This window comes from Shewanella decolorationis, from assembly GCF_004354305.1.
GTDB lineage: Bacteria > Pseudomonadota > Gammaproteobacteria > Enterobacterales > Shewanellaceae > Shewanella > Shewanella decolorationis.
In genome coordinates, this window is sequence record NZ_CP037898.1 from 4176529 (window position 1) to 4234199 (window position 57671).

A 57671-nucleotide genomic window follows, 5' to 3' on the forward strand; every position below is an offset into this window, starting at 1 on the left:
ATGAACTCACTGGGATCAGTGGCATCGATGAAATCACCTCAACCACTCGTAATGGCAGCTCACGGATCACTGTGAAATTCCTACTCGGTTGGAACTTAACCGAAGGCGTAAGTGATGTGCGTGACGCCGTGGCCCGCGCCCAGCGCCGCCTGCCCGAAGATGCCAACGATCCTGTGGTCTCTAAGGACAATGGTTCAGGCGAACCCTCTGTCTATGTCAACTTAAGCTCTAGCGTGATGGACAGAACTCAATTGACCGATTACGCCCAGCGGGTATTAGAAGACAGATTTAGCCTGATTAGTGGCGTGAGCTCCATTAGCATCTCGGGTGGTCTATACAAGGTGATGTACGTCAAGCTCAGACCTGAGCAAATGGCGGGACGCAATGTCACAGTCACCGACATTATTAACGCACTGCGTAAAGAAAACGTCGAAACCCCGGGCGGTCAAGTACGTAACGATACCACTGTGATGTCGGTGCGCACCAAGAGACTCTATTACACCCCAAAGGATTTTGACTATTTAGTGGTTCGCACCGCCAGCGATGGTACGCCTATCTATCTGAAGGATGTGGCAGATGTGGCCGTTGGCGCCCAGAACGAAAACTCCACCTTTAAGAGCGATGGTATCGTTAACCTAAGCTTAGGTGTTATCACTCAATCCGATGCCAACCCTTTGGTGGTAGCCCAGCAAGTACACAAAGAAGTCGATAGAATTCAAGACTTTCTCCCCGAAGGCACAAGCCTAGTGGTGGACTTTGACTCGACCGTCTTTATCGACCGCTCAATTAACGAGGTATACAACACTCTCTATGTGACTGGCGCCCTTGTGGTATTAGTGCTGTATATCTTTATCGGCCAAGCCAGAGCGACCCTTATCCCAGCGGTGACAGTACCTGTGTCGCTGATCTCGGCCTTTATTGCCGCCAACATGTTTGGCTATTCGATTAACCTCTTGACCCTGATGGCATTAATTCTCGCCATCGGTCTTGTCGTCGACGATGCCATCGTCGTGGTAGAGAACATCTTCCACCATATTGAGCGCGGCGAAGAGCCGCTACTCGCCGCTTACAAAGGCACGCGAGAAGTAGGCTTTGCGGTTGTGGCCACCACCGCCGTGTTAGTCATGGTGTTCCTGCCGATTTCCTTTATGGAGGGCATGGTCGGTTTACTCTTTACCGAGTTTTCCGTGATGCTGGCGGTATCCGTGCTGTTTTCTTCACTTATCGCCCTGACACTGACGCCAGTACTGAGTAGCAAACTGCTCAAGGCCAATGTCAAACCGAACCGTTTCAATCGTTTCGTCGACAGTGGTTTTGCCCGCATGGAAAAGGTTTACCGTGTTGGCGTAACCCATGCAATCCGTTTTAGATTACTGGCGCCCTTGGTTATCCTCGCCTGTGTGGGCGGTAGTGTATGGTTAATGCAGCAAGTCCCCTCACAGTTGGCCCCCCAGGAAGACCGTGGTGTACTTTATGCTTTTGTCAAAGGCGCCGAGGGTACCAGCTATAACCGTATGACGGCGAACATGGATATCGTCGAAGACAGATTGATGCCACTCCTTGGCCAAGGGGTATTAAGGTCTTTCAGTGTGCAAGCCCCTGCCTTTGGTGGTCGTGCAGGTGACCAAACCGGCTTTGTGATCATGCAATTAGAAGACTGGGAACATCGTCATGTCACGGCTCAACAAGCACTTGGGATTGTCAGCAAAGCCTTAAAAGACATTCCCGACGTGATGGTTCGCCCTATGATGCCAGGCTTTAGGGGCCAATCGAGTGAGCCCGTACAATTTGTGCTCGGCGGCTCAGATTATGCCGAGTTGTTTAAATGGGCACAGGTATTAAAAGAAGAAGCTAATGCTAGCCCTATGATGGAAGGCGCGGATTTAGACTATGCCGAAACTACGCCAGAGCTAATCGTCACCGTCGATAAAGAACGTGCTGCAGAGCTTGGGATCAGTGTCGATGAAGTCTCGCAAACCTTAGAAGTGATGCTCGGCGGTCGTAAAGAAACTACCTATGTCGACCGAGGTGAAGAGTATGACGTTTATGTTCGCGGTGATGAGAATAGCTTTAATAACGTCGGCGATTTAAGCCAAATCTATATGCGTTCGGCTAAGGGCGAATTAGTCACGCTCGATACTGTCACCCATATCGAAGAAGTCGCTTCGGCACAAAAACTTAGCCACACCAATAAGCAAAAATCCATCACCCTCAAGGCCAACATTAGTAAAGGCTACACTTTGGGCGAGGCCTTGAAGTTTTTGGATAATAAGGCCATTGAGTTATTACCTAAGGATATTTCTATCGGTTATACCGGCGAATCTAAGGACTTTAAAGAAAACCAGAGCAGCATCTTAATTGTGTTCGGTTTAGCGCTCCTAGTGGCTTATCTGGTACTGGCGGCGCAATTTGAAAGCTTTATCAACCCCTTAGTGGTGATGTTTACCGTGCCTATGGGGGTATTCGGTGGTTTCCTCGGCCTGTTAGTCACCAGTCAAGGCATTAACATCTATAGCCAGATTGGGATGATCATGTTGATTGGTATGGTGACTAAGAACGGTATCTTAATCGTCGAGTTTGCCAACCAATTGCGTGACCGAGGTTTGGCCTTAGACAAAGCCATTATCGACGCGTCGACTCGTCGCTTACGCCCCATTTTGATGACAGCCTTCACCACCTTAGTGGGCGCAGTGCCGCTGATCTTCTCATCGGGCGCAGGCTCTGAGAGCCGGATTGCCGTAGGTACTGTAGTGTTCTTCGGTATGGCCTTCGCCACCTTTGTGACCCTGTTTGTGATCCCAGCTATGTACCGCTTGATCTCGGCCGCAACCCATTCACCGGGTTATGTTGAGGCGAAACTTGAGGCGGCCATTAAGGCTCAAGAATTAGCCGCTCAAGAATTAGCAGCGCAAGAGGCGGCCAAACAACAGGAACACACTGCCAAAGCCTAGCGAGATACAGTAAAGCGAAACGGCATAAGGTGTTTGTTAGAACCATAAAGCCAAGGGAATCCCCCTTGGCTTTTTATTTACGCTCGAGACGACTTCCCTCTTAGCACTATCCTGCCTGCCAAACCCGCATATCCAAGCCCAACGCATAGCAGCGCCGCGAAGCTAATCACGCCACCAAGATGGCTTACCATGCCTGCAGCGCCTAAACCTAGCCCCAACAGAATGTAATAAAACAGTCCAAACAGAGCACCCGCGGAACCTGCATAAGCGCGGTAGTTTGCCAGCGCCGAGCTCAGGATATTAGGAATCGCAATCCCATAAGCAATCACAATCAACAGCATGGGTAGTAAAAAGTAAACACTATTCAAACCAATATCAGTCGATTGGAACAGCCAAATACCGAGTCCACCGAATAGCGCCATAAGGCTTGCTAACCGCACCAATCGTGCACTGGAATAGCCTCTACCCAGTAATAGTTTATTAAAATAACTGCCAAGAAATGCGCCAAAGCCTAATAACAACCCACTGGCACCGAAGGCAAGCGTCGACAATCCTTGCGACTCAAACATAAATGGCGCCAGTGAAAAGTAGCTAAACCACATCAAGTTAAATGAAGCCACCAGCAAAGTGTTTTTCATTATCCCGCTGTCGGTAAGCATCTTGACAGCTAACTCAACGAGCGCGATTTTTTGGGTGAGTTCAGGCTTGGTTTCGGGCAAAGATTTTACCGACAAAAACAACAACACAATGGCAGAAACCATCAGGGCGACAAACACCCCTTGATATCCCCAATAAGCACTGAGGATGCTCCCCAATAGCAATCCGATAATCGGGCTGATCCCAAGAGACATGCCCATCACCGAAAAGACTTTCGCGAGTTCCTCCCCGTTGTAACTGTCACGCATCATGGTTTGAGTAATGACAGAGCCAACCGCCGCACCAAAGGCCGATAATACCCGAGCGAGCAACAACAGGGTAAAGTCGCTAATCATCAACGCGAAGGCGGAACCAATGGCATAACAGACTAAGCCCGCAAGCATCGCGCTGCGCCGACCAATAATGTCGGCTAAACGACCCCAGCAAAATACGCCTACAGCAAACGCGATAAAGTACACAGATAAGGTTTGCGAGGCGCTGGCAACAGACACCGCAAAGTTTTCTGCAATATTAGGCAACGCAGGGCTATAGATGGTTTCCATAATTTGCGGAAACATCATCAACAGCACACACAACCAGAGTGGTGGTTTTATTTTCATGATTTTTATCTAAGTTTTAGTTCTCAGGGTTAACCGATAAACCAAAACGGCGCTCCATACTTGTCAAAGAGGGCGCAGTATAGATAGGATCCCTAATTGACAATTAACGATACTTAGACAAAAAACATCAAAAATAAGACAACATGGCCTTTATTCAACCGGAGCAGCAATTTAATCCCGATGCCTTAAACAACCTAGTGATCGGCATTGCCGCCGAAATGGGCGAGCATGACTCAGGCGTACATCAGCATCGCAAGGCTCAGCTGCTCTACTCATCGGCGGGATGTATGCGGTTTAACTTAGCCGATACTCAAGTCGTATTGCCGCCAACCCGTGCGGCTTGGCTGCCCGCAGGCGTGGTACATCAAGTCACAATGCGCAATGTTGTGGCCTATCGCTCACTCTACTTTGAGCCTGAAACCGTGGCGTCTTTGCCGGATAACGTCACGATTTTCCATGTAAATCCGTTACTCAAAGCGTTAATCGACACTATGTCCTTTTGGCCTTGGGACAAGCCCAGACACAGCCAGCATAATGCCTTTGCCCTGCTGATTGAAGAGTTACTCAATGCGGATGCAGAGAATTTAAGCTTACCCCTGCCCAAAGACAAACGGCTGCAAACTTGGCTTAAGCAATTGCAGCAACAGCAAAAAATTCCCGCCAGCTTGCAGGATATGGCTATTGAAATCGGCGCCAGCGAACGCACCATCAGCCGTATCTTTAGCAACGAAACAGGCATGGCTTATCAGGCGTGGCGGCAGCAATGGCGTTTACTGTCGGCCATTGAGCAGTTAGCTGCGGGCGCCTCGGTGGCGCAGGTAGGATTCAACTTACAGTTTTCCAGTGACAGCGCCTTTATCAGCTTTTTTAAACAATATACAGGAACGACACCGGCGCAATATTTTAAATAAACCCAATATTTGATTTTGCGCGTATAAATGTTTCGAACTGTAACCTTGATTAACTGGATAAACCCATTAGCTAAAGTGAAAAGCTTGAGCTTTCTCGTTGAGAAAAGTTTAGGAATCAAAAAGATAGTTTAAGATTTTTAGCTCAAACTAGGCCAAACATCCAGTCTAGCCAATCATGACTCGATTCCGCCCCTCAAGCTTAGCGCGATAAAGTGCTTTATCTACTCGATAAAGCGCACTTCGGACACTCTCATTATGCTGAACTGAAACACAACCTAAACTCACGGTAAGATTCAACTGATGCTCTTGATAGTGAAAACTCGTACTCGCTATCTCACAGCGAATATCTTCTGCTAACTGGTAGGCTATGTCTAAGGAACTATGCCGCAATATAATTAAAAACTCCTCCCCGCCCCAACGAGCAATACAACTGGCTTGGTGGGTAAATTTTTCCAACGTTGTTGCGATTTGTACCAACACTTCATCACCACATAAATGACCATAGGTATCGTTGATCGTTTTGAAAAAGTCCGCATCACACATCAATAAGCTCACTTTAGCGTCGGTCTGATGTGCAGGGATGATTAGCTGCGTCAACACTTTTTCCGCCTCACGGCGATTGGCAAGTCCTGTGAGCATATCAGTGTAAGAAAGCCGAGCATTTTCCTCTATTAGTGTTTGCAAATCATGGATATCCCGCATGGTCACCACATGCAAATCCGATAGGTTATCAGTACTAATTTGCGCCGTAATAACAAACCAACGGAATTCACCATTACCGCAACGGATCCTCGCCTGCATTTCTGCCGTCTTGATACCCGCAGCTAAACTACGCTTAACTTCAGCCTCCCATCCGTCAATCATCGCCTGTCTGACAACAGCATCTGGATAAACAGTATTAAACCAAGCATCAATATCGGGAATATCAGTTATGGTATAACCAATCTGCTCGATAAAAGCTCTATTCATAAAGCGATGTATTCGTTGTATTTTTCCGGAAGATTGATTGATGTGAGATTCGGAAAGCAGGATGGGGATAGGGATAAAATCTAAGCTTTGAAAGAGTATTTCCTCTGTTTGAGGTGTATTTCGCTTAACCATATCCTTCCCCATTCAAATCATATCGGTCTACTCGAACCTTAGTCGTAGCCACATATTCAAGCCATTACAACATTATTGCGGCCATTGTTTTTTGCTTTATATAGGGCCTTATCAACTCGAGAGAGCAGGCTGTGTAGGCTTTCATCTGGTTGATATTTAACACAACCAAAACTCATCGTGAAATGCATTAACTGACCATAGGACCGATAATCAGTCTGCTCAATCTGCTCTCTTAAGTGCTCGCAAAGCAATGCTGCGGACTCAGGTTCGGTATTATCCAAAACAATTAAAAATTCCTCTCCGCCCCAACGCGCAATACTGGCTGCTGATTTAGCAGATTCTTGCAATTGTACAGCGACAATTTTGAGTACATCATCACCACAGAGATGACCAAAGTTATCATTGATATCCTTAAAGAAATCGATATCACACATCACTAAACATAGGGAAGAGTGAGCAAGGTTACTTTGCTTCATTGCTATGGCTAACACTTCCTCAACCCGCCGACGATTAGCAAGACCAGTCAGTAAATCCGTATTCGATTGCCGCTCATTTTCCTCAATCAAAAGCTGTAATTGATGAACATCTCTCATAGTCACAATATTTAAATTGGATTGGTTTTCTGTCGTTAATTGAGCTGTAATTAAAAACCAGCGGAACTCACCATTACCGCAGCGAATATATGTTTTAAACCCTGCAGTGCTAAGTCCTTGTTTTTCACTAGCATAAACAACGTTATCCCATTCAAGCATCGCTTTATTTCTTATAATAGGATCGGGATAAACAGTATCGAACCATGCCGCAATATCAGGAATATCGTTTATGTTATAGCCCAATTGCTCGATAAAAGCGTGATTCATAAAATGATGTACTCGATGCGTGCTTGGGCGTCGTCCCTCAACTTCTAACCCCTCAGATAACAAAATAGGAATAGGGATATAATTCAATGTCTTAAATAATAACGCCTCACTCTCTTCAGTAAATAATCGTCGCATCCGTACCCTCCAAAATTACAACATACAGATAACATTTACTGATAAAAGCACATAAGATTTGTAAGGACAAGACAACAAATAAGACTTATTGAGAAAATATCGAAACCCTTTAAATGTAAAAAATGAATAATAAAATTAATTAAAAATAAATATTTTATAAGACAAGCGTTTAACTACTCATCACAACATATGACTTGTTTGAATCTATATTAATTAACACAATTCAACAGCTTATTTTTTAACCGTTACTTTTAGGGTTTTACGTACGAAATAAAACCACACGATGATTTTATGTATATAGTTCCGAATCGAATAGCGACATAAATCAGTAAAACAATAAAGTCATAACTCAAGTATCACTACATTAACTTAATGTTTATCAATATAAAGTTTCCAAAATGTATAGCTATAACTCGCACAATGGTCACAACCAGTGACGAGTTCTATGCCTTTGGCCTCATGAGATGCAGTTTTATCATTAACAGTCCATGCTATAGTGACGATGACATTCACTCATCCAACTATCATCTTGAATAAAATCGCCCTCTTTGTTGACGTACAAAACATCTATTACACCTGCCGTGAGGCCTATCAGCGCCAATTTAACTATCGTAAACTTTGGCAACAGTTAAGTGCACAAGGTGAGATTGTCGGCGCAACAGCCTACGCAATTAACCGTGGCGATGAAGGTCAATTGAAGTTTCAAGATGCCTTAAGACATATCGGCTTTGAGCTAAAACTAAAACCTTTTATACAGCGCACTGATGGCTCAGCGAAGGGCGATTGGGATGTGGGTATCACCATAGATGTGCTCGAAACCGCGCCTAAGGTAGATACTGTGATATTACTTTCTGGTGATGGTGATTTTGCATTATTGCTCGATAAGATAAGGCAAAAATATGACATCAGCGCCGAAGTATATGGCGTACCTCAACTTACGGCAAAATCCCTAATAGATGCGGCAACACGGTTTAATCCAATCAATGATACTTTGCTGCTTTAGGGCGCTTAGGCTTGAAACTCGTGAGTCGAAAGCCGATAAAAGTTATCAATATCGGCCAACAACACGCGATAAACATCGGCATCTAACTGACCCTTATCGACCATTGGCTGCATAATTTCAAAAATATCTGATAGGGCTAAAGAGCCTCTATATGGCCGTTTTTGCGTTAACGCCTGAAACACATCAACGACAGCCAAAATACGTGAAGGTAGATCTAGCTGTTCTTGCCGCTTACTAAAGGGATAACCGGAACCATCGAGACGTTCATGATGGTTTGAAGCCCATTCGCCAATCACTGATTTTGGAAAAAAACTATGTAAGGTATGTTCAGTGTCCACGGTGTGGCGCTTAACAATTGAATATTCCTCCTTCGTCAGCTTACCTTCCTTATGAAGTAACAAATCTGGGGTTTTTAGCTTACCAACATCGTGTAGTAGTCCTGCAACATACAAGAGTTCGACATCCTCTTCGCTGAGGCCACAATCCTTCGCCAGTAATTTAGCGAGTAAAGCTACTTTGTCAGAATGGTGGAATGTAAAAGGACTCTTTGCATCGACAATCCGAGCAAGAAATCGCGCCAATTGCTTTACCCCTTCTAAATCCAACTCTTTGTCGTAAAAATTATTCGCCTCAAATTCTAAACCTAATAACGCTATGTGGCTGGCATCCATGTTGTACCAAAAGCCATCTTTTTTAACTAACTGGCACATCGCCTTGACCATTTCTGGCTCAAATAAGGTTCCGCTGTGGGCCATTAAATTTTCAGCCACCATACTTTCATGCAAAGTAATTAACTCCTCATGGCAACCATGGGTGTATCTCGCTCTTAAAAAATCGGTACGATCGGCTAAGAAAATCAACGCCGCAACATCACGCTCAAAAGTGGAAAGATCATGGGAAAGCAACTCCAACCAAGGTGTGTGATGATAAAGGACAATAGCCGCAAATACGTCTAGGATAGGGCATTTAAGTAATGCTTCATAACCGCGTTGACTATGGCACTGGGCATCTTCCGGTTGCATCAGCTTCAGTAAACGCAAATGCTCTTCCGATGAGGACACACCGCAGTCATGAATAAGCCCTGCAAAATAAGCAAATTGCTTTTTATCATCAGGCCAACCCAAAACACACGCACATTCATACGCAATGTAAGCCACTCGATGTCCATGATGGAGATCGTCCACACCAACAAAGTCCAATACTGTCGCCACGGCTATCAAGGCATGCCTAACATCCACTTTGATTTTTACACTTGAGGGCTGAATGGTATTCATCGCATTTCCCTAATTGATCGAATCAACCTCTGTAAAATATAGTCAATACCTTGATTTTTATCCCAGATAAATCCAATAACTCCTATAAATCATAGCTAAGAGAAGAACCTTTTAAGTGCCAGTTAGTCCACCTATCATAGAATCGCAAGTTCTAACCTTACCAATTGATTATTAAAACTTTTAATTAGGGCGTGTTGACGTTTCAGTTTTTTTACAGCAATTTGGCTGGCTTTTATGCAAGGCAAAGTCCGTGCAGTGTAGTTATGCTACATAAACGGACGATAACGCGGCAGAAAGCCAGCCAAATGCAGCCCGAAGGGTTCGTCTGGCAAGCCCTTGCTCTTACTTTCTGTCATAAGAGCCGCTCGTCATTTGAGTAGAATAACGACACATCATTCCTCGTTTCGCGAGCACGTGCTTGCCTGAACGAACAAAATCTAATCTCGAAACGTCAGCACGCCTTAGTAGTCTTAGTATTAAACAAGAGGTTCAATCTTACATTAACTACGTCTATTCCATTCCATATCTCACCGTAAACTGATGCCCTCCTGAATATCAACACAGCCGACACAAATAAAGGAAGTGCAATATTAATAGTCATTAGGGCTATAGCGTATTCAGATGGTTAACCACAATTTGCGAATCTAAAAATCCAATCTAAGCTTACTTTAACCCTAATTAAGTATTAGTAGGATGATATGAAATATTCGCTCTCCGCTTTAATGTTGTTAGCCACACTACCTTGTTCTGCTGCAACCTCAGTCACAGTCAAAGTCGCCTCCGATTACTTGTTTAATGGCGTTAGCCAAACTCAAGAAGACCCAGCCTTACAAGCCAGTTTTGATTGGGCTGGAGATTCTGGTTTATATGCAGGAATTTGGGGTTCAAATGTCGACTTTGGTGAAGGTACCGATTTAGAAGCTGATGCCTACGTCGGTTACTACTTTGCCCTAACAGATGCCATCAATCTCGACATTGGCATAGCCCAATACACCTACCATGGCGAAGGGTTTAGCTCCGATTACAACTATGCAGAAAGTTACGCCAAGTTCAATTATGCCAATACTAATTTGAATTTTTGGTACTCCTGGGACTACTTTGGCACAGGTGCAGGGCATGCCATAGTTATGGTCGTACAATCATTCCCTATTAATGACGATTTGTCCTTTGATATTAGCGCGGACTACTCTAAAAGCTTAGATAGTGATAAGTGGGAATGGGAGACTGACGATGACGCCTATATCCACTGGCGCGTTACCGCAAACTATTCTTGGTCTGGCTGGGACTTTACCGCAGGTTATGAAGATACAGACCTTGAGACCTACGGTGAAGGAACTTTTCTTGTAACTGTTGCACGCACTTTTAATTTCTAAAGAGGCCAATATGAAAACTTTGGTATCCCTGATTTTAGTACTATTTATCAACACTGCCGTTGCAGAAACAGTCTATTTAACGTCTTTATCTTGGCCACCTTATTCAGATAAATCTTTAAGTGAGCAAGGAGCCTCTGTCGCAGTGGCTAAAGCGGCCTTTAAGGCTGAGGGACATGAGTTAGTTGTCGATTTTTTCCCTTGGACTCGAGCGGTAAAAATGGCGTCGGAACCAAACTCTAAATACTTAGGTTATTTCCCAGAATACAAATATGAAACCTCGGAATTTGTGTTTTCCGATCCCATGGGTAAAGGCCCTTTAGGTTTGGTACAAAATAAAAACAAGCCGATTAGTTTTACTGCTGTCGCAGATTTAGCTGGTAAACGGATTGGAGTCGTCCAAGATTATGTAAATACCAAAGAATTAGATGACATGATTGCATCTGGTGCCATTAAGGGGGATGCAGTCCCCTCAGACGATCTCAATGTCAAAAAAGTAGGCTCTGGACGCCTCGATGCAGCAGTAATTGACGCCAACGTATTGAAATATTTACTCAATACAGATCCATCTCTCAGCGAATTTAAAAATACTGTAGAAATGAACAATGTGATCTTAGAAGATAAAAATCTCTATATTGCGTTTCGTAATGATGCCGAAGGCCAAAAATGGCAGAAAATTTATAATCAAGGACTAACGAAAATTGACGTTAACAACATCATGTCAAACTACTTGAAGTAGGAGTTCCCCTTGATCCACTCCATCTTGTTTAGGTTAGTATGCACCGCATTAGGCGCGATGGTATTAGTGCTATTATGCTTCGGGGTTTATGACTATTCAACTCAAAGCCGTCAGCTAAAAGACAAGCTAAACGCTGAAATATCACTAGCGAAAGAGCGAATAGGACTATCCCTGCCCAATGCGATGTGGAATTTCCAAGATAAACTGGCGCAAAAACTCGTCAATGCCGAAGTGACCTCGGAAAACATTGCTAAGTTAGTGATTCAAGATACTAATGGTAAAACATTTGTCGAAACTCAGGGCCCCGCTACGGCAAACACAATCGAAGGGGAATTATTTTTTGATGATAACGGCAGCCCAACCAAAGTTGGCAGTTTAAAACTCTATATAGATGAAAGCCACATCGACCAAGCCTTATTAGACTTAGCACTTGCATCTGCACTTAAGGTACTGCTTCTAGTTTTAATTCTCGGGACCGTTTTAACACTAATATTCAATAATTTAGTTGCAAAACCTTTGTTTGAGGTTGCAGATAAAATGGCCACAATTGCTCACGGTGAAGGGGATCTTACTCAAGAGTTAGTTGTTAGACGCAACGATGAGATTGGCCAACTTGCGGCCTCATTTAATCAATTCGAGCATAAAATTGCCGAATTGATTAAAGCGGTAAAACTCTCAATTGATGACTCCTATAATGTGGCGCAAAATATTTCTAACCTCAGTAGTGAAGGCTTTAACTATTTAACCAATCAGCAAGCTGAAACCGATCAAATAGCCATTGCTATTACCGAAATGGCATCATCGGCGGTTGAAATTGAAAACAATGCTAAACGCTCCTTAGAATCGGCAGAAACTGCAAAACTTGATTCCCATAAAGTTCAGCAAGCTTTCGATAACTCCATTTCAGCTATCGAAGATTTAGTTGAACAGCTCGATGAAGCCTCAGGTGTTATCGGCTCACTAGAAGAAAGTGTTCAAGGAATTGCATCACTCTTGGATGTCATTCAATCCATCGCAGAGCAAACTAACTTACTCGCCCTAAATGCGGCTATTGAAGCTGCTCGCGCTGGCGAACAAGGTAGAGGTTTTGCGGTAGTTGCTGATGAAGTTCGTTCACTTGCTAGTAGAACACAAGCAAGTACCGCTCAAATTCATGCAACTATTACTCAGCTTCAGCAAGGTTCTCAATCTGCAGTCAAAGTCATGTCGATCAGTAAAGACAAAAGCCATGAGAGTATGCAAGCAGCTAATTCGGCTAGTGCATCTATTCATCGGATCGCCGACGCTATTACGGCCATAACTCAGATGTCGAGTCATATTTCTGCGGCAATTACAGAGCAAAGTATGGTTGCAGAAGATATTAGTAAAAATATTAATGAAGTCGTTTCATCTGGACAGAACAGTATGAGCAAAATTGAAAACGTTCAAATGTACTCGAATGATATGAAAGAACTCGCTATCCAGTTAAAGGAAAATGTCAGTGTCTTTAAAACCTAAGCTCTTAGTAGGCCGTTGCTATACCTGATACATAACGCAAATCATGAATAGCAACGGCTCAAGTTAAAATTATCTCTGCGGTTTATTCGATAACTTAGCTAAAACATCGTAAAACAAAGCTTAACTTAAACAGTCGTCACGGTTTTACGACGACCACCTTTAGCTAACGCATAGTAGAACAATGGCGTCAGGATCAAACCAAACAACGTCACCCCTATCATACCGGCAAATACCGCGACGCCCATGGCTTGACGCATCTCGGCGCCCGCGCCTGTTGAAAACACCATGGGTACCACCCCCATGATAAAGGCGATAGAGGTCATCAAGATGGGGCGTAAACGTAAGCGCGCCGCCTCGAGAATCGACTCCATGACTTCCATACCATGGTCTTGTTTTTCTTTGGCAAATTCGACAATCAGAATCGCGTTCTTGGTCGCTAAGCCCACGAGGACGATAAGACCAATCTGGGTGAAAATATTATTATCACCGCCATAAATAAGCACACCACTGAGCGCTGAGAGTAAGGTCATTGGAATGATTAAGATAATCGCCAATGGCAAACTCAAACTCTCGTACTGCGCCGCCAGCACCATAAATACCAGCAGGATCACCAGAGGGAACACTAACAAGCCTGTGTTACCGGCGAGGATCTGCTGATAGGTCAGTTCAGTCCACTCGTAGGTCATGCCTATGGGCAAAGTCTCGGCAAGGATTTTCTCAATCGCCGCCTGCGCTTGGCCCGAACTCACACCGGGTGCAGGGCCACCGTTAATCTCAGCCGTAGTGAAACCGTTATAGTGCATCACGCGATCGGGCCCCGCACTCTGGCTCACATTGATAAAGGAGCCGAGTGGGATCATATCGCCATTCACATTAGGCACTTTTAGCTGACTGATCTGCTGCGGGCTTTGACGGAATGCTTCGTCGGCCTGCATATTCACCTGATAGGTTCGACCGAAACGATTGAAGTCGTTGACATAGGTCGAGCCCATATAGGTTTGTAATGTCTGGAAAATTTGATCGAGCGACACTGCCTGCTGTTTCGCTTTAGTTCGATCGATATCCAGTTCAAGTTGTGGCACGTTCACTTGATAGCTGGAGAAAATCCCCGCTAATTGTGGATCGGCCCACGCCTTGTACATTACTTGTTGGGTCACCTGATACAAGGCCTCATAACCAAGGTTGGCTCTGTCTTGAATTTGCAGACGGAACCCTCCAATAGTGCCGAGGCCTTGCACAGGTGGCGGCGGGAAGATGGCAATAAATGCATCCTGAATACCAGCAAATTGCTGATTTAATTGGCCGGCAATCGCATTCGCCGACAGTTCAGGACTCTTACGTAACTCAAAATCATCTAGAGCAACAAACACTACGCCCGAGTTAGGGCTATTGGTAAAACCGTTGATACTCAGACCGGGGAAGGCAATAGAGTGCGCCACACCGGGGTGATTCAAGGCGATATCGGACATTTTCTTGATCACCGCATCGGTACGCTCGAGTGAGGCCGCATCCGGTAATTGGGCAAATGCCACTAAATACTGCTTATCCTGTCCTGGCACATAGCCCGTTGGAGTATTCACAAATTGCACGCCCGTAAGCGCAACCATGCCCAAATACACCAGTCCGATAATGCCGCCAAAACGGATAACCTTACGTACTAAATAGCCATAACCTTCTGAGGCACGGTTGAATAAGCGATTGAATGGCGTAAATAACCAGCCACCAAACAGCTTATCCATTAACCGAGTGAGCGCATCTTTAGGTGCATCATGGCCCTTGAGTAACAACGCCGATAACGCAGGGCTCAAGGTGAGCGAGTTAATGGCCGAAATAAAGGTCGAAATCGTGATAGTCAGCGCAAACTGTTTATAAAACTGCCCCGTTAATCCGCTCATAAAGGCGGTAGGAATAAACACCGCGGCCAACACTAAAGTGGTTGCCACAATCGGCCCAGTCACTTCCTTCATGGCTCTTTGTGTTGCGGCAATTGGGCTTAAACCCGAAGCGATATTTCGCTCGACGTTTTCTACCACCACGATGGCATCGTCGACCACAATCCCGATGGCCAGCACCAGACCAAACAGCGACAAAGCATTAAGCGAGAAGCCCATCAAGTGCATAAAGGCGAAGGTCCCCACCAAAGACACAGGCACGGCCACCAGCGGAATAATCGAGGCGCGCCAAGTTTGCAGGAACAGCACCACCACGAGTACCACTAAGAGCACGGCTTCAAGTAAAGTTTTAATCACAGCTTCAATCGAGCCACGCACAAACACGGTCGGATCGTACACAATTTCGTATTGCAGCCCTTCGGGGAAAGACTTCGCCAGTCTTGCCATTTCGGCTCGCACATCGTCGGAGATTTGAATCGCATTCGAGCCTGATGCTTGGAATACAGGAATCGCGACTGCATCCTTGTTATCCAGCAATGAACGCAGCGCATAGCTAGTTGCACCGAGTTCGACACGCGCCACATCCTTAAGACGGATCACCTCACCGTTTTGACCGACCTTGATAATAATGTCTTCGAATTCTGACAGTTCAGTCAGACGACCCTTAACGTTAATCAAGAGTTGGAAGTCGGCATTACCACTAGGCTGCGCCCCTAAACTACCCGCTGCCGCTTGCTGATTTTGCTCACGTACGGCGGCGATAATTTCAGCTGGCGACATGCCAAGCGCCGAGACTTTATTCGGGTCAAGCCAGATCCGCAGACTATATTCGCCCGCACCAAATAAACGCACCGCGCCCACGCCTTTGATACGTGCTAACTCATCTTTTACGTTGAGCGCCGCGTAGTTAGACAAATACAGCATGTCATAACGGTTATCCGGCGACAGTAAATGCACCACCATGGTTAAGTCGGGCGAGGACTTTTCGGTCACAATCCCAAGGCGTTGAACCTCCTGCGGCAAACGTGGCATAGCACGGTCAACGCGGCTCTGCACTTGAGTTTGCGCCCTGTCCACATCGGTGCCAATGGCAAAGGTGATGGTCAAGGTCATGCGTCCATCGGATGTCGCCTGCGATGACATATACAGCATGTCTTCGACGCCGTTGATTTCCTGTTCTAAGGGCGAGGCAACCGTTTCGGCAATGACTTTAGGGTTAGCGCCAGGATAATTGGCGGTCACCACGACTGTCGGTGGTACCACTTCAGGGTATTCGGTAATAGGTAATTGCCAGACAGCAATAGCCCCTGTGATAAAAAATAGCAGCGAGAGAACGGCTGCAAATATCGGTCTTTTAATAAAAAACTGCGACAACATTCTGTTGGATTCCTTAACCGCGGCTCGCTACTTCAACGTCTGGGGTAGTGATATTTTCTTGATGTTTATCAAGTAGTAATTGAGCTTGACGAAGCGCATCTAGCTGCTCGCTATCGGCCATATCAACCAGGTGTGGCTCAATTTGCATCTTAGGACGAACCCTTTGCATACCATTGACGACGATCTTGTCGTTTGCCGCTAAACCTTGCTTAATAATGCGTAAACCTTGAACTTTTTCACCTAAAGTGACGCCGCGGTACTCCACAGTGCCATCGTTTGCCACCACTAAGACGAACTTGTTGTTCAGATCCGTGCCCACGGCTTTATCATCGATTAAGATGCCGTCGTAGGCGCCGCTACCTGCGGTGCGTAATCTGGCGAACAGACCTGGGAGTAAGCTGTTGTCTTCATTGCTAAACGTGGCACGTACTCGAATAGTGCCCGTCTGTCTGTCCATCGAGTTATCGACAAAATCCACTAGGCCTATGTGTTGATATTCGCGCTCGTTGGCAAGCGCCATATACACGGGATTGTCGCCAGCACGAGGGTCTTTACGCTTTTTCTCGGCGGTTAACTTGACGTATTTCAGATAGGTTTGCTCATCCACATCGAAGTAGGCATACATGCTGGCGGTCGACACTAAGCTAGTTAATACACTCTGCCCCGCAGACACATAGTTACCGGCGGTGACATTGGCGTAGGAGGCTCGGCCATCAATCGGTGCGCGCACTTGGGTATAATCTAAGTCCAGCTCGGCGCGTAGCAGTGCCGCTTTTACAGAGGCCACGGCCGCCGTGGTTTGGCGTTTGTTAGACTCGCGGGTATCGAGTAATTCTGCCGATACTGCCTTTTGGGCAAAGAGTTTGCGGGCACGTTCTAAGTCGTTAGTGGCCAGTTGCTCAGCAGAGAGCGCGCTAGCAAGATCTGCTTTTAACCGGGCCACTTCCGCTTCAAACACACTCGCATCGATACGAAATAGCACATCGCCTTTTTTCACTAAGGCGCCTTCTTTAAAGTTTACCGACGCGATATAGCCTGACACGCGTGGCACTAAGGTCACACTCTCTGGCGCCTGCAAACGGCCGGTAAATTCATCCCACTCGGTAACGCGCTCATGCAATACCTGCGCAACATCGACCTTAGGTGCACCCGGTGCTTGCCCCTGCTGGGCTTCGGGTTCACCACAGGCCGAAAGGACAAAAGCCGCCACGGCAGTCAACATCAATATCCGTAAAGGTTGGTTACTTTTCATCTTACAATCCTCATGTGGCAGGCATTTATCTCGTTTAAGACAGACATCAGTGATAGGCACTCGGTCAAAACCAATAAATACCGACTGGTAAAAAATATTATGTACTGGGCGGTAATATATAGTGTAAAATGATCCTGTCAACAAATTTTGTACCGATGAGTATTTAATTTTTTGTGACAGCGTGAAACTATGTAGTTAAGCCTTTGAGGTAATTAGGGCGTGTTGACGTTTCGAGATTAGATTTTGTTCGTTCTGGCAAGCACGTGCTCGCGAAACGAGGAATGATGTGTCGTTATTCTACTCAAATGACGAGCGGCTCTTATGACAGAAAGTCAGAGCAAGGGCTTGCCAGACGAACCCTTCGGGCAGCATTTGGCTGGCGTTTCTGCTGCGTTATCGTCCGTTTATGTAGAATAACTACACTGCACGGACGTTGCCTTGCATAAAAGCCAGCTAAATTGCTGCAAAAATAACCCTGAAACGTCAATACGCCCTAGCCACAGCAAACGTGCTATGTGGGCTTGAATGGACGATATATTTTGGTGAGTTACTCACCTAACCCGCAGACAGCAGGCAAGAGTGGCTGGACATGAACTAAACCCATGTCTATCCTAGGGGCAATTGAGAATTGAGGAGCCTAATGATGTCAACCGTCACCCAGACGCCCTGCGTAGGTCGTCCACGAGCCTTCGACGCCGACGATGCATTGGCCAAAGCCTTGGAAGTCTTCTGGCAAAAAGGTTTTGAAGGTACATCGTTAACCGATCTAACTCAGGCAATGGGCATCAACAAACCCAGCCTTTATGCCGCCTTTGGTAACAAAGAGCAGCTGTTTCTGAAAGCGATAGAATTATATGAGCAGCGCCCCTGTGCGTTTTTCTATCCTTCTCTTGAAAAAGAAACTGCCTATCAAGTCGTTGAGTCTATGCTCTATGGCGCTGCATCTTCCTTAGTGGATGAGAGTCACCCCCAAGGCTGCTTGATAGTACAAGGTGCCCTCGCCTGTAGCGAAGCAGGGCAAGCGATTAAAGAAACGCTTATCACCCGCCGTCGTGATGGTGAGCAGGCTTTATGCGAACGTCTACAACGAGCAAAGGATGAAGGCGATCTTCCCGCGGATGCCGATCCGCTGCTACTGTCTCGATATATTGGCACAGTGCTGCAAGGCATGGCTGTGCAAGCCACCAATGGCATTTGTCCGGAAGAGCTTCGCAAAGTCGCCGAGCTAGTATTAGCTAACTTTCCGAAAAATAATCCGTGATAGCACAATTAGCATATGACTATTAACATAAACCCCAGTGAAAGCTGGGGTTTATGCTTTTAAGCCGCCCTAAATCCAGATGAGAATCGAGATTAATGCTGAACTTGGTGGGTGACTAAACTTGGACGCAGCAGATTATCGTGGACGGGGCAACGGTTACACACTGTATCTAAAAACTCGTTCTTTTCTGCGTCGGTTAAGTCGGCGTCTATGCTGGCGTTGATGGCGATTTCTTTAAAGCCTACAGGATCGTCCGAGGGCTGACCTAATAATCCCGCCGAATTCATCACGGCCCTCACATGTACATCAAACTGGCGAATCGTGATATTACGTTCACGCGCAACCATCTTGGCAATCGCCGAAATACAACCACCAAGTGAAAATAAGAACGTTTCTAACGGGTTAGCGCCTTCATTAGTGGCACTGGGTTGATCAATAACCAGCAAATGCTCCCGTACCTGCGCCGTAACCTTCCAACCGCTTCCCATATGTGTGGTGACTTCTACTACTTTTTCAGCCATGATGAACTCCATTAGTTTTTTTTCAATCAGATTATTCTAATGATATTGAAATGAAAAGTCACAAGCTAAGATCACAGTTTATAAAGTCAGATTCGGAAGTAGGTGTAAGGGCTTAACCTGCATGTCTAGGGTTTGAGGTTTTAAGCAAATCGCGAGAAATGTCAGTTATTTTGCACAGGCAAACCAATAAAAAATCCAAAACATCGAAGTAAAAAAGCACTAAAAGCCCCTTCCAATAACATTGAAAGAGGCCAAGTATGCGCTAAAGCGCTATCCAAGTTGCCTTGATTTCGGTGTATTTGTCGAAGGAATGCAGAGATTTATCTCGGCCATTACCCGATTGCTTATAACCACCAAAAGGTGCCGTCATATCGCCACCATCATAATGGTTAATCCACACCATTCCTGTTCGTAGTGCCTTAGCCGTTTTGTGTGCCTTGCTAATATCCGCTGTCCACACCCCTGCCGCTAAGCCATAAATGGTGTCGTTGGCGATCGCAATAGCCTCCTCCATACCATTAAATTCAATGACAGATAGCACAGGGCCAAAGATTTCCTCGCTGGCGATTTTCATCTTGTTGTGCACTTGGCTAAAGATAGTGGGCTGCACATAAACACCGCCCGTTTCGGCCAGCACTTGTTGTCCACCATGCACTAAACTGGCGCCTTCGTCTTGGCCAGCTTTGATATAGCTTAAGATGGTATCTAATTGCTGCTTATCGACCACTGCGCCGCTAACAGTAGCGGGATCTAGCGGATGCCCGGGCTGCCACGAGGCAAGTTCTTCAGCGATCAGCGCAATAAGTTGATCTTTAACCCCAGACTCCACTAGCAAACGCGAGCCTGCGGTACAAACTTCACCTTGGTTAAAGGCAATGGCTTCGGCCGCCGCCACCGCTGCGGCTTTAAGATCGGGCGCATCATTAAATACAATGTTCGGGCTCTTACCGCCAGCCTCAAGCCACACCCGCTTCATATTCGATTCGCCCGCATAAATCATTAATTGTTTAGCGATTTTTGTTGAGCCCGTAAAGACTAAGGTATCCACATCCATATGCAGTGCCAGCGCCTTGCCGACCGTATGCCCATAACCCGGCAGTACGTTTAACACGCCCTTAGGGATCCCTGCTTGTACCGCAAGTTCAGCAATCCGAATCGCGGTTAAGGGAGATTTCTCCGAAGGTTTAAGGATAACACTGTTGCCCGTTGCTAGTGCTGGTCCCAGCTTCCAACAGGCCATCAATAACGGGAAGTTCCAAGGCACAATTGCTGCCACCACGCCTACGGGTTCACGGGTGATCATGCCGATTTCATTATGTGCCGTAGGCGCCAGCTCGTCGTAGAGTTTGTCAACGGCCTCACCCGACCAACGAATTGCACGGGCGGCGCCCGCAATATCTACCGCCTTTGAAAAACGGATTGGCTTCCCCATGTCTAAGGTTTCTAGCAGAGCGAGTTCATTGGCGTTTTCTTCCAATAACTCGGCAAAACGGATCATCACTTGCTTACGTTTAACAGGAGAGGCCTTTGACCATACTCCAGACTCAAACACCTCACGGGCATTGGCCACAGCGATATTGGCGTCCATCAAATCGCAACTGGCAACTTGTGCTAATAAACGACCATCGATTGGACTGACGCAATCAAAGGTATTGCCCGATGCCGCATCCCTATACTCGCCGTTAATAAAAGCCTTGCCATTGATTGCTAGGCTTGCAGCGAGGTTTTCCCAATCGCTCCGTGTTTTAGGTGTACTCATGATGACCTCTTAATCGTTTGTATTCGTTTATTTTAGCTTTATTGGGATAAGGGCTATCTCGACTAACAACTGCCAAAGATGACCTAAGGCTGTAACTGCAGCCTAGATTACGCTTTTAGGACATCAAAATTCAATATTTTTTACAAAAATAGCATTTTTGCCACAAATAACTGCACACACCTCTTCCATGTTCATTATTTCTAACATAGCATAGCAAATATTAGCCACCCTTAACGAAGACCTGACCTCATTTAACAAGGAAAAGGACAAGGTAACCATTTATGGCCGACTCACCCAACAACACAACGCATGAGCATCCATCTCTTGAACATTACTGGATGCCTTTTACCGCCAATCGTCAATTTAAAGCCAGCCCTCGCTTGCTCGCCCAAGCAGAAGGCATGTATTACACGGATATCAATGGTAACAAGGTATTAGACTCAACTGCAGGCTTGTGGTGCTGTAATGCAGGCCATGGACGCCGTGAGATCAGTGAAGCTGTCAGCAAACAAATCCGCGAGATGGATTACGCACCATCCTTCCAAATGGGTCATCCTATTGCTTTTGAATTGGCGGAGCGTTTAACCGAACTCAGTCCAGAAGGACTTAATAAGGTCTTCTTTACCAACTCAGGCTCAGAGTCCGTTGATACCGCGCTAAAAATGGCACTTTGTTACCACAGAGCTAATGGCCAAGCGTCACGCACCCGATTTATTGGCCGAGAAATGGGTTACCATGGCGTAGGATTTGGTGGGATCTCCGTGGGCGGCTTGAGTAATAACCGTAAAGCCTTTAGCGGCCAACTGTTGCAAGGCGTAGATCACCTACCTCACACTTTAGATATTCAAAATTCAGCCTTTAGCCGCGGATTACCTAGCCTTGGGGCAGAAAAAGCCGAAGTGTTAGAGCAATTAGTCACACTCCATGGCGCCGAAAATATTGCTGCCGTTATTGTTGAACCTATGTCGGGTTCGGCAGGGGTAATTTTACCACCTCAAGGCTACTTAAAACGCCTACGCGAAATTACCCAAAAATACGGCATCCTGTTGATTTTTGATGAGGTGATTACCGCATTTGGCCGAGTCGGTGCCGCATTCGCTAGTCAGCGCTGGGGCGTTATCCCCGACATGATCACCACGGCCAAGGCTATCAATAATGGCGCAATCCCAATGGGCGCAGTGTTTGTGCAGGATTTTATTCACGATACCTGTATGCAAGGGCCGACAGAACTGATTGAATTTTTCCACGGTTATACTTACTCAGGCCACCCAGTCGCCGCTGCAGCAGCACTCGCCACACTCTCCATCTATGAAAATGAGCAGTTGTTTGAACGTAGTTTCGAGCTTGAGCGTCATTTTGAAGCGGCTGTTCATAGCCTAAAAGGTTTGCCCAATGTGATTGATATTCGCAACACAGGATTGGTCGCGGGTTTCCAACTTGCGCCCAATAGCGAAGGCATTGGCAAACGCGGTTATCGGGTGTTCGAGCGTTGTTTCCATCAAGGCACACTCGTGCGTGCAACGGGCGATATTATCGCCATGTCTCCACCACTCATTGTTGAAAAACATCATATTGACCAGATGGTTAACAGCCTTAGCGATGCGATACAGGCCGTTGGGTGATTCACTCTTTTTTAAATTACACGCAGATAAATCAGGGGAATATAGGTTAGCTATGTTTAAGATTACACACTATGTAAATGGCCAACACACTCCAGCCAGTACAAGAAGCCAAGAAATTTTTGAACCGGCCACTGGCGAATGCCGAGGTCAAGTCTCCCTCGCCAGTAGCGATGAAGTCGCTGCCGCTATTGCCATCGCCAAATCTGCCTTTGAGACTTGGTCACAGGTAACGCCCCTTAATCGTGCTCGTGTACTTTTTAAATTCAAAGCGTTAGTCGAGCAGCATATGGATGAGCTGGCACAACTCATCACCCGAGAACATGGCAAAGTGCTCGATGATGCCAAGGGTGAGCTTATCCGCGGCCTTGAAGTCGTCGAATTTGCCTGCGGTATTCCACACTTGCTAAAAGGAGAACATACCCAGCAGGTTGGTGGTGGTGTGGACTCCTGGTCCGTTAATCAAGCTTTAGGTGTTGTCGCAGGCATAGCGCCCTTTAACTTCCCCGTGATGGTTCCCATGTGGATGTTCCCAATCGCGATTGCCTGCGGTAACACCTTTATCATGAAACCCTCAGAAAAAGACCCAAGTTCAGTGATGCGAATTGCCGAGCTGCTTAAACAAGCTGGCTTGCCCGATGGGGTGTTTAACGTCATCAACGGCGATAAAGAGGCCGTCGATACCCTGCTCACTCATCCAGATGTGCAAGCCGTTAGCTTTGTCGGTTCAACGCCAATCGCCGAGTATATCTACAGCACAGCATCCAAACACGGTAAACGAGTACAAGCCTTAGGCGGCGCAAAAAACCATATGTTACTGATGCCGGATGCGGATTTAGATCAAGCGGTAAGTGCACTGATGGGCGCAGCCTACGGCAGTGCGGGCGAGCGTTGTATGGCAATATCGGTCGTGTTGGCGGTGGGCGATGTGGGTGATGCGTTAGTGGAAAAACTATTGCCACAGATCCAAAACTTAAAAGTGGGCAACGGCCTTACCCCCGAGATGGAAATGGGCCCCCTTATTTCCAAACAACACTTAGCCAAAGTCACTGACTATGTTGAAACCGGAGTTCGGGAAGGAGCAACCTTATTAGTCGATGGCCGACAATTAACCGTTGCCGACCATCAGCAGGGCTATTTCTTGGGAGCTTGCTTATTCGATAACGTCACCCCGGAGATGCGGATCTATCGCGAAGAAATCTTTGGCCCAGTACTATCCATTGTGCGCGTTAAAGATTATCCCACTGCACTCGCGCTTATCAACCAACACGAATTTGGCAATGGCACTGCCATTTTCACCCAAAGCGGTGAGGCTGCCCGTCATTTTTGCCACCATGTGCAGGTGGGTATGGTCGGCGTTAACGTTCCTATTCCTGTGCCTATGGCCTTCCATTCATTTGGTGGTTGGAAGCGTTCGCTCTTTGGTCCTCTGCATATGCATGGCCCTGATGGGGTTCGTTTTTATACCAAACGCAAAGCCATTACAGCTCGCTGGCCTGTAGGCAAGCAAACTCAGGCCGAGTTTGTTATGCCAACCATGAAATAACATCGGTGGGAGCCAATATGACAATAAGCATCAGGTCGATCATTCGCTTTGGCAGCGCACAATCCCCCGTGGAAAGTTACCAGTTAGCTGCGGAAAAATTAATCTCTGGCAACCCGAAGCAGCAATTACAAAATCATTATTCCAGCCCTTGCAATCAATTCCATAGCGGAATTTGGCAAAGCGAATCAGGCGCTTGGAAAATCAACTACACTGAATATGAGTATTGTGAAATTCTCGAAGGAACCAGTGTGCTTACCGATCTTGAAGGACAGTCTCAAACCTTCAGCGTCGGTGACCGTTTTATCATTCCGGCGGGATTTCAAGGTGTGTGGCAAGTCGTCACCCCCTGCCGCAAGGTGTACGTCATCTTCGAACAAAACTCACATAAATAGAGGTGCGTTTAACTTCGATGAACAAAGCTAAAGTGATGTAGCTTTACCGCCATGAGGTCACAGCAACGGAGTTTCCTTGGCTGTTGTTTGGCAAACAATCGGATGTATGAATTTGTTTTAAAACATAAAAGAACATTGTACATCCGTGTCAATCAAGAAAATGGGAGAAATACCGTGAATAACAACCTACAGAAAAAACGGCTGGCAAAACTGGCTGGACTGGCGTTGACCACCAGCTTATTTTCCAGCATAGCTGCCGCTGAAGTATCTGGAGAAATTGGCTTAACTAACGATTACCGCTTCCGCGGTGTCTCACAAACGGCTGGCGACTTTGCCGTGCAAGGAGGCATCGATTGGAGTTTTGAGTCAGGGTTTTCCGTCGGCGCTTGGGCCAGTAATTTGGACTTTGATGAGCCCGATTATAACGGTCCAGATATTGAGTATGATTTCTATGCAGCCTACGGCGGTGAAATTAACGATAACCTCAGCTATGACGTCACACTCTATCGTTATAACTATTCAGGTGAGAGTGACTTAGGCTATTTTGAAGTGACTGCTGGCGTCGAGTTTAGTGGATTTCGCGTAGCCTATTGGTTTACCAATGACTACGGTGGCAGCGATTTAGATTATCACTACGGCGAAATCAATTACTCCTACGAGTTTGTTGAAAACTGGAGTCTCGATTTACATTACGGCTACAACGTAGGTGATGCCTTAGATGATGGTGAAGGCTTTGATAGTTATTCAGATTATTCAGTTGGCGTCTCGACGGAGTTTATGGGATTTGGCCTTTCACTCGCTTGGCTCGGCACTGATTTAAGTGGTGAGCAAAAAGTCTCAGATGGCGTATTCCAAAACGATGATACTATGCTAGCACGCGTCAGTTACGCCTTCTAATTCATACCCTGCAAATAGCAAAAAGCCCTCTGTTGAGGGCTTTTTTACATCGCGTGATAACCGATTACCAGTGACGCATCTTATGGCCTTTCACGGCATAGAAGAGAATAAACAGATAGCAAGGTAACATCACCATATAACCGCCCTGCTGCCCCATATCCGTTGCCGAACTCATTAACCCCCAAGACACAGGACCAAACGCACCGCCAGCAATCCCCATGATAAGGAGCGCAGAACCCGTGCTCGTTAATTTACCCATACCTGATAGGGCTAAAGGCCATACGGCAGGCCACACAATAGCATTTGCTAGGCCTAGGAAAGCAATTAACAGCAAGGTATCAGGTAAGGCCACTCCACCAAAAGGCACCAACAAAGTGTTAGCAATAGCGTAGGAATTATTATCCCCAAACAGAATACCTAAGGTGAGCAATATCCCCAGAATCGCGGAAATCATTAAAGCAGTAGGTTGAGAAATAACTCGAGGTATCAGCAGAATACCTAGGGTATAACCCAGTACCATACACACCATAGTGTATGAGGTCATTACACCGTAATGTTCAACGCCCAGTGATAAAGCGAAAGTTCCGATAGTGTCTCCAGCAATGACTTCAACGGCAACGTACACAAATAGTGCCAATACACCAAATGCGAGGTTAGGATGAGACAATGCAGCTTTGATTTGGCCCTTATCAGTGTGCTCGGCCACTTCATCTTCATTAGATAATTCTGGCAGAGGCGATTTTTTAACAGCAAGCGCCAGCACCCCAATAAATATCGCCATGCCGAGGTAAGGAAAGACCAAGCTGTTTGCCATTTCATCAATTTGCACTTGGGTTAACGTAGTACCAATGCGGTCCTTAAAGCTATCTAAAATCAATGCTGAGAATACTAATGGTGCAATCACCCCCGCACCTTTGTTCAAAATCCCCATCACGCTCACGCGCGCCGCAGCAGATTCTTCAGGCCCTAGACGAACCACGTAGGGATTGACCGCTGTTTGCAGTAACGTCTGCCCCGCGCCCATCACTAGTTGGGCAAATAAAAACAGGGCGAAGATTTGGGTCTTAGCCGCAGGAATAAACAATAGGCCTGCGAGCATCATGATACCCATACCTAATGCCATACCATTTTTATAGCCGACTTTACGGATAACCCACGCCGAAGGCAGCGCGGTAAAAGTCACTGCAATGTAGAAAGAAAACAGGATTAATGAGGCTTGGAAGGGATTGAGTTGCAAAATTTGTTTTAAATAGGGCATCAAGGATCCATTCAACCACGTTGCGAATCCGAGGATGAAAAAGAGTGCTGCCACTATCGCCATGGGGAGAAAACTGCTTTTCTGCTGGCTTTTATCGAGTGTCATTTCCATAAACCTGCTTCTTATAGTAATTAATTTTTTAAGGTGATGGCGGGACTAAAAACCGCTGAGTATTCCGCACATCCGTATCGCAACTCATCTGCAATGGCTAATGTTATCATCCAAACGCACCATTGTTTCAGTGATGTTAAAACAAACAACACAAAAAGACAACGCTGTCATTTGCGATTTAGCCCGCAAAATGGCCTTATTTGCCCCCAAATGAGCCACAAACACTCAGTTAATATCTGATTTACGGCCATAAATGCTATGAGCCCTCTCTTTAATAGAAATAAAAAAGCCACAGAGGTGAGTCTGTGGCTTGAAGATAAATCAGATTCCAACGTTAGATCCGCACAAAAATATTGCGACGATACATCCAGTACAGTACTAACCATTGAACGCTGAGCAAACCAATCACGGCTCCTAAGGGCTGAGCATTTTCCGGCAATGCCGCGATAACGCCACCGAACACACTCTGGGCGATATACTTCCAATCTACTAGGCTGGAGGCCAGATAAATAATGATGGCGTTAGTGCCTATCACCACAAAAATAAATGCGAGTTTTTGCCATTTCAGCACATCCACTAGGGCATAAAACAGCGCTAACAGCAGCATGCTCCAACCAGTTGTGACCAGCACAAAAGAGCTGGTCCACAGCTCTTTATTGACGGGAATAACCCCATCCAGCAACCAGCCTAGGGCCAAACAAACACCACCGGCAACGCTCAATAGGCCAACCTTAGCCCACTCCCCTTTAGGATGGGATTTCACAATAAAATGACCGACAAACACACCCGCTAAGGCGTTGACTACGGCAGGCAGCGTCGATAACACGCCTTCAGGATCGGGCGTTCGTCCTTGATAGCTCACACCCGGCAATAAAAGGCTATCCACATAAGCATTGATAGAGTCAGTCGGTGATAACACACCAGCCTGCCCACCAGGAAACGGCAACCAGAGTTGCACCGCGCCATAGGCCACCAATATGCCCAAGGCCACCAGCACTTGGGTCCGTAAACTGGTATGCCACACCAGCAAGGCGGCGAAGAACCACGCAAAGGCAATTCGACCTAATACGCTGGCATAACGGACTTTTTCAGGATCGGCAGGCGCCCCTGTTCCCCAGCCATGGTTATAAAGAATCCCAAGCAATAAAAGAAGAAACAGCCGCTTAATCCCGTGGCGATACACAGGCATACGCTCATGCATTGGCAGTTTATCTAAGCGTTTTGGCGATAATCCTAGGGCAACACCAGAGAGGAAAATAAACAGCGGAAAAATCAAATCATAGAAGCGAAACCCATGCCACTCACTATGGTGCATTTGGGTATCACCCCATTGCCAGCCCCCCCAGCCCGTCAACATAAGCAAGGCGCCAAATAGGGCTTCGCCACCTAAAATCCAAAACATATCAAAGCCACGCAGGGCATCAAGGGACATCAACCGCGGTTTTGACTGACTCTTTTTCGCGGCAGCCTCCTGAGCATTCACGCCCGTATTGGTGATAGATCCCGGCGCAGTCGTACTCATACCATTATCCTTTATTATTGTTATTTAAATTATTTTATAACTTTTGAGCAAAATGCAGACTGTACAATAAAAAAACTTAGCCCCTGTCATCAAAATACGACAAGGGCCAAGGTTAACGCTTTACTGACTCACCCCAGACTAAGGGCGAACATAAACCGCATTTCCAGCAATATAGTTGGCCAGCACTTTGTGTTGATTATCTAGCAGCACTAAATCGGCACGCTGCCCTACGGCTAATCGACCGACGCTCTCGGCAATGCCAAGGAACTCGGCTGGATACAAAGACGCCATTCTCAAGGCCTCACCGAGTGGTAAACCGAGCATCTTCACACTGTTCTCAACCGCGGTCGCCATGTCTAACACACAGCCCGCCAGTTCACCCGTCACCGCATTTAATCTATCGCCGACACGCAGTACCTGAGTACCAAACAGCTCAAAGCTGGTTTCATCATCCATGCCTACTGGCGGCATGGCATCAGTTACCAACATCACTTTGCCACGGGGTTTAGCGCGCAGGGCAACTCTTGCGGCCGCTGGATGCACATGGTGGCCATCGACAATCAAACCACACCAAGCAGTTTCACTCTCAATCGCCGCACCCACCACGCCAGGCTCACGGGAACCTAAGGGTGACATGGCATTGTAGAGGTGAGTGAAGCCTGTCGCCCCCGCCGCTAATGCTGCGACAACGGTATCGTAGTCCGCATTAGAGTGGCCTAAACACACTTTAACGCCAGACTCCACCAACGGGCGGATCACCTCGGGGGAGACATTTTCAGGCGCTAAGGTCACCACTCGGATCCCTAAATCCTGACGGCAAAAAATCGCCAGTTCAGCCTCGGTGATCTCACGGATAAAACCTTGTGGATGCACGCCTTTTTTAGGTACCGAAAGATGCGGGCCTTCAAAATGTACGCCTAAAACGCCAGCGCTCTTTTGCGCGACCGCACTGGCAACCGCATCGGCAGCCTTGGCCATCACCTGCACATCATCGGTGATAAGCGTAGGTAAAAAGCCAGTGGTACCAAAGCGAGCATGTGCCTTACCTATGGTTTCAATGCAAGCGACCGTTGGGCTGCTATTGAATAACGCGCCGCCACCGCCGTTAACTTGCACATCGATAAAACCTGGCACTAGGGTGCCTGGGTAGCGAATTTCCTTAGCACCCGATGCGGTGTCTAAGCTTGCAATCAGGCCATCTTCAATGGTGACAGGCACATCCCGATGGAAGGCTTCACCATCAAACAGTTGCTCGGCAATTAAGGTGAATTTCATCCCAAACCTCTTTTCAAATTAACGCGGCGACAACGGCCATTCATTACAGCGTTTGAGTGACTTTTTTCAGCCCAGCGGGTTGGTCAGGGTCAATACCACGGGCAATCGCGACTGAAGCCACGTCGATATAAAAACGTTGTAGTAAGGCTAACGGCGCAACACGTGGGTGAATATCCGTCGATGTTTGATTTAAATGCACTAAATCGGCGCCACGTTGACTCACATTTTCAATCTGTTCGATATGGCTAGCGTACGACTCATCGCCAATGCAGACATCCACAATCGTGAGTTTTTTCTCCACTAAGGTCACAGGACCATGGAGGAACTCAGCGCTACTAAAGGCTTCGGCATGGATAGAGCACACTTCTTTTAACTTAAGTGCGATTTCTTTAGACACGGCATAACCTAAACCACGGCCTAGTACGACTAAGTTTTTCACGTTTTCAACCGATGCTGGAGTCAATTGTGGTTCCGTATCCACCGCAGTTTGCAGTGCTTGAGGTAAGGAGTTAACTGCGGCGGCGAGGGATTCGCTCTGCGTCCACGCCGAGGCTAATTGCAAAATCGCTGACAACGTCGCGAGATAACTCTTGGTTGCAGCTACGGCTTTTTCTTCGCCTGCACGTAATGGTACCACCACATCGACGATGTCCTTGATTGGCGCGGTTTCATCGTTCACTAACGCCACACAAAACGCGCCGGCGTTTTTCGCCATACGCGCCTGGGCTAAAATATCAGGGCTGCGGCCAGATTGCGAAATCACAATCACTAATCCGCCTTCTAACTTCAAGCTCTTACCGTAAACGCTAGCCACTGATGGCGCGGCGGCAAAGGTGGGTACACCCGCTTCGATTTCAAAAAGATATTTAGCAAATACACCCGCATGGTCCGATGAACCACGGCCCACAATCATCACAAAACGGGGATCGAAAGCACGCAGTTTCTCACCTAACTGCTGCATTAAATCGGCGTTAGCGGCTAACTGACCCGCAATCTTCTGCGGCGCGGTGCGAGCTTCTTGCTCCATAATAGTGTTTGTCATGTTATTTACCTTACAAATCAATACGGGTATTGCTTTAGCACTGATGCGCTAAAACGGCTTATTCATTAATGTTGACTGAGTTAAATTGCTGCTGAGCGAAGTACATGGCACCTAATTCTGGCGGCGCTAAAGTTTCAGAAATCTTGGCCACCACATCGCTGCCAAGCCATGCCTGTAGCGGTTCGGCAAGGCCACCGATCATCGAGAAGCGCACCGGATTAAGACTAAACAGCTTGCGTGCCATTTCACTGATGTAATCGGCCCCTTCCTGCACAATCCCGCGAGCGACCTCATCACCGGCGTTGGCGCAATCGAGTACGCTTCTGGCTAATTCGGCATAGCAACTCGAAGACTTACCGGCGAGATGCTCGACGATGCCCAAGGCATCACTTACCCCAAAATGCTTTAACAACATCTCAGTTAAGGCGGTCGGTGCGGCAAAGCCATCGAGGGCGAGTAACACATGCTCGGCAGCTTTTAAGCCAAGCCAAGCACCGCTGCCCTTATCGCCCAGCGCAAAACCGTGGCCACCGATGCTTAAGCTGTCATCACCCACATGGGCATAACCACAGGAGCCTGTGCCCGTAATGATCACCGCACCATCCGCGCCGCGGTGTGCACCGATACAAGCGGTATGAAGATCCGTTGTGACAAACATGGCTGCAAACGGATGCTGCCAGCTGATCACATCCTGGTACAGGCGCGGCACATTGACTCCCGCCAGCCCTAAGCCAGCGACGAGTAAATGGCTATCGGTTTCATTCATGCCCGCATCCAGCAGAGCTTGGCGAGTCGATGCTTCAATCGATGCAAATGTTTGTGCAAGACCATGCAGCGGATTAGCGCGCCCAGCAACACCTGTCCCTAAAACGGTACCGTCCGCAGTATAGATAGTGGCTCGGCACTTACTGCCGCCCCCATCAACACCGATAAACAGTTGTTGATCTTTTGTCTGGACTAACCCCATGACACCCCTCTTCATCTCTTAATGCAGCGCTACCGTTGCTTATACTTATGCCGTTAATACGACACTCAACTTTAGTTAACTCAATGTTACAGCAAAAATGACAGCGTTGTCATTTACTTTTTGAAGCAATTTCTAATCAAATGTCAGACGGAAGAAATGGCTGAAAGTGAAAAAGAAAAAGGCTGTATTTTTATTTTAAAATACAGCCAGATATAACTACTTCATTAATTAACGACTAAGCTGCGGCCTTTACGTTTCCCATCGGCCGCGATCGCTCGGATCTCAACGGGGCCCGTTACCGCCTGCCCAGCTTGATAGGATTGCCATTGCCCACTCGCTTGTCGCCATTCAATCTTAAGTCCTGGATAAGCCACGTTGGCAAACAGTTTACCGTCACGGATCTCGGCGCCGACGGTCGGCACTCGGTAATCGATACCTGCTTTATCGAGTTTGATAAACTCCTTATGCCCTAAGGTGTTGGCCATTTGCTGCCAAGATTGTGCCTGAGCCTCACGCATCGCTTCGGTGAAATGCCCAGTAGTTTGATTATACAAAGCGCCTTGATATTGATATGGCACTTCCCACGCGGCTTGATGCCAAGCACGCTCAGCCAGCATTAGTAAACGTGGGAAAATCATATATTCCACTGTGTTATCGCTGCGGATGGTTTCACTCCAGAGTTGGCCCTGTAATCCGGCAAAGGCTTTACCTTGTTCCCTTGGGCCAGATTGTTTGCCCTTCTCATCAGTTCGGGCCCTATCGTCGGCCTCAAAAGGCAGATTTTGAATGTCGGTCCACTGCTCCGCGTTTGCCACTAAGTTGTCCGGCATAAAGCTAAACACTTTGTGTGCGTTGGTCGCACGGCTTGCCCAGTAATAGCCATGCTCTTTAGGATCCGCTTCGTAAGGGAAGTCGAAGTACAGCACCTCAGGGTTTGAGAGCACCACATCCCAACCGTTGTTGACTTGCTGATTGGCATGCTCATAGCCCTTATAGGCAATCACATCCCAAATATTGGATTGGACTTTTGCAGGCATATTGCTTGGGCGCACATGGCTCATACCATCGCTCCAACCAGCCGCTTCAATGCCTTTTGCCGCTAACATAGTCGAAATTCGTTCGATAAAATAAGCGCCTAAGTCATCTATCGACTTAACGCCTTTATCGTTATTAGCCACAAACTCCAAACAGGCGGGTGATTGTTTCCACGCCCCTGCCGTTTCGTCGGCACCGATATGGTAGCGGGTTAATGGCTGGCCCGCGGCTTGGTGTAACTTGGCAATTTCATCAATGACTTTATTGACAAATTGATAGGTCGACTCCATACAGACGTTCAGGGTGTTATCGTTGTAATACTGCACCGAAGAATAAACCGTTTTGTCGTTTGCATCGGATAACAAATATTGCTCGGCTGCCGTGGTTTTCCCTTCAGCTTGCAATTGACGAGCGCCCGCATCTAACGCTTTTACCGCTGTGTTAACTTGGTTTGCCGCTTCCTGCACAGGGACAACCTGTACTTTGCCAGTGTTTTGAAGCTCTACGTTTTCCGCCAGTAATCGACGATAACGCGCCTCCATGGATTTTATCGCCGCGCGGCTATGGCCAGGCATATCCATCGAAGGGATCACTTGAATTTGGCGCGCATCTGCGTATTTGAGAATATCGATATAGTCTTGTTTACTATAGAAACCATTAACGCTCGACTCGGCAAAAGGACCACTACCAAGCTGCGGTAACAGACAGGTATTTTCCTCAAGATCGTGGCAACGCTTACTGCCGATGTCAGTCAGTTCAGGCAGGCCATCGATCTCTAAGCGCCAACCTTCATCGTCGGCCATATGTAAATGCAATTTGTTGAGCTTGTACGCCGCCATTTGATCCAGCAGCTCAAAGATCAACGCCTTGCGATGGAAGTTACGGGCTACATCGATGTGCATGCCACGGAAGGGATACCTTGGGCTGTCCTCAATCGTCATGGTATTTACGCGCAGATCCTGCACATCAATCAAACTAGCAAGTGACGATAACGCATAGGAAAACCCTGCAGCATCGGCAGCGGCAATCTCAATCGCATCCGCTTTAATATCCAGCAGATAGCTGCCCTCAGCGCCTTGGCGCCAGTTCAGCTTTACCACCAAACCTTGTTCAGACTCATTAACACCTAAACGTGCTAAACGGGAAAGTGCCGCCGCCAATTGTTCAGGATCCAAAGCTTGTTGCGCCGCAGATGCGTTGGTGACCGAGCCGAAATCCAGTTTAATACCAGAGGTCAGTGACACGGCTTTATCTTGGCTGTGGATAGCGACTTTTTGCGGTGTAGGGATAATGGTATTGACCGCTAAGCTGGCATCTTCACTGACCTGTTGATTATTGCTGAATAGCTGCGCAGGTGTCGCAGGCGCTAATTTATCCGCATCGGTACGGCGATACTGCTTCACCATATCGGTGTACGCCTCAACATAGGGGCGCACTTCCATTCCCGTTTCTGGATCTTGCTTCACTTGCGTGCTGGCGATCACCACGGGCGATAAGTCGCCAGCAACTATGTAATAGTTGGGCATGGCATCGGTTTCTGATAGCTGCCATAGCTCACCGCGGAATTTTAAGGTCTTTTTCTCGCCCTTGCTAAAACCGCTAAATGCCTCGGTGGGCTCGATGCGATAGAGATCGCCCTTGATATGCGTAATACTAAACTCTTTGCTTTCAACAGATTGAACCGGGCGCATCTGGCTAAAATAAATTGCCCAATCTCGGCTCTTAAGCTCAACCTCTGGGACAAAATCGATTTCAGCAACAAAACAACGACCTTCGGCGGCGGCTTTGTCACAATTATCGTCAGGCCTGTTGGTGAGCACGCGATAACTCACGCCCAAGGTATCCCCAAACTGCTGCAATTGCGCTTGGGTTAATTGACTGAGCTTAGCTTGCTCAACGGAGCTTGAGCTAGGCACAACCTCAGTTTTAGGCGCGTCGCTACAGGCCGTTAAACCCAGAGCCAATAAAATCGCGGTGGCGGCAATCGTTTTATTCATGATATTCCTTTTCTAGCTTCAGAAATGGCTACAATCTGAAGGAAGTTACTAACGTCCGCAGTCTTTCCCCTTGGTGAAACAGTCGCTCACTCGATTGTGCTAAGTGCTCACTATCGAGGGAGGCTGAACCTGAGACATTGGCAAGATCATTTAACGTACGAGAAATCGCTTCGGTGACACAGGTTTGCTCCTGCGCCGCATGGGAAACTTCGATATTCATATTACTGATATTGGAAACTAAATCAGTCACTTTAGACAGCACTAGCTTAATTTCTTCCGAACGGTTGACCCCTTGATTGGAAAGGGTCTGGCTCGATTGCATCACATTCACGGTTTCGGCAACTCGGCTCTGCACCTGTTGGATCATTTTTTGGATTTCTCCCGTCGCCTGTTGGGTGCGGCTCGCTAAAGAGCGCACTTCATCGGCAACGACGGCAAAACCACGCCCTTGCTCACCCGCTCTGGCGGCTTCAATGGCGGCATTAAGGGCAAGTAAATTAGTCTGTTCGGCAATGCTGCTGATCACCACCACAACTTCATCGATGCGTTGGGTTTCCTGTTGTAGCTGCGATACCGATTGAGCAGAACGCGCTAATTCACGCGCCAATTGACGGGTAATGGCTAAACCCGAGTCAAACTGACGCTGGCCATCGTCAACAGCTCTATCGGCTTGGGTTGCCGCATCGGCGGTACGTTTAGCATTGATGGCCACTTCGTTGGCACTGGCACTCAACTGAGTCACGGCCGTGACCGCGGCTTCGGTTTCTTTAAGCTGAGCCTGCACCCTTTGGTTGTTGCTTTGCGACAGCGTGCCCAGCGCCTTAGCATCGCCCAATAGTAGGCCCGAGGTTTCATGCACCCTGGTAATAGTGCCATGAATTTGCTCGACAAAACCGTTGAAAGCATTAGCAAGTTTGCCGATTTCATCTTCACTCTCCACGGGTAATCTGTGGCTTAAATCACCATCACCATTGGCGATTTCTTCTAACGCAGCGACGACCTTATCCAGAGGACTAATTACCAAGCGTTTAAGAATGATGAAAATCACTAACAGACTGCCCGCTAGAATCAGTAGTGCCTGTAAAAAGTACCCCAGCAGTAAGTCGGATAATTGCGCCTTAACTGGCAAGGTAGAGAAGGCAATGGTTAAACGCCCAGTCGGATTCCCTTGGTCGCTGAACTGTAACTCTCTTGTTTGTAGGTCGCTTGCGGCAACGGTCTCGGCTTGTTTGTCTTCGGCGAGCAACTTACCCCGATGATCCACAACGGTGATTTGATAGATTTGCTCAGACTTTAACATGACAGACAACACGGCACGGATCTGCTCGTAGTCATAGGTAAAAATCGGCTGCGCCATGGTGACTTGAAGATTAGCAACGGTATTGTCTTCAAAGGCCATTTCGTTGCTGGCTAAGCTATCGCTCGCCAACCAATAGGACACCCCAAATAGCACACTGACTATCATAAATATCGCTGCTGCTAACCCAATTTGTACTTTTAAGGCTAATGTTTTCATTATTTTGCACCTTGCATACTAAATAGATCTAACCACAACTCTTGGCGTTCAATGGGGGTTAAGGGACTTAAATCTGGCGTATCAAGACGAATAATGACGCGCTGCTCGAACTGGGCATCACGGTAGAGCTTGTCTATTTTAAGCTCGCGATTAAACATCTCATCGAAGCTGCCGTCGCTTATCATATTTTCGAGCCCTGCTAAGATTGCCGCCGCTAACTCAGGACGTTTGGGGGACACAAAAAAATATGCCGGCGAGCGGTATTGCAGCAGGATGTGAGTATCAATTTTCAGCGCGGGATCGGGGTGGCTTGCAAGTTCATCGCCAATTTCCTGCGCGCCGAGGGCGAGGTAGTCGAATCGGCCACCCTCTAACATCGGATACAGATTGGTGTATTGATAGCTAGTTACGACAGGCAAACCATTGGCTTCCAGGATGCTGGCATCGGGCCAATAGCGGTTTTGCCCTGCTTTTAATCGCTTAAAATCCGCCAGCGTTTTTACATTGGCAAATCTAGCCTCATCCGTTTTACGGATAATTAACAGGCGGTTACCGAGTAATCCCTTAAACAAAGGGATACGAACCGGGAGCACGGTTTCCTCAAGCTCCTTAGAAGTCATGCTCCAAAAAACATCGACGGTACCAGCAAGCGCTTCTTCGACCTTACGTTTTTGGTTCATCTGCGTCGACATTTGTTCGACCTGATAGGACTGACCTGAACGGCGCAGCGCTTCTTTGAGGAGATTAAACTGCCACTGCTGTTGGATTGTGGTCACAATCTTGATGGGAGCGGCACTGTTCGCCGTAGAAGCGCCTGCAGCAGCGGCATTTGAAAGCGTAAACGACGCCGACTCCATGGCGGCTATCGCGGTGAAACTAAAAGCGCAAAGCATGATGCTCGCCCAAAGTTCAAGGATGGGCATCAATAAACGTTTAGCGAGAGTCGTTACTACGCTGCCAAGCAGTGTAGCAATATGAATAACCATGAATCGCAGCCTCTTTTTTATGACTGGAATATCCAGCGAGTTTTATTTTTTAATGCCGCTAACTTGTCTGCTTATCCTAAGCAAGGTCGCTCTACCTAAAAAAATGGCTGGGCACTGCTTACAGTACCCAGCCAACGCTAGTTTCTGGGGAGAGACTATCAAAATATTAAAGACAAACGTATCGCCGCCCGACCAGCAATACTTCTGCCAAGTACATGAATAAGGAGACCTCATCCTCTTCATGCAGACCTTACTAAACAACGAATCACACAAGCAGATGACAGCGTTGTCATTAGTTAAATTACACAAGAAAGAACAGGTTTTCTACATTTTTTTGACATTTATCGGTATTTTTTTAGTCGAAACACTTTTAACCATTAAATATCAATGAATTATGTTTTAACTTTTTATTTCAACACCAGTGTGACAACGCTGTCTTCGGCTGATAACATGCATGCAACAATTCACCCATCCCTCGCGATCACTCAAAATGCTGCCATATGACCTTATCTTCAAAAGCAGAAAGATTAACCTCGGCCAATATTATCGAGCGATGACAATCGTCCTTGTGCTATTGAGTGCATGGCTATGTTGGTTTGTCCAATTTCATCAACCCGTTGAGTTAATAAAACAATACGGTCAGTTTCTGTTTTTGGGGATAACGGGAGCCATCTTTGCAAATGCCACGGGAGCCGGAGGTGGAGTGATCTTTATTCCAGTGTTTTCCAGCTTAAATTTCAGTGAAGCTCAGAGTGTCTCTACCTCATTTATGATCCAGTGTTTTGGTATGACGGCAGGGGCGATTTCATGGTCAGGCTACTATCGACGACACCATCATCAAGACAAAACATGGTCAGGCTTTATTCCAAGTATTTTATTAGCGGCGACCTGCTCAGTACTTGGCCTTTGGAGCAGTCAATTATGGCAGTTGAACTCTCCTTCCTCGCTGCATACTAGCTTTAGCCTTTTTTCTATCGTATTAGGGATAGCGATCATTATCAGCAGCCAGCGCCATACTCTTCAAAGCCATCGCCTCATCGCCCTAGACTATTGCTGGCTAGCAATAATTGGCTACTTGGGCGGGATCATCACCGCCTGGTTATCGGTTGGCGTGGGGGAACTCTTAGTGATCTATCTGATGTTACGGGGAGTGTGTGCCAAGATGGCCGTTGCCATCGGAGTGGTGGTATCGGCGATTACCGTCTGGTCAGCAAGCCCAATATATGTGTTTTCAAGTAGCAGTCATGCCCTATTCGAGCTAGTACTGTTTGCAGGCCCTGGTGCAATTATCGGCGGCTTGTTAGCGCGAAAACTGGCGCTATTTCTCCCAGTCAAAACCTTAAAGCTGTTTTTCTCAAGTTGGATAATCTTGACTGGGTTTGTAATGATTTGACCTTCTGACAGACGGAAATTAGAACTGAAAATGTTACTCAATCCAGCGGAGGGAAGCCGACCTCTATCACTAAACAAGTCCGAGGCAAGGTGTTTTTATGGACCGTTGTGCCATGTAAGAAACGGGCATCATGGCAAACCAACCTCCCCGCTTGTGAACGGACTCTATATTGCTGCGCCAATGGATACTCACTGCATGACTTACCACGCATAACCTGCCGATTATCATCCTGAATAAACACTAAATCAGCGCTATTTTCAGGCACATCTGTGTAATAAATGGCAACTAAATGCGGTATAGACCAATCATCATTCGCATGCCTATGAGCCACGGCATCACAACCATACTCCATACGATTAGCCCAGGAACGGTGATACTTTAACTTTCGAATATTTCTCGTTTTATCAAATCCTAGCTGTATCGCCGCATCAAAAATACACATCAATATCCAACGCCCGAGAGGATTGGACTTAAAATTTAACAAATGAGGAATAGGATGGGTTTGATACAAGTGAACCGTAGACAAGGCTCGTCCCCCATTAGCATCGGGTACGTTGGCCTCATTTAGCACTTCTGGTAACGCAAACAAGGCATCAATTATCTGGTAAGTATCGTTTTTACCCTCAAAACTATCATACTGCTCAAAATCATAGACACAGATTGCGTTATCAAATATTGGCACTAACATCATAGCCATCCAGATTGAAATTAAACCTTTGTAGAACGAGCCTGCTCAAAGGCCTGCTTTAAGCCTTCAAGCCAATCTCGATGTTTTAACAGCATTGAGGCAGCTTTAACGACTAGCTGGTCATTCCCTGTCATTAATGCTTCACAATGCTTAACTTCTTGCGCAGATAAGACAGTGGCTTCCGTGTTGAATTTCATGCCATACAGCACATAGAGGAAATTTTTATGATCGAACAACTCAAAACGCCCAAAAAAATCAGATGCATGGGGAGGCCTTAAAGCAAAACGTGCAAGTCGCTGATGTAGCTCCTGAGATATAGTCTCACTGTTTTTATTATCGAGCCAGAAATCCGAATCTGTTCTATCAGAAATGCAATAGTGCAATTTGATAAAGTCCACGACTCTTTCCCACACATAGGTCGTGACCTGATTATAGTGCGGCGTGAGCACATCGATATCTTCCAAATGTCGAGGGAAATTACGTGCAAGTAATTCAGCAGAAAAGTCCGATACCAATATCGATGTTGCTTCTAGCGGTTCCACAAAGCCTTGTGCTAAACCTAATGCAACACAATTGTGGTGCCAAAATGTTTCTCTGTAGCCAACCTTCATTGGAATCTTACGCGGATTAAATTGAGCTCTATCGACATTTAGATAGTCGGCGTATAAGCCTAACGCTTCATCATCACTCATGTGGCGACTAGAATACACAAAACCAGTACCACGCCGAGTCGTGAGCGGGATATCCCAAATCCACCCCGCTTTATGGGCCGTCGCAGTGGTATAGGGGTTAATCTCCTCATCGGCGCCCAGTGCAACCTGCTGAACAAGTACGGTATCAGTTAGTAACTCATTGGCTTTGCTCACAAAAGGCACTTTGAGGGTTTTATCGATTAAAATTGAAGCAAATCCACTGCAATCCACATAAAAATCAAATGCAAGTGAAGTATCATCCGCAGTCACTAAATGGGTAATTCGGCCGGATTGACAAACTTCGGCACCTTTAATCGTGGCAAATTGGTGCTTTACGTTAAATCTCGACTTAGCGTTGTTAGCGAGAAGCCCTGCAAATTTCAAGGCGTTGAAGTGATAGGCATAGGACAGTGCGCCTTCATAATCGCCAGAACCTTTACGTTTAGGCGATAATCCTAATTCACAGATCCGAGCTTGGATCCCTACATCATCAAACGGCCGAGCGGCAGCATTTGCCAGCCAATAGTTCGACACATCGACACCCGCCGGGTAGGGTGTATCAAAACTATGATAGTAATGATTTTCTCCATGTTGTTTAGGATCTAACCAATTAACAAATTTAATCCCTTGCTTAAAAGTTGCATCGCAAGTAAGTAGCATCTCAGCCTCTGAAATACCAAAACACTTTAACCCTTTGGCAAGATAAGGCACACTTCCTTCGCCCACGCCAATGGTCGGCACGTCTAAAGATTCTATCAGGGTGATCTCGATTTCAGGGTCGTGAGATAACTCTGCGCCCAAATGGTTTGCGGCTAACCAACCCGCTGTACCGCCACCAATTATTGCTATGCGTTTGATTTTCATCGACTTTGGCTCATCTATAAAAAAGCCCAGTCGAAACTGGGCTTTTAGACTTAACTAGGTATTAGAATACGAAACTTGCACCTAACTTATAGGTCGTTTCGCCTTTAAATGACCATGTTGGGAAATCGTCTTGTAGTGCAGGTTTAACTTCCGTACCTACACCCGCTGCACCATATTGCACATCGTCTTCAGCGGTTAAGTTAACAATTTCAAGACGTAAAGCAATGGCTTCTGTCACGTTCCAGCCTAAAGTCACATCCAGAGTACCAAAGGCATCGTGCATGCGGTTACCATAGTATTTACCGTATTCACGAACCATGTACTCAGAACGCCAGTTATAAGCTGCACGAGCTGAGAAATCATCATTTTCCCAGTAACCCACTAAGTTAGCACTGTGCTTAGAGGACTCAGTAAACATACCAATGTTATCAGTGTACACTTCAGCAGGAGCGGTACCATCAGCGTAGGTATAGTTGGCGTTAACACCGAAACCATTTTCGAAAGCGTGGTTTAACTGTAACTCGATACCATCGATCTCACCACCACCCGCGTTTTCATAATTGTTTACAGTCCAATTATCGGCAGGGGTTTCTAAGTCATTGTTCACGACGCCAATCTGTTGATTATATTGGGTAGTTGCCACAATGAAGTTACTGATATCTTTGATAAAGTATGTCGCAGAAACTAAGTTGCCATCGCCATAATAGTATTCAAGGCTTAAGTCAGCTTGTGAAGACTTCATTGGCTTTAAGCCAGGATTACCGTAGGTGATCTCTTCGTTACCACGTCTATCATCTGGATAACCAGTTGATGTTGATAAGAACAAGTTATCGTAGTTAGGGCGAGTAATTGCTTGTCCTGCTGACATACGTAGGATCAAATCAGGCGCAAGATCGAAAGAGATGTTAAAGCTTGGCAATACATCGCTGTAGCTATCGCTGATACTATGGATCTCTTCACTCCAACCTTGGTTCACACCTAAAATGTCTGCAGGCGAGTTATCGATGATATGACCGCTAGAAGTCACGTCAGTTTGGATATAGCGTAAACCGAAGTTACCACGGAAACCTTCACCATCGAATGAGAACATACCGTACATCGAGAAGTTATCTTCTTCGATGAGGCCGTAAGCTGAACGGCTATAAGCAAATTGGTCAACCAGAGATTCAGTCGCGTTGATCATTGCATCCAGATCGGCTTTAGGAATAGTCCAACCGTCGTAACCTAATTTCATGGTGCCGCTGTAAAGATCTGAAGTCTTGAACTCATTCTTCTTAGCAGGATCGTAAATTGCACGGTATTCACTCTTTTCAAATTCATGTTGAGTGTAACGCACGCCGGTTTCAAACTTATTGATAACACCAAAATCTAAATCAAAATCAACATCTAACTGCAGATAAGTTTCTTCGTCAGAGTTAGGACCTTTTATACCAGTCCAAGTTGAAGTGCCCACTGTAGTGTCTAGCTGATCTTGGGTGAATCCCATGTCGCGGCCATTGATATCAATTTGCTTGCCCGTTGCATCAACGGTACCCGCCCATTTCACCTGACCAAACTTGTCACCCCACCAACCATAACCAAAGTTAGCACTCATCTGAGTACCACCTTCAGCCTTGGTTTTACCCGCTACACCAGAGATAGCAAAACCGTCACCTCTATAGTCCGCATTTAACTCAAAGGTATCAGACGTCATTTCACCTTTACGTGCCCAGTTTTGGAAGAACACGTTAGATGGGTCACTTTCAGGAGTGACGCTCAGAGTACACACACCCGCAGCGTTAAACTGTTTACAGTGAGAAGCACCTTCACCCCAGTTTGTGTCGGTTTCGATATACATGTTGGCACCAATACTATCAGCACCAAGCTTGAGTGACAGTACGTGAGCACCAAACTCTAAATTGTCTGTTGGACGGAATTGCACAGTTGCATCGAGCGCAGTACGCTCTTGTTCTTGCAGGAAGCTTGATGGTTGAACTGAAGAACGGCCACCCCAGTCGAGATCCGCTTCAGTACCAGTACGCAGATATTCACGGTCAATGTATGATCCAGCAAGTAAGACACCGAAGGTTTCATCGTCGTTTTTCCAGCTATATAAGCCAGATAACTCAGGTGCAACATCTTCGTTCACTGAACCATATTCACCTTTAACAGAGGCAAATACAGAGTTAGCGTCCATATCTAACGGTTTGCGAGTCTTAACAATGACAGTACCGCCGATACCACCCTCAACGAGGTTAGCTTGAGTAGACTTATACACTTCCATACCACCAATCAGTTCTGATGGCAGCATAGAGTAGTTAAATGAACGGTCGACGTTCATTTGATCATACCAACCTGTTGAGGCAACGTTTTGACCATTCAGCGTAGTCAACGTCATTAACGGATCGGTACCACGAATAGAAACTGAGCTACCTTGACCAAATGTGCGGCCAACAGTCACACCAGGAACGCGGCCTAAAGCTTGACCTACGTCAGAATCAGGGAATTTACCGATATCTTCAGCCGTTACTGCATCAACAACCGCATTTGAAAATCGTTTTTCGTTGATATTGGCTTTGTTTGAAGCACGAATACCACGCACTTCAATTTTCTCAATATTTTCAGGCACTGCTGCCGCAGCGGCTGCTTCAGCCTCTGCCGCAATAGCACTGATTGAAACAGCGCTGCCGAGGAGGATAGCAATGTTTGTAGCTAGTACACTTTTCTTAAAGGATGATGGTCGCATCTCGTTTCCCTTCCATAACTTTATTATCGTTTTAGTATTCATAACCATTCCGATGGAATGACAACGCTGTCATGTCTAGTGCAAACATTACACAATAATTAACAGCCTTGCCACAACAAAATAACTCTGGACGAAAAAAAATGTCATAAAGTGAGGCGTTGAGAAGGGTAAATCTAATATATTCAAGCAAAAATAGACACTTAAGCATTCTGACGTAAAATTACAACTTATAACCGAGTGTTAACAGTTGAAAAATGCCTCAGTTTGTAACAATTCGGCATTGCTATACGCGGTAAATGCTCGCACTATAAGAAGCATAATAAAAAGTGAGCTGACAACGCAGTCTGCTTGTAAATTGCACCTGAAGGATTTAGGTTCATCTATTAGCTAGCCCTTCGCACATTTGAATAAAGAGTTTGTAGATCAATGAAAGTCACTATCAACGACGTCGCTAAATATGCCGGAGTGTCAATCAAGACGGTTTCCCGCGTAACCAATAACGAACCCTCGGTAAAACAAGCCACGGTTGATAAAGTGAACGAGGCCATCAAGGCATTAAACTACCAGCCCAATCTCGCCGCCAGAAACCTTGCTGGCACAAAATCCTATGCCATTGGTTTTATTTATGATAATCCCAACGCTTATTACATTATCGATATGCAAAACGGGATTTTGTCGGCCTGTAAAGATAAAGGCTATGAGCTGGTTATTCATCCTTGTAACGCAAAATCTGACAGCATTTGCGATGAACTGACTCAACTAGTGAAACATTCGCGACTGGCAGGTTTAGTATTAACACCACCTCTTTCTGAAGATCCTAAAGTCCTTAAAGCCTTAAGCGACATTGACGCCAACTATGTGCGAATAATTGCCGGCGAAGGTGGTAAAGAACAAGATGGGCTGACGATTTTAGTCAATGACAAATTTGGTGCGGTGGAAATTACTCAGCATTTGATCGACTTAGGCCATAAAGAAATTGCCTTTTTAAGTGGCGATCTACACCACGAGTCCACCAAAGAGCGGTTACTTGGTTATAAACAAGCATTAACAAAAAATCGCCTGCTTCTGAATGAAGATTACATAATTGAAGGAAAGTATTCTTTTGAGTCAGGCGTGGAAGGAGCGAATACACTGATCAAATTAAAGAACCGCCCAACAGCGATTGTTGCCTGTAACGACGAAATTGCAGCAGGGGCACTTTTTGCTGCTCGTTTAGCAGGGCTAGATATCCCTGGCGATCTATCCATTGTCGGCTTCGAAGACAGCCCATTCTCACGCCAAACTTGGCCAAAACTGACAACTGTACATCAACCTAACGCTGAAATCGCCCAAGTGGCGACAGAGTTGTTAATCGCGAAACGCCGTGAGCAAGATGCTAAATTCGCCAAAACATTTACGCCAGAGCCCGTGATCCGAGACTCTTCTGCCTCTCCCAAAAATTAGTTTTCAGCCCGGCTAGGCATAAAACAAAACAGAGAGCCAAGGCTCTCTGTTTTGTTTTCAATTAATGAGTTAATGCAATTTCAGCTTTGGCCTTTGCCATTTCAGTAGCTTTTGCGCAATGCGATAAATAATTGCGGAGAACCAGCCATAAAGGCTCGCTAAGTGTCTTTGGTATAACGAGATATACATGATCCTGGCGATATGTCCTTCCACGAAGAAAGTCCCTGAACGCAAATTCCCCATTAGATTGCCTACTGCAGAAAAACGGCTTAAAGACACCAGAGAACCATAATCCTTATACACAAAAGGCTTTTCCGCCTTCCCTTGTAAACGATTCACAATATTCTCATATAAGGTATCCGCCATTTGTGCTGCCGCTTGAGCGCGCGGTGGCACAGGTTGGCCGGACTCTAGAATTAATAGAGCGCAATCTCCAAGCGCATAAATATCTTGATGACCTTTTACTCGCATACAAGCATCAACTTCCACTTGATTGCGCGGCGTAATGGGTAACTTAGAAAAATTTTGAAATGCTTTGGGCCCTTTCACACCAGCCGCCCACACTTTAAGCCCTGCTTCGATTACATCACCATCTTGAGTAATAAAGCCATCGCGGGTGACTTCCTTAACCTGCACCCCAATATGCAAACGGATGCCAATTTTATCCAATACCGCTTGAGCTCTTGCGCTCACACGTTCGGGTAACTGTGGGAGAATTTTTGGTGAGGCTTCAATAAGATGTACATCAAGATGATGCTTAGAGATATTGAGGTAGCCATACTCTTTCACCGATTCAATGACATGGTGAAGCTCTGCGGCTAACTCAACACCTGTAGCGCCAGCGCCGACAATACCTATACTGACTTTCTCTTGTGTTTCATTGAGTCGTAGTAATGCATCTAATAACTTTTGATGGAATAAGTTAGCGTTATCTAAGCTATCAAGGAAAATACAATGTTGCTCAGCACCAAGGGTATTAAAGCTATTAGAGACCCCACCTAAGGCTAGCACTAAGTAATCATATTCAATCTGTCTGGGCTCAAGCAGCAATTCACCCGAGTCACTATAAACTGCGGCAAGTTGGATTGTTTTGGCATCGGGTTCACACTGCTCAATTTCGCCACGAATGTATCGGTAACCATTCTTAAGGCCATGATCTCGATACAATAATCCCTCTATTGACTGGTCAATAACCCCAACAGCTACTTCGTGTAATTTTGGCTTCCAAATATGGATTGGGCTTTTATCAATTAAGCAAACATCGACTACATCACTGCCACCCAACTTACGGCCTAATTTTGAGGCTAGCGCTAAACCCGCGGCACCTCCACCCACTATCACGATCCGTTTAGTAGCCAAAATAACAACCTCAACAAGCCTATTTAAGTGGCTAAGTTATATCATGGAACAGATAAGAGATAACTACTTTAGTCTAACTAAACAGAGAATTTTGCATTAAAGATATTTCAGAAACAGAAAGGCTTAGTCCCATCAATCATAAATTTTAAGCAACAAAAAGGGGCCTAATGGCCCCCTCTGGAAACGGATAAATCACACTGCTTCTTCGTTTTCTTCACCAGTTCGAATGCGGATAACACGTTCCACATCAGTCACAAAAATTTTGCCATCGCCGATCTTACCTGTGCGTGCCGTTTCAACAATAACATCAATGGCTTGGTCGACTAAATCATCCTGAATGACGAGTTCAATTTTAACTTTTGGCAAAAAGTCGACCATATACTCAGCACCGCGATAAAGCTCGGTATGCCCTTTTTGACGGCCAAAACCTTTTACCTCAAGCACTGTCATCCCTGTGATACCTATCTCAGCAAGTGACTCGCGTACATCATCCAATTTAAAAGGCTTAATAATCGCTTCAACTTTTTTCATCAAACATTCCTTAGCACTTGCTTACAGAGAATCAATAGAATGCCATTAGCTTACACGGGGTTAAGTGATTATTGAAGTATAGGCGGTGCTTTCCTCATAAAACACAGTTTCTATAAAACGATTCTTAGTACGTAAAAATCTATAAAAAACACTACGACCTCATTGCCGCCTTCCTATACTTAGACTTTAGTAACAATGCAGGATTGAGCCCAAATGAATCAGAGCGAAGATTTTGGGAAGATTCTAAAGCTGTGGCCAAATTTAGTTGACCACTACAAAAGGCTCCACACGTTCGCAGGATGCGACCCCTAAAACAAAGGAACTGTTATGAAAGCACAACAACTTGGTTTTAGCTTGATTGAACTTGTCACAACACTATCCATCTCCACACTACTCCTTAGCATTGGTGTTCCGACATTTACTGATATTAAAGACAGTATTAGAGCGGATTCAAATATTAAGACAATCCAGCAAACACTTGTATTTGCACGTAATACCGCTATCAACTACGGATATAGAGTAACGGTTTGCCCCTTAATTGACGGTCAATGTCATGAAGACTGGCAAAAAGGCATTTCAGTTTTTACGGACTCAGGTACTGCAGAAACACTCGATTTAAATGACAAAGTGATAATGACTCTAGATGAGTTTGATAGCCAAGATTTTATAAAATATAACCGTAGTTCTGTTAAGTTTCAGCCAGATGGACTTGCATCGGGGGCAAATGGTACATTTAAATATTGTCCAAGAACTGTTGATAGTAAAAACTCCAAAGCAGTGGTCGTAAATCAAGCTGGACGAGTTCGTATATCAACTGCCAAAAATATTGATTGTCGCTAAAACACTAAAAAACCTAAAAAACCTAAAAAACCTAAAAAACCTAAAAAACCTAAAAAACCTAAAAAACCTAAAAAACCTAAAAAACCTAAAAAACCTAAAAAACCTAAAAAACCTAAAAAACCTAAAAAACCTAAAAATTATAAAGAAATAGAATAATAAAACAATTGGTTATATAAATTTATCTTAAACAGATAGTTACTGACCAACAAGTCACTCTCGCATATACTTAATTAAGTTTAAGCGAGGATTACTGCATGTTTACTATATCCAAGGGATTTACCTTAGTTGAGTTAATGGTCACCATTGCGGTTGCTGCTTTGTTGCTATCCATTGGAGTACCATCATTTACTGCGATATATGAAGCGACCCGCGGAGCCAATGAGATACAAAAGATTAATGACCTCTTTGCCTTTGCCCGAAATCAAGCAGTGAATTATGGTACGACAGTAACAGTTTGCCCCTACGCATCCAATCCCTGTGGTAATGATTGGAGTAAAGGGTTTAGTGTTTATGTCGAACGTAATGGCGCCAAGAAGGTACTAAAGATAATAGATGGATTTAACTCAAAAGATACTATTTCATTAACAGGCCCAACAGATAAAACCGTGAATTTTACATCCGATGGTTTGGTATCAACAGAAACATCAATCATCTATTGCCCAAGTGGTAAAAGTGATGCTTCAAAAAGCATTAAAATAAGCACGTCTGGTCTTATAAAAGAAGATGACGAGCACAAAAGTTGTTCATAACCTATGTATGGTTCATTATTGATAGACAACTAATTAAACATTAATAACAGTTTGATAGTGAAAATAACTACGGATAAAAAAGCCTAAAATTTTTTAGGCTTTTTTATCATGTTTACCCCGTCATAAATAGCTTTGACACTTTCAAACTTTTTTAAAGATATATTTATCTTGGGGTTAACCGGTCCAGCTCTTGAGCCTTGCTACTACTAAATTTTGCACTAAGCTCAACACATTCTTCAACAGTGTTTATATAGAATTTTTGCCCATCATTCGACTGACGAAGTGACCCAACAAGACTCGCCATACGTAAACTCATTTCACTGGTTTTCCAGCGATAAAATGCAATTTCAGCATCCTTTTTTGATGTTATATAGCATTTAAAGTCTTGTTCTGTTTGACCACTCGCAACTGCAGCCCAAAGATGACTAGACGTTAGCACCAAAATAGTTGTGATCAATAATTTTTTCATTTCCAACACTCCGCACTGGGACCTTTAGCCCCTGTATCAGTAATGGTCAAAGGGGAACATGATGAATCTCGACTAGCCTGTATTCCTTGCGCGACCGCTTTTAGTGTAAATGATGACGTACCACTTGATGTGACAGAGTAATTTCCATGTTCAGTTATATAAGGGTCTGCACCTATAAGCTCAGATAAGTCAGTCGTATACTTACGATTATCTAAGTAATACTGCTCTTGCAAATTGGCTAATCTCATCAACGCAGACAATCCCTCAGCTCTCGTGCTTTGAGCCACATAGCGAGTATAAGAAGGATATGCAATTGCAGCCAAAATCCCGATAATGACAACAACTATCATCACTTCGATTAAGGTAAAACCTTTGTATTTGATATTCATATAAAAATATTTACTCATTAATATGATAGTAAATTTTATTCACGCCTAAACCAGAAGCGACATTTATCGTGCCACTGTATTCACCATTTTCATTTTTATCGCCTTTACCAACACCAATAATATAAATATAAGGATCTTTACCAGTCTCAGGTGCAGGGATCACGATTTGAGGAGTATCGGGTACACGTTCTCCAAGTTCATAGTATAACTGAGAAAATGACCTAGTTCCTTTATGTAAATCAAACGCATAGAGTTTACCAGCACCAGAAACAAGGCATACGTTATCCGCAACAGAGTCAGCTGGTGGAGAATATGATGTGAAGTACACCTTCCCCTGAACAATAAGCGCCGCGGTTAAGCTCTTCTCACCTAACCCCGAAAAGTCATAAAACCAACCTAACTTAGTACTAAAGCTAATATTATCGGATTCTGAAGTGGGTGCACTTGATGTAACATCATACAAGTTATTGATAGTAATGGTAGAAGGCACATCACTCCCAGTAAAACTCTTAGTGACGACGTTACGATCTTGAAGCATAAAAAACATATCATTAACGTTTGTACTTGAAGGACTAGGCCTCATCCCACTACCCACAGCAACAGCATCATAAGGCACATTTTGATATGTTTTCGTTGTGACAGTTTCACTCCCTGTTGTCACGGATACTTCCGATAAATTTGTAAACATTGTTTGAGCAACAACAGGCTCAGCGAAGAACCGTCGATTATCACTATTTGTACCACCCAATGAGGCAAATTTGAACGCAGTCCAAGTATCGATGCTTGCACTCGGTAAATCCATACGCCAAATGTTACCAGTAACATCCGATGCATATATACGGTCTGTATAACCATCGTTGTTGCTATCAAGCACTGCAACTGAATTAGGAATACTGCCTTGGATACCAGGCAACACAGTTGCCCCACTCGCCGATCCACCAAAAGAATGGATCAGCGTTCCCTTTTGTGCATCAACAATATATACAACACTACCTAATGGCGAAGTCGTCGGTGTAGCATCAAAGCTCACATCATAACCTCCACCAAAAATTAATACCGGTTTATCGTAACCAACGATTTTAGTCACAATAGGTTCCGACCAGGTCTGACCTAGATCAGCAAAACCATCGGAAGAAGGATTAATTGTCCACATAAGAGATGGGCTGTCTGGATTAGATACATCTAGAGCATAATAAGATGATCCTCCACGCCGCATACCCACAAAAACCCAAGCCTTGTTTACTTTACCGGTAGAATCCGTTTCGGTATAAGCTACGGGAGATGAATCCATTCCATATACTGTGTGTACACCAGATGGGTCATTGGTTCGAAGTTCATATAAATTAGGGAGAAGTTCAAAAGGAATAAATCCCCATGTTTCGGACACAGATTCTCCACCATCCTTAAACATATGTAATACACCTTGGTTAGTACCAAGAATGATTCTGATATCAGTTGCCGTTTCACTACCAAAATTCAATGCCAGTGGTTTTGAATGTAAAGGGTCGCCCATAACATCACTGCGTTTATCAGTTGTACTACCGTTTTTATTGTCATCATCAACATCAATACCTTTTAACCAATCTAGAGTATTTGCGACTTCATCAATACTGGTTCTCATAAAGGTAGCTAGAGCTTGATCGCCACCAGCAGCACTTTGTGCATTAGATAACGTAAGAGGAGACAAACTATTTGCTCCTCCTAAATTACTTAAAATGGTTCGACTCGCTTGACTCTTAATTTGAGCAGCAGCACCACCTACCTCTACCTTATTACCATCTTTTTGGCTGGCGCAATCGGACCAAATCGTACAAGCGGTATCTTTAATATTTCCGTTATCAGCAATAGCCGCATTTCCTTGACTATCAACTAAGGTGCCATCAGCTGTTACTTTAAGTTTCTTTAAATTACCACTCCAGCGAGGACCTTTACCTGGTAAAAACATCGCATAGTAAGCAGCATCAAAAGTTTGTGTTCTATCAAAGTTATTACTCGCAATACTTGGAGAAGTAAAACTCGAGTCTATATTAAGAATATTTGATAACGCATCATTAAGGGCATTTTGTAATTCTAAACTATTCTGAGCTGCAAAATATAAGCCACCACCACGTTTAGCTGTTTCCGCTAATAAGGGGGCCGCATCCTCTGCGCCTTTACTAAAACCAATAGTGTAAGTGCGCACATTTTGCATTTGCTCCGTGTTAGAGCTATCAAGTTTATTGATTAGATCATTATTGAACATATAACTTGCTAATGCAGGTAAATAACTAGGCGAACTTAAACCCTGAGAAAATGATGAATAATCACCGCTTTTACTTGCTGTAGCAGTTAAACTTTTAACATCGTTATTAGCACTTCCATCAACGGTTGGTGAGCCATCAGTAACATAAATCACATAGGCAATATCAGTACAAACTTTAAATGGGCTGCTGTAAGTACCGTTTTTTTCTACAGAAGTATCATAAGGAGGGCGATTGCCTACATAAGAGCCATAATCGGTATCCGCGTGTCCAAAAACAACACTTTTACCAGCAAAATAACGATAGGCTTCGTACATAGTTTCACACAAAGGTGTATTTGTTTTAGCAGGCAAACCGTCAATAGTATTGAGTAAACTTGCTCGTGAGGTATCTGTCATTTGAGTGATACCCGAAACTATCCGGCCACCATCCCTATTCCCCTCATTAGGATAATTGTAATTAAATACAGCCAACCCAAAATCGACGGTTGGGGTAGAATTAATAATGTTAGAAATCGCCTTCTTCGCAATCTCTAACCTTGAAACTTTTACGGTTGGCAACCGTCCTTCTTTAGACAACCAATACCACCTTAAATAGTTATCTGTATAAAAAGTGACAGGCTGACCAACACCAAAATCTGTATTTTTCGCTGCGGCTAAGGCATCAGCCCAGGTATTACTAGGAGAAGCAGATGTATAGTAGGGAAATGCCTTTTTTCGTCTACCTGAACCAGTAGTTAAACCGTTAGCGGGAAAACCATTTGAATAAGAAGATGAGTTCCGAGGATCAACTTGAGAAATATCTTCCCAACAATCAACTACCTGAATATTGCGACCATCTGTCTCGGGAAACTCTTTCCATACCCCCGTAGTCCCACTTGAAGTGAACTCGCGAATATAGCCTGTAAAACGGCCATATTGATCCAATGCAGCTTTACTTTGATTACAACCGTTTATCGTAGCATCAAAATATCGTCTATCTGAACTGGTATCCGGCTTTGGTAATGCTCCGCCTCCCACGGTGTAATAGATTCGATCGCCACTGTACCCTGAACCACTAATAGGGGGATAGTCATAATCGGGATCATAATCAATCACCTGAGTAATTTCTTCGGTAGACATACTTCCCGAGTTATCAAAAATAACCAAGACTTTAGGTCTAGCACCCGTGCGAGTTGTCGACTCTTTAACATATAATTCAGTGTCATCGCCAAAGGTTGATATTGACGTGACAGCCAATGCAAGCAATGTACACAAAGTGAGTTTTTTAGTTAGCATATCTTAACTCCCTGTCAAAACTTCTTGCTCGACTCCCGCAACAACGGTGAGCTGACCTAAATTATCACGGCCAAAATTAGCTGTACTGCTAATTTCAACCCGTCGGCAACTGATGATGTTTCCACTATTCGCTTTTGTACTTCGTTGGCATCCAACATCTTTGGCGCCAATAATCACATTTCCACCAGCATCAACCTCAAATGGAATAGGTGTTAAGGTCTGTTGAGCACCAAACTCAGTGCCAGTAGAGACATTTGATAACGTTGCTAAACTCGTACCTTTATTCGCTTCTATAGCCGCTTCTAAGCCGCCATCGGCGATGGCTTTAGCTTCTATTCGCTCAGACCCCGCACCTGACATTCGCATAGATTGCGTAGAATTTACCGCTAAAGCGACACCTATGATGGTCATTAATAGTAGGACTATGAGTGCGAAAAACAGTACTATTCCTTTTTGCTTTCTCATCCCTTTACCCTCTAATTTCTAATTAACACCGGATTGGCAAGCACCATCGTTGTTGAAACAACTTTTCGCCGATAATGGTCATTTAATCCTTTTATTTCCTTATCGCCTAAAGTGTAAGTCGTATCATTTGTATAGCTTTTATCTTCATCGATTGCTCTAACTAATAAGAAAACCCTAACCGCAACTAAACGCTGAAATAATTCATTATCCCACATTAACGTAGTCACGTTTTCGGCGGGCATAAAACTATCAGCAGTATCATCGCCATCATTATCAAAACCATAGAGAATACGCATATTCTCTATCCCCTCAACTAATTGTTCTTCGTTATTCATGCCATTATTTTTAGTGAGTGTTTTACGTCTTAATACTGGCACAGAGCCGTCATTTTTTATGAAGTATATATGATGCTGATACTCCCAGAAGCGGGCATTTTCAAGTGCAGGATTAGGAGGGTTTCCCCCTTTAAATAACACTGCTTCACTTGAATTGACTGCCATATAATAACGTTCACCATTAGGGTTAGTAACTGGCGGCCCAATAAGCCTTTTAATTTGAATAACATCCGTATTCGGATTAACACCATTTAAGCAAGTCAAACTCTCTGCACTTTTGCCAGCTTCATATCCCCAAAGACGTCTAAAGTGTGCAGGCTCGGCGTTAGGCAATGTACCGTTGTTAACACCAGCACCAATACAATCATTGGTAATGCCGTCTCTTAGCGCCATATTCGTTCCAAGAATAAAGTCCGTTCCCGTAATATCCCCCATAAAACCAAGTTGGGTAATATCTCTTTCCATCAACGCCAAGGCAATCCGGCCATTCTCTTGTAGTTGGTTGAATTGACTAGTCGTTACCACATTTGAAGAAGACATACTAAACATGGCGAAAAGCCCTAGCGTAAGAAATAGCCCGATAAGCATCGAAACCATTAACTCCACTAACGACATTCCCTTTTGAAAATTCGTCATTTTGTCTGCTCGCCTAAATAATCACTGTTGATACGACAAAAAGACGTCGACGAGTGCCAAGATCTTCACCACATTCATTACCAGTGTATGTTGTGCCTGCGCCCTCACGAATGCCTCTCCATGCCACGGCAACAGTCACCGTCGTTCCATCAATGGCTATACAAGCTGTTGGAGTATCTAATCCACCGACATTTTGGCCATCAACGATTTCTGCAGCGCCCATGAAACTCTGTTCCCATTGATAAAGATCCCAAGCTTCAGTTTCAGCAGGCGTACACAAACTGACCGCCCCAACAACAACATCACATGCTTTACTCGGCTTAGCCAGTGTTCCAGTATATTCGCCACTATAATTAGCTAATTGAGTTCGATTCAGTTTCATTCTATTAATAATGTCATTTGCATAGTATGAAGCTTGAGTTTGTTGGAAAGACTCAAAACTGCCACGTTTAGCAACGACATGTAAATTAAAAATACCAATTAAACCAATCACGAGAATCACCAATGCAACTAGAACTTCAATTAATGAGAAGCCCAGTCGATATTTCCGCTGTGTCAATCGTTCGAATTTAGTCATATTTTTGACAAACTTTTCAGTCTTTTACCCTTTATAAATCTTAATCTTACGATAAAAATATTATTAGCAGTTAATAATAGATGAGTAAAATGTAAGTGGCCAGTAACAATAGCATATAAGCTGCAATCTCATTATGCTTTGTTTGAATTTAGTCATACTTAGACAATAAAAAAGAGGCCATTGGCCTCTTTCAATTTACGACTATTTTCTACATCAATTAACGTAGTTCAGCAGGTACGGCAAAGACGGTATCTTCTTTGCGCCCTTCAACTTCAGTAACGACACTCGGTGCTAATTTTGCAATCGCTTGAACCACCTGCTGAACCAGCACTTCTGGTGCCGATGCGCCAGCGGTCACTGCAACTTTTGTCACATCTTCAAACCAAGATGAATCTATATCATCTGCGGTATCAACCAGATAAGATTGAGTTCCGGTTTTCAATGCCAATTCACGCAAGCGGTTAGAGTTAGAGCTGTTTTTCGAACCGACCACAATTAACAGATCCACATCGGCCGATAAGTTACGCACCGCATCCTGACGGTTTTGCGTCGCGTAACAAATATCATCCTTACGTGGGCCTTCGATGGATGGGAAGCGTTTCAATAAGGCGCTGATGATATCGAGTGTATCATCGACCGAGAGCGTTGTTTGAGTCACGAAGCAGAGGTTATTAGGATCGCGAACTTGTAAAGTCTCGACATCTGCCGGGGACTCAATCAGATAAACACCACCATTGGGGTTATCGTATTGTCCCATGGTGCCTTCAACTTCAGGATGCCCCGCATGGCCAATCAAAATACATTCAATCCCCTTGCGACTCGCACGGGTGACCTGCAAATGCACTTTGGTGACTAACGGACAAGTCGCATCGAATACTCGCAACCCACGCGCCTTAGCCTCGGCGCGTACCGCCTGAGAAACCCCATGCGCACTGAAGATAACAATATTGTTATCCGGTACTTGGTCTAACTCTTCTACAAATACGGCACCGCGATCCTTCAGATTTTGCACCACATAGCGGTTATGCACGACTTCATGGCGAACATAAATCGGCGGCGAAAATAACTCGAGCGCACGCTCAACAATGCTAATGGCGCGATCCACACCAGCACAAAAGCCGCGAGGATTAGCCAGCATAATATTTAAACTTGGGCTGGTAGGATCAAATTTCATCTTACAGTACCTTCACCACGTCGAGTTCAAATGTCACTTTGTGTCCCGCTAGAGGGTGATTGAGGTCGACCGTAATCGAATCGCCCGCAACCTCACGCACAATGCCGGGGATCTCACTGCCGCCAGGACCAGCAAAACTCACGATAACGCCAACTTCAAGCTCCATATCGGCTGGAAAGCGGGTTCTATCCATATAATGAATCGCATCGGGATTTGACTCACCAAACGCATCGACGGCTTCAAGCGTAAAGCTGTGCTTGTCGCCTTCATTTAAGGAAGCAAGCTGCGCTTCGAATGCAGGGCTTAAAGTACCATCACCGATATTTAAACGTGCTGGCTTACCCGAGGCTTTAGTGCTGTCGGCGGTTGAACCATCTTCAAGCACAATATTCATATGGCACAATAACGAACGTGTCACAGTCACTACTTCACCTCTTCGGTTTTATCTTGTTCTGATTTGCTGTTAAAAAACGAATCCCAAATGATTAGCACTGCGCCGATAAAAATCGCGGAATCTGCGATATTAAAGGCCGGATAATGGCTCTTACCCCAATAAAAATCGATAAAATCCACCACAAAACCATGCATCAATCGATCGATTAAGTTACCTAGGGCGCCACCAATCACTAAGGTGTAAGCCAAATTTAACTTCCATAGGGATGCCGATTGCTTGCGCAGCCACACAGTCAACAAGGTACTGAAACCAACGGCCACTAGGGTAAATAACCAACGTTGCCAACCGCCCGCTTCACTTAAGAAGCTAAATGCGGCGCCATAGTTACGTACATAGGTGAAATTAAAAAAAGGTAATAACTTCACCGATTCGAACAAATCAAAATTGGCTAAGACCCATTGCTTGGATAGTTGATCGGCCAAAAACACCAATACAACTACCCAATACCAACGTAAGCCACTGTCTTTCCAAGTTAATGGCATACAGATCCTTTACGCAAACAGACGAACTTCGCCGTCACCTTCAATATTGGTTACGCAGCGATGGCACAGCGTTGGGTGAGCCTCAATCGTGCCCACTTCTTCCCTATGGTGCCAACAACGTTCGCATTTCTCTGCTGTTGTCGCATTTACCACTAACTTCAATGACACAAGTTCGGTTTCAACGGCATCGCTTGTCGCATCCGCCAATGGCAATACTTTGGCTTCAGAGGTCAACAGGACGAAACGAAGCTCATCACCAATGTGCGTTAACTGTTCAGTTAATGCCGCATCAGCAAACAGTGTGACTTCGGCTTCTAAGGAGCCACCAATACGTTTATCACGGCGTGCTTGCTCGATGACCTTGTTGACTTCGTTACGCACAGTCAGCAGATTTTCCCAGTACGCATCGCTGAGATCTGTATCTAAAGTGATAGATTGCAGACCTTGATACCATTCTTGGGTAAACACGTAAGCATCACGTTGACCTGGCAGTAATTGCCACACTTCATCGGCAGTAAAACTTAGGATTGGGGCAATCCAACGCACCATGGCCTCAGCAATGTGAAA

Annotated in this window: 46 protein-coding genes (2 of these 46 only partly in view); 15 read left to right on the plus strand and 31 right to left on the minus strand. The window is 45.4% G+C overall.

Annotation, left to right across the window (positions count from 1 at the left end; all coding sequences use genetic code 11):
• Positions 1-2951 carry the 3' portion of a multidrug efflux RND transporter permease subunit gene (locus tag EYR25_RS18665; protein WP_023267576.1) on the plus strand. The gene continues 205 nt to the left of window position 1, outside the view, so only the last 2951 of its 3156 coding nucleotides appear in the window; its start codon lies beyond the left edge, outside the window; it ends in the stop codon at positions 2949-2951.
• Positions 2952-3028: 77 nt separating this feature from the next.
• Here EYR25_RS18665 and EYR25_RS18670 read toward each other — a convergent pair whose 3' ends face one another.
• Entirely contained in the window at positions 3029-4207 is a 1179-nt protein-coding gene (locus tag EYR25_RS18670) for a multidrug effflux MFS transporter (RefSeq protein ID WP_133182120.1), read from the minus strand.
• A 143-nt stretch (positions 4208-4350) separates the two neighbouring features.
• On the opposite strand from EYR25_RS18670, the gene EYR25_RS18675 reads away from it, so the two are divergent.
• Positions 4351-5118 (plus strand): AraC family transcriptional regulator, encoded by a 768-nt coding sequence (locus EYR25_RS18675; RefSeq protein WP_133182123.1) that lies wholly within the window; start codon positions 4351-4353, stop codon positions 5116-5118.
• A gap of 165 nt (positions 5119-5283) precedes the next feature.
• Here the strand turns inward: EYR25_RS18675 and EYR25_RS18680 are convergent, their stop codons facing one another.
• Both EYR25_RS18680 and EYR25_RS18685 read right to left on the minus strand, forming a co-directional pair.
• Positions 5284-6219, minus strand: coding sequence for a sensor domain-containing diguanylate cyclase (locus EYR25_RS18680; RefSeq protein WP_133182125.1), 936 nt, complete (start codon positions 6217-6219; stop codon positions 5284-5286).
• Between the two features lie 56 nt (positions 6220-6275).
• Positions 6276-7214 carry a GGDEF domain-containing protein gene (locus tag EYR25_RS18685; RefSeq protein WP_023267580.1) on the minus strand — a complete coding sequence of 313 codons (939 nt, stop codon included), beginning with the start codon at positions 7212-7214 and terminating at the stop codon, positions 6276-6278.
• Positions 7215-7743: 529 nt separating this feature from the next.
• Here EYR25_RS18685 and EYR25_RS18690 point away from each other — a divergent pair.
• The gene (locus EYR25_RS18690) at positions 7744-8217 is read left to right on the plus strand and encodes a LabA-like NYN domain-containing protein (RefSeq protein WP_133182959.1); all 474 of its coding nucleotides are present in this window, start codon (positions 7744-7746) and stop codon (positions 8215-8217) included.
• A gap of 5 nt (positions 8218-8222) precedes the next feature.
• On the opposite strand, the gene EYR25_RS18695 is transcribed toward EYR25_RS18690, so the two are convergent.
• The gene (locus tag EYR25_RS18695) at positions 8223-9491 is read right to left on the minus strand and encodes an HD-GYP domain-containing protein (protein ID WP_133182127.1); all 1269 of its coding nucleotides are present in this window, start codon (positions 9489-9491) and stop codon (positions 8223-8225) included.
• Positions 9492-10189: 698 nt separating this feature from the next.
• Here EYR25_RS18695 and EYR25_RS18705 point away from each other — a divergent pair.
• The 3 genes from EYR25_RS18705 to EYR25_RS18715 are packed head-to-tail and all read left to right on the plus strand — an operon-like array spanning position 10190 to position 13097.
• Positions 10190-10864 (plus strand): TorF family putative porin, encoded by a 675-nt coding sequence (locus EYR25_RS18705; protein WP_133182129.1) that lies wholly within the window; start codon positions 10190-10192, stop codon positions 10862-10864.
• 10 nt (positions 10865-10874) lie between these two features.
• Complete coding sequence (locus EYR25_RS18710) at positions 10875-11600, plus strand: substrate-binding periplasmic protein (protein ID WP_039978375.1); 726 nt, start codon at positions 10875-10877, stop codon at positions 11598-11600.
• 9 nt (positions 11601-11609) lie between these two features.
• Positions 11610-13097 (plus strand): methyl-accepting chemotaxis protein, encoded by a 1488-nt coding sequence (locus tag EYR25_RS18715; RefSeq protein ID WP_133182131.1) that lies wholly within the window; start codon positions 11610-11612, stop codon positions 13095-13097.
• Positions 13098-13222: 125 nt separating this feature from the next.
• Here EYR25_RS18715 and EYR25_RS18720 read toward each other — a convergent pair whose 3' ends face one another.
• Positions 13223-16366 carry an efflux RND transporter permease subunit gene (locus EYR25_RS18720; RefSeq protein WP_133182133.1) on the minus strand — a complete coding sequence of 1048 codons (3144 nt, stop codon included), beginning with the start codon at positions 16364-16366 and terminating at the stop codon, positions 13223-13225.
• Positions 16367-16379: 13 nt separating this feature from the next.
• A complete protein-coding gene (locus EYR25_RS18725) occupies positions 16380-17618 on the minus strand; it encodes an efflux RND transporter periplasmic adaptor subunit (protein WP_037426285.1) in 1239 nt (412 codons plus the stop codon).
• A gap of 640 nt (positions 17619-18258) precedes the next feature.
• Between EYR25_RS18725 and EYR25_RS18730 the strand changes: the two genes are divergently transcribed.
• Positions 18259-18879, plus strand: coding sequence for a TetR/AcrR family transcriptional regulator (locus tag EYR25_RS18730; protein ID WP_133182135.1), 621 nt, complete (start codon positions 18259-18261; stop codon positions 18877-18879).
• A gap of 92 nt (positions 18880-18971) precedes the next feature.
• On the opposite strand, the gene EYR25_RS18735 is transcribed toward EYR25_RS18730, so the two are convergent.
• The gene (locus EYR25_RS18735; RefSeq protein ID WP_037426290.1) at positions 18972-19400 is read right to left on the minus strand and encodes an OsmC family protein; all 429 of its coding nucleotides are present in this window, start codon (positions 19398-19400) and stop codon (positions 18972-18974) included.
• A 262-nt stretch (positions 19401-19662) separates the two neighbouring features.
• Positions 19663-21159, minus strand: a complete 1497-nt coding sequence (locus EYR25_RS18740; protein ID WP_133182137.1) for an aldehyde dehydrogenase — start codon at positions 21157-21159, stop codon at positions 19663-19665.
• Between the two features lie 281 nt (positions 21160-21440).
• On the opposite strand from EYR25_RS18740, the gene aptA reads away from it, so the two are divergent.
• The 4 genes from aptA (at position 21441) to EYR25_RS18760 (ending at position 25613) form a co-directional block, all read left to right on the plus strand.
• On the plus strand, positions 21441-22781 hold the full coding sequence (gene aptA / locus EYR25_RS18745; protein WP_133182139.1) for an omega-aminotransferase AptA: 1341 nt from the start codon (positions 21441-21443) through the stop codon (positions 22779-22781).
• A 52-nt stretch (positions 22782-22833) separates the two neighbouring features.
• A complete protein-coding gene (locus tag EYR25_RS18750) occupies positions 22834-24324 on the plus strand; it encodes a CoA-acylating methylmalonate-semialdehyde dehydrogenase (protein ID WP_037426296.1) in 1491 nt (496 codons plus the stop codon).
• A gap of 17 nt (positions 24325-24341) precedes the next feature.
• Positions 24342-24716, plus strand: a complete 375-nt coding sequence (locus tag EYR25_RS18755; protein WP_133182142.1) for a cupin domain-containing protein — start codon at positions 24342-24344, stop codon at positions 24714-24716.
• 174 nt (positions 24717-24890) lie between these two features.
• Positions 24891-25613, plus strand: coding sequence for a TorF family putative porin (locus tag EYR25_RS18760; protein ID WP_133182144.1), 723 nt, complete (start codon positions 24891-24893; stop codon positions 25611-25613).
• A gap of 64 nt (positions 25614-25677) precedes the next feature.
• Here EYR25_RS18760 and nagP read toward each other — a convergent pair whose 3' ends face one another.
• The 8 genes from nagP to EYR25_RS18800 form a co-directional block, all read right to left on the minus strand.
• Entirely contained in the window at positions 25678-26976 is a 1299-nt protein-coding gene (nagP, locus tag EYR25_RS18765) for an N-acetylglucosamine MFS transporter NagP (protein ID WP_039978398.1), read from the minus strand.
• 340 nt (positions 26977-27316) lie between these two features.
• Positions 27317-28504: a transmembrane glucosamine N-acetyltransferase NagX gene (nagX, locus tag EYR25_RS18770; RefSeq protein WP_133182146.1), complete on the minus strand. Its 1188-nt coding sequence runs from the start codon at positions 28502-28504 to the stop codon at positions 27317-27319.
• 138 nt (positions 28505-28642) lie between these two features.
• The gene (gene nagA / locus EYR25_RS18775; protein WP_133182148.1) at positions 28643-29779 is read right to left on the minus strand and encodes an N-acetylglucosamine-6-phosphate deacetylase; all 1137 of its coding nucleotides are present in this window, start codon (positions 29777-29779) and stop codon (positions 28643-28645) included.
• Between the two features lie 43 nt (positions 29780-29822).
• A complete protein-coding gene (gene nagB-II / locus EYR25_RS18780) occupies positions 29823-30821 on the minus strand; it encodes a glucosamine-6-phosphate deaminase NagB-II (RefSeq protein WP_133182150.1) in 999 nt (332 codons plus the stop codon).
• A 58-nt stretch (positions 30822-30879) separates the two neighbouring features.
• Positions 30880-31788 (minus strand): N-acetylglucosamine kinase, encoded by a 909-nt coding sequence (gene nagK / locus EYR25_RS18785; RefSeq protein WP_023267599.1) that lies wholly within the window; start codon positions 31786-31788, stop codon positions 30880-30882.
• A gap of 224 nt (positions 31789-32012) precedes the next feature.
• Positions 32013-34820, minus strand: a complete 2808-nt coding sequence (locus tag EYR25_RS18790) for a family 20 glycosylhydrolase (RefSeq protein ID WP_133182152.1) — start codon at positions 34818-34820, stop codon at positions 32013-32015.
• A gap of 28 nt (positions 34821-34848) precedes the next feature.
• Positions 34849-36336 carry a methyl-accepting chemotaxis protein gene (locus tag EYR25_RS18795; protein WP_023267601.1) on the minus strand — a complete coding sequence of 496 codons (1488 nt, stop codon included), beginning with the start codon at positions 36334-36336 and terminating at the stop codon, positions 34849-34851.
• A complete protein-coding gene (locus tag EYR25_RS18800; RefSeq protein WP_133182154.1) occupies positions 36336-37322 on the minus strand; it encodes a substrate-binding periplasmic protein in 987 nt (328 codons plus the stop codon). Before EYR25_RS18800 ends, EYR25_RS18795 begins: the two co-directional genes overlap by 1 nt.
• A 490-nt stretch (positions 37323-37812) precedes the next feature.
• On the opposite strand from EYR25_RS18800, the gene EYR25_RS18810 reads away from it, so the two are divergent.
• Positions 37813-38715 carry a sulfite exporter TauE/SafE family protein gene (locus tag EYR25_RS18810; protein ID WP_133182156.1) on the plus strand — a complete coding sequence of 301 codons (903 nt, stop codon included), beginning with the start codon at positions 37813-37815 and terminating at the stop codon, positions 38713-38715.
• Between the two features lie 37 nt (positions 38716-38752).
• On the opposite strand, the gene EYR25_RS18815 is transcribed toward EYR25_RS18810, so the two are convergent.
• From EYR25_RS18815 to EYR25_RS18825, 3 genes are all read right to left on the minus strand, one after another.
• A complete protein-coding gene (locus tag EYR25_RS18815) occupies positions 38753-39406 on the minus strand; it encodes a putative 2OG-Fe(II) oxygenase (protein ID WP_243729916.1) in 654 nt (217 codons plus the stop codon).
• 17 nt (positions 39407-39423) lie between these two features.
• Positions 39424-40959: a tryptophan halogenase family protein gene (locus EYR25_RS18820; protein WP_133182160.1), complete on the minus strand. Its 1536-nt coding sequence runs from the start codon at positions 40957-40959 to the stop codon at positions 39424-39426.
• Between the two features lie 61 nt (positions 40960-41020).
• Entirely contained in the window at positions 41021-43684 is a 2664-nt protein-coding gene (locus EYR25_RS18825) for a TonB-dependent receptor (RefSeq protein WP_133182162.1), read from the minus strand.
• A 426-nt stretch (positions 43685-44110) separates the two neighbouring features.
• On the opposite strand from EYR25_RS18825, the gene EYR25_RS18830 reads away from it, so the two are divergent.
• Positions 44111-45127, plus strand: coding sequence for a LacI family DNA-binding transcriptional regulator (locus EYR25_RS18830; protein ID WP_133182164.1), 1017 nt, complete (start codon positions 44111-44113; stop codon positions 45125-45127).
• Between the two features lie 69 nt (positions 45128-45196).
• Here EYR25_RS18830 and EYR25_RS18835 read toward each other — a convergent pair whose 3' ends face one another.
• Together EYR25_RS18835 and glnB are read right to left on the minus strand one after the other, a co-directional pair.
• Positions 45197-46486 carry an NAD(P)/FAD-dependent oxidoreductase gene (locus EYR25_RS18835; RefSeq protein WP_133182166.1) on the minus strand — a complete coding sequence of 430 codons (1290 nt, stop codon included), beginning with the start codon at positions 46484-46486 and terminating at the stop codon, positions 45197-45199.
• A 192-nt stretch (positions 46487-46678) separates the two neighbouring features.
• The gene (gene glnB, locus EYR25_RS18840; protein ID WP_011073353.1) at positions 46679-47017 is read right to left on the minus strand and encodes a nitrogen regulatory protein P-II; all 339 of its coding nucleotides are present in this window, start codon (positions 47015-47017) and stop codon (positions 46679-46681) included.
• A gap of 327 nt (positions 47018-47344) precedes the next feature.
• Between glnB and EYR25_RS18845 the strand changes: the two genes are divergently transcribed.
• Both EYR25_RS18845 and EYR25_RS18850 read left to right on the plus strand, forming a co-directional pair.
• Positions 47345-47857: a GspH/FimT family pseudopilin gene (locus EYR25_RS18845; protein ID WP_023267610.1), complete on the plus strand. Its 513-nt coding sequence runs from the start codon at positions 47345-47347 to the stop codon at positions 47855-47857.
• Between the two features lie 254 nt (positions 47858-48111).
• The gene (locus EYR25_RS18850) at positions 48112-48606 is read left to right on the plus strand and encodes a GspH/FimT family pseudopilin (RefSeq protein ID WP_023267611.1); all 495 of its coding nucleotides are present in this window, start codon (positions 48112-48114) and stop codon (positions 48604-48606) included.
• Between the two features lie 163 nt (positions 48607-48769).
• On the opposite strand, the gene EYR25_RS18855 is transcribed toward EYR25_RS18850, so the two are convergent.
• The 10 genes from EYR25_RS18855 to ileS all read right to left on the minus strand — a co-directional run.
• Positions 48770-49075 (minus strand): TapY2 family type IVa secretion system protein, encoded by a 306-nt coding sequence (locus tag EYR25_RS18855; RefSeq protein ID WP_023267612.1) that lies wholly within the window; start codon positions 49073-49075, stop codon positions 48770-48772.
• Positions 49072-49464, minus strand: a complete 393-nt coding sequence (locus EYR25_RS18860) for a type IV pilin protein (RefSeq protein WP_133182168.1) — start codon at positions 49462-49464, stop codon at positions 49072-49074. The genes EYR25_RS18855 and EYR25_RS18860 overlap by 4 nt, the downstream gene beginning before the upstream one ends.
• A gap of 10 nt (positions 49465-49474) precedes the next feature.
• The gene (locus tag EYR25_RS18865; RefSeq protein ID WP_133182170.1) at positions 49475-52981 is read right to left on the minus strand and encodes a pilus assembly protein; all 3507 of its coding nucleotides are present in this window, start codon (positions 52979-52981) and stop codon (positions 49475-49477) included.
• Positions 52982-52984: 3 nt separating this feature from the next.
• Positions 52985-53446, minus strand: a complete 462-nt coding sequence (locus EYR25_RS18870) for a pilus assembly PilX family protein (RefSeq protein ID WP_039978390.1) — start codon at positions 53444-53446, stop codon at positions 52985-52987.
• Positions 53447-53457: 11 nt separating this feature from the next.
• Positions 53458-54417 carry a PilW family protein gene (locus tag EYR25_RS18875; protein WP_023267616.1) on the minus strand — a complete coding sequence of 320 codons (960 nt, stop codon included), beginning with the start codon at positions 54415-54417 and terminating at the stop codon, positions 53458-53460.
• 13 nt (positions 54418-54430) lie between these two features.
• Complete coding sequence (pilV, locus tag EYR25_RS18880; protein WP_023267617.1) at positions 54431-54994, minus strand: type IV pilus modification protein PilV; 564 nt, start codon at positions 54992-54994, stop codon at positions 54431-54433.
• Between the two features lie 217 nt (positions 54995-55211).
• Positions 55212-56168, minus strand: coding sequence for a 4-hydroxy-3-methylbut-2-enyl diphosphate reductase (gene ispH, locus EYR25_RS18885; RefSeq protein ID WP_133182172.1), 957 nt, complete (start codon positions 56166-56168; stop codon positions 55212-55214).
• A 1-nt stretch (position 56169) separates the two neighbouring features.
• On the minus strand, positions 56170-56592 hold the full coding sequence (gene fkpB / locus EYR25_RS18890; protein WP_133182174.1) for an FKBP-type peptidyl-prolyl cis-trans isomerase: 423 nt from the start codon (positions 56590-56592) through the stop codon (positions 56170-56172).
• Positions 56592-57104 (minus strand): signal peptidase II, encoded by a 513-nt coding sequence (gene lspA / locus EYR25_RS18895; RefSeq protein ID WP_011623704.1) that lies wholly within the window; start codon positions 57102-57104, stop codon positions 56592-56594. Before lspA ends, fkpB begins: the two co-directional genes overlap by 1 nt.
• A gap of 9 nt (positions 57105-57113) precedes the next feature.
• Positions 57114-57671, minus strand: partial view of an isoleucine--tRNA ligase gene (gene ileS, locus EYR25_RS18900; RefSeq protein ID WP_133182176.1) — the end only. 2265 nt of this gene lie beyond the right edge of the window; the window shows 558 of its 2823 coding nt (coding positions 2266-2823); its start codon lies beyond the right edge, outside the window; the stop codon is at positions 57114-57116.

What these genes read in the sequence shown, in the direction of transcription:
- EYR25_RS18670 (WP_133182120.1), bottom strand. Translation starts at nt 4,207, where the DNA reads ATGAAAATAAAACCACCACTCTGGTTGTGTGTGCTGTTGATGATGTTT.
- EYR25_RS18675 (WP_133182123.1), top strand. Translation starts at nt 4,351, where the DNA reads ATGGCCTTTATTCAACCGGAGCAGCAATTTAATCCCGATGCCTTAAAC.
- EYR25_RS18680 (WP_133182125.1), bottom strand. Translation starts at nt 6,219, where the DNA reads ATGGTTAAGCGAAATACACCTCAAACAGAGGAAATACTCTTTCAAAGC.
- EYR25_RS18685 (WP_023267580.1), bottom strand. Translation starts at nt 7,214, where the DNA reads ATGCGACGATTATTTACTGAAGAGAGTGAGGCGTTATTATTTAAGACA.
- EYR25_RS18695 (WP_133182127.1), bottom strand. Translation starts at nt 9,491, where the DNA reads ATGAATACCATTCAGCCCTCAAGTGTAAAAATCAAAGTGGATGTTAGG.
- EYR25_RS18705 (WP_133182129.1), top strand. Translation starts at nt 10,190, where the DNA reads ATGAAATATTCGCTCTCCGCTTTAATGTTGTTAGCCACACTACCTTGT.
- EYR25_RS18710 (WP_039978375.1), top strand. Translation starts at nt 10,875, where the DNA reads ATGAAAACTTTGGTATCCCTGATTTTAGTACTATTTATCAACACTGCC.
- EYR25_RS18720 (WP_133182133.1), bottom strand. Translation starts at nt 16,366, where the DNA reads ATGTTGTCGCAGTTTTTTATTAAAAGACCGATATTTGCAGCCGTTCTC.
- EYR25_RS18725 (WP_037426285.1), bottom strand. Translation starts at nt 17,618, where the DNA reads ATGAAAAGTAACCAACCTTTACGGATATTGATGTTGACTGCCGTGGCG.
- EYR25_RS18730 (WP_133182135.1), top strand. Translation starts at nt 18,259, where the DNA reads ATGATGTCAACCGTCACCCAGACGCCCTGCGTAGGTCGTCCACGAGCC.
- EYR25_RS18735 (WP_037426290.1), bottom strand. Translation starts at nt 19,400, where the DNA reads ATGGCTGAAAAAGTAGTAGAAGTCACCACACATATGGGAAGCGGTTGG.
- EYR25_RS18740 (WP_133182137.1), bottom strand. Translation starts at nt 21,159, where the DNA reads ATGAGTACACCTAAAACACGGAGCGATTGGGAAAACCTCGCTGCAAGC.
- aptA (WP_133182139.1), top strand. Translation starts at nt 21,441, where the DNA reads ATGGCCGACTCACCCAACAACACAACGCATGAGCATCCATCTCTTGAA.
- EYR25_RS18750 (WP_037426296.1), top strand. Translation starts at nt 22,834, where the DNA reads ATGTTTAAGATTACACACTATGTAAATGGCCAACACACTCCAGCCAGT.
- EYR25_RS18755 (WP_133182142.1), top strand. Translation starts at nt 24,342, where the DNA reads ATGACAATAAGCATCAGGTCGATCATTCGCTTTGGCAGCGCACAATCC.
- nagP (WP_039978398.1), bottom strand. Translation starts at nt 26,976, where the DNA reads ATGACACTCGATAAAAGCCAGCAGAAAAGCAGTTTTCTCCCCATGGCG.
- nagX (WP_133182146.1), bottom strand. Translation starts at nt 28,504, where the DNA reads ATGAGTACGACTGCGCCGGGATCTATCACCAATACGGGCGTGAATGCT.
- nagA (WP_133182148.1), bottom strand. Translation starts at nt 29,779, where the DNA reads ATGAAATTCACCTTAATTGCCGAGCAACTGTTTGATGGTGAAGCCTTC.
- nagB-II (WP_133182150.1), bottom strand. Translation starts at nt 30,821, where the DNA reads ATGACAAACACTATTATGGAGCAAGAAGCTCGCACCGCGCCGCAGAAG.
- nagK (WP_023267599.1), bottom strand. Translation starts at nt 31,788, where the DNA reads ATGGGGTTAGTCCAGACAAAAGATCAACAACTGTTTATCGGTGTTGAT.
- EYR25_RS18790 (WP_133182152.1), bottom strand. Translation starts at nt 34,820, where the DNA reads ATGAATAAAACGATTGCCGCCACCGCGATTTTATTGGCTCTGGGTTTA.
- EYR25_RS18795 (WP_023267601.1), bottom strand. Translation starts at nt 36,336, where the DNA reads ATGAAAACATTAGCCTTAAAAGTACAAATTGGGTTAGCAGCAGCGATA.
- EYR25_RS18800 (WP_133182154.1), bottom strand. Translation starts at nt 37,322, where the DNA reads ATGGTTATTCATATTGCTACACTGCTTGGCAGCGTAGTAACGACTCTC.
- EYR25_RS18810 (WP_133182156.1), top strand. Translation starts at nt 37,813, where the DNA reads ATGCTGCCATATGACCTTATCTTCAAAAGCAGAAAGATTAACCTCGGC.
- EYR25_RS18815 (WP_243729916.1), bottom strand. Translation starts at nt 39,406, where the DNA reads ATGATGTTAGTGCCAATATTTGATAACGCAATCTGTGTCTATGATTTT.
- EYR25_RS18820 (WP_133182160.1), bottom strand. Translation starts at nt 40,959, where the DNA reads ATGAAAATCAAACGCATAGCAATAATTGGTGGCGGTACAGCGGGTTGG.
- EYR25_RS18825 (WP_133182162.1), bottom strand. Translation starts at nt 43,684, where the DNA reads ATGCGACCATCATCCTTTAAGAAAAGTGTACTAGCTACAAACATTGCT.
- EYR25_RS18830 (WP_133182164.1), top strand. Translation starts at nt 44,111, where the DNA reads ATGAAAGTCACTATCAACGACGTCGCTAAATATGCCGGAGTGTCAATC.
- glnB (WP_011073353.1), bottom strand. Translation starts at nt 47,017, where the DNA reads ATGAAAAAAGTTGAAGCGATTATTAAGCCTTTTAAATTGGATGATGTA.
- EYR25_RS18845 (WP_023267610.1), top strand. Translation starts at nt 47,345, where the DNA reads ATGAAAGCACAACAACTTGGTTTTAGCTTGATTGAACTTGTCACAACA.
- EYR25_RS18850 (WP_023267611.1), top strand. Translation starts at nt 48,112, where the DNA reads ATGTTTACTATATCCAAGGGATTTACCTTAGTTGAGTTAATGGTCACC.
- EYR25_RS18855 (WP_023267612.1), bottom strand. Translation starts at nt 49,075, where the DNA reads ATGAAAAAATTATTGATCACAACTATTTTGGTGCTAACGTCTAGTCAT.
- EYR25_RS18860 (WP_133182168.1), bottom strand. Translation starts at nt 49,464, where the DNA reads ATGAATATCAAATACAAAGGTTTTACCTTAATCGAAGTGATGATAGTT.
- EYR25_RS18865 (WP_133182170.1), bottom strand. Translation starts at nt 52,981, where the DNA reads ATGCTAACTAAAAAACTCACTTTGTGTACATTGCTTGCATTGGCTGTC.
- EYR25_RS18870 (WP_039978390.1), bottom strand. Translation starts at nt 53,446, where the DNA reads ATGAGAAAGCAAAAAGGAATAGTACTGTTTTTCGCACTCATAGTCCTA.
- EYR25_RS18875 (WP_023267616.1), bottom strand. Translation starts at nt 54,417, where the DNA reads ATGACGAATTTTCAAAAGGGAATGTCGTTAGTGGAGTTAATGGTTTCG.
- pilV (WP_023267617.1), bottom strand. Translation starts at nt 54,994, where the DNA reads ATGACTAAATTCGAACGATTGACACAGCGGAAATATCGACTGGGCTTC.
- ispH (WP_133182172.1), bottom strand. Translation starts at nt 56,168, where the DNA reads ATGAAATTTGATCCTACCAGCCCAAGTTTAAATATTATGCTGGCTAAT.
- lspA (WP_011623704.1), bottom strand. Translation starts at nt 57,104, where the DNA reads ATGCCATTAACTTGGAAAGACAGTGGCTTACGTTGGTATTGGGTAGTT.